The sequence below is a fragment of the Actinomadura miaoliensis genome (assembly GCF_039536785.1).
Classification (GTDB): Bacteria; Actinomycetota; Actinomycetes; order Streptosporangiales; family Streptosporangiaceae; genus Spirillospora; species Spirillospora miaoliensis.
On record NZ_BAAAZG010000002.1, the window covers coordinates 421,095 to 469,244 of the forward strand.

The window sequence follows — 48,150 nt, forward strand, 5'->3', positions numbered from 1 at the left end:
TCTCCACCCGGACGCCGGTGAGCATCGGGATCGTGTCGTCCCGGCCCGCGGCGATGGCGACCTGGCCGACGGCGGCGGCGAACTCGTCACTGCCCACCGCGCCCGCCGCCGGAGGCATCTCCGGCAGCGTCGGGTAGTCCTCCACAGGCATGGTCAGCAGTGTGAACTTCGCGCTGCCGCAGCGCAGCATCACCTTGGCGCCGTCCGTGCTCACCTCCACAGGCTGTGGGGGCAGGCTGCGCGAGATCTCGGCCAGCAGCCGTCCCGACACCAGCGCGGTGCCCGGCTCCTCGGTGTCGATGTCGGTGGCGACCTGCGCCGACACCTCGTAGTCGAACGCCGACAGCGTCAGCCGGTCGGCGGCCTGGATGTGCATGCCCGCCAGCACGGGCACCGGCGGCCGGACGGGAAGGGTCCGTGCCGTCCAGGCCACGGCGTCGGCCAGGGCGTCTCTGTCGATGCGGAACTTCACAGGGACCCGCCTCCTGCAGGTTTCGGACTAGGGGTGAGGTGGAAGAGATCGTTCAGTCGGCGCGCCCGGGGCACGGGATCCCCAGGCCCTGAGTTGAGATGAGTTTTCTCTTGGGAAGTACATAGGGAAGTACTCGTCATAGGGGCCGTGGATAGTGTGGACAACACGCGTTTTCCCAGGTGACGGCGCGAATTTTTGTCCACGGCGGCTGTGCGTTCCGGGTGTGCACGACGGCCCGGCCTGAGGACGAAGCGATTGTCCCCACACGCCATCCTCATCTCGTCCCCCGGTTGTCCACGAGTTTTCCGCAGGTTGTCCCGGCCTCGCGCGTCCGTGTCGCGGCCGGCGGGCATCGGACCGACGCGCGTCCCCAGGGCGTCCCCAGGTATTCCCCAGGCCTTCCACGGGGTCGTCCCCAGGGGGCCGGTCGGCCGTCCCCAACGATCCCCAACTCGTCCACGCATCGTCCTCAGGTTCTCCGCAGGTTGTCCGCAAGTTGTCCCAGGGGTTTTCCACGGAAATCCCCAAGGTTTTCCACAGGCTGTGGGTGAAGGGGATTCGTGCCGGGCGCCGATCGTCCGCTTTGCGACGCCGTCGCCGACCGCCGCGACCCTTCCCCGGCCGGGCCTCCGAGGCGCCCGGCGGGCCGCCGTTCAGCGTTTGCGGGCCTGGTGCTTGATCCGTCCCGTCAGCTCCGTGACCTGGTTGTATATCGCGCGACGCTCGGCCATCAGCGCCCGGATCTTGCGTTCGGCGTGCATCACGGTGGTGTGGTCGCGGCCGCCGAACTGCTGTCCGATCTTGGGCAGCGACAGGTCGGTGAGCTCGCGGCACAGGTACATGGCGATCTGCCGGGCGGTCACCAGCATCCGGGAGCGCGACGGTCCACAGAGGTCCTCGATCGTCGTCCCGAAGTACTCCACAGTCTGGGCCATGATCATCGCGGCGGTGATCTCTGGGCCGGTGTCGTTGGGGATGAGGTCCTTCAGGACGATCTCGGCCAGCTTCATGTCCACCGACTGCCGGTTCAGGCTGGCGAACGCCGTCACCCGGATCAGTGCGCCCTCCAGCTCCCGGATGTTCGTGGCGATCTGCGAGGCGATGAACTCCAGCACGTCCGGCGGCACCGCCAGGCCCTCCTGGCGCGCCTTCTTCTGCAGGATCGCGATCCGGGTCTCCAGCTCGGGCGGCTGCACGTCGGTGGTCAACCCCCACTCGAACCGGTTGCGCAGCCGATCCTCCAGCGTCACCAGTTCTTTGGGCGGACGATCACTGGAGATCACGATCTGCTTGCTCGCGTTGTGGAGCGTGTTGAAGGTGTGGAAGAACTCCTCCTGGGTCTGTTCCTTGCCCTCGAGGAACTGGATGTCGTCGACGAGGAGGATGTCCACATCCCGGTAGCGGCGGCGGAACCCGTCGGCCTTGCCGTCGCGGATCGAATTGATGAAGTCGTTGGTGAACTCCTCGGAGCTGACATACCGGACACGCGCCCCGTTGAACAGGCTCTGCGCGTAATGCCCGATCGCGTGCAAGAGGTGCGTCTTGCCCAGCCCCGAGTCCCCGTAGATGAACAACGGGTTGTACGCCTTGGCGGGCTGCTCCGCCACGGCGACGGCGGCGGCGTGCGCGAAACGGTTCGAGGAGCCGATGACGAACGTCTCGAACGTGTACTTGGGATTCAGCCGGGCGTGCTCGCCCACACCCCCCGGCGCCGGCCCCGTGTAACCCGCGACGGGCCCGTTCGGCGGCACCGGCCCACCACCAGGCATGGGACCGTGCCCGGGGGCCGCCTCAGGGGAGGGGGAGCCGCTCGCCCCCACGCTCCCCGGCGCCTCCCCCAGCGACGACTGCTCGTCGTCCTGGAAGGGCTGCTCGTCCTGCCGCCCGTTCTGCGACTCCCCGCGCTGCTGCCCCTCCAGGCCCCCACCGGGACCACGCCGCGGCGCCCCGAGCGTGCGGTCGTTCAGATGTGACGGGGCATGCCCGTGACCGACGGGGCCTGCCTGCGGGGCCTGCCCTCGCTGCCCCTGCCCGCCGGGCCCGTACCCGTCGCCGGGACGCGGCCCGGGCCCTGCCCCCGGCCCTGGCCTGCCCTGACCGGGGTAGCCGCCGTGCTGGCCGCGCGGATCGAACGGGAAGTGCTGGTCGCGCTGAAGCTCCGGCCCCAGCCCGTAGGGAACGGGACGCGGCGCGTAGTGGTCGTTGTCGCGCTGGGGCCAGCCCCGGTCGTCATCCCCAGGCGGGGGATAACCACCGGGGACGTTCTGGGGCAGCCCGCCGTACCCCTGCTCGGAGTACTCGGAGTAACGGTCCGCCCCACCGTACGGACCGCGTTCGGTGTAAGGCCCCTCGTTGTACGCCTCGTTGTAGGGCTCGCCCCCGTAGGGGCGCTCGCCGTACGACGGCCCCATCTCGTGGTGCCCCTGGCCCTGCGATTCGGGCTGCGCCCCCTGCGCGGCGGGCGGATCCGGCTGGACGGTCACCGCGACACGGATCTCCCGGCCCAGCTCGTGGGACAACGCCTGCGTGATCAGGCTGCGCAGCCGGGTCTCCAACGCGTCCTTGGCGAACTCGTTGGGCGCGGCCAGCAGCGCCGTCCCCTCAACCAGCGCCAGCGGACGGACCATCGGCAGCCACGCACGGTAGCTCGCGGGGAGCTCCCCCTCGGACAGCGCAGTGAGGGTGCGGGCCCAGACCGATGCGAGATCTTGACCGTCCATGCGCAAGGTCCCTCCCCAATCTCCGTCACCCGGAGTTACCTACTGCCCAGCTGTCCCGCGCGCACGAGAACGCCCCAAAGACCACACCCGGCGCTGCGGAAGACCTACTCTCTCACGAGTTGTCCACAGAGTTGTCCACATGCTGTGCATGAGCATGGGGAAACCCCTGTGCAAAAGTCACAGCGCACGTGACCGGTCAGGCGTTGATCGGGGAGCGTTCGCGCCGCGCGAACCCGCGGCATCCTTCAGGAGAGGGGGTGCCGGCACACAAGCCCATAGGCCCTGCCAGCTCGATCGAAGACATTAGCGCCCGCCCGACGATGCTCGCAACACAAGTCCCACACCACCACGAGAAATCCACAACAACCCCCCACCCTGGGGACAGCCCACCCCCGCAACCCCAGCCCCCAAAGCACTCCATCCACAGCCCACCCACCCCCCAACAAGAACCCCGCAAACGGCGACAGCCCCCGGGCCCCAGGCAAACGGCGCCGGAGTCCCCCCCACCGGAGCCGTGTGCGAAGAGCAGCGCAAGAAGCGAGCGCCGTGCGGCTGAGGTCATCTGTGCTGAATGGCCACGCAGAGGCACGGTGCCGTTACAGCGCCCTGCTGGAAGCTGCGTTCCCGGGGGCCAGAGCGGACGAGTGGGGAGGGCGCCGGGCGGCAGCATTCGGCCGCCTGGAGGCAGCGCGCGGAGCGACCGCCGTGCGGCCGAGGACGCCCCGTGCTGAATGGTCGTGCGGGGACACGGTGCCGTTGTAGCGCCCTCCTGGCGCGTGCGCTGCCAGAGGGACCGGAGGCGGACGAGCAAGGAGGTGCCGTGCGGAGCATCGGCCGGCCCGAGCCAGCGCGGCGAGGAATGCGGGAAGCGACTGCCGTGCGGCCGATGTCCCCCCGCGTGGGTAGGCCGCGCGCCACGGTGCCGTTGCAGCCCCGCTGGGGAGTTCGCGCTCCAGAGGGGCCCGAAGCGGATGAGTGGGGAGGACGCCCTGCGGAAGGTTCGGCATACCGGGGCCAGTGCGGCGAGCGGCCGCCGCGGAGCCGAGGGGTGTCCCGTGCGCTAGGGCTGCGCAGGGGCGCGGGGCCGCTGCGGCGCCCTCCTGGCGCGTGCGTTGCCAGGGGACCGGGGGCGGACGAGCGAGGGAGGAGCCGTGCGGAAGGTCCGGCCCAGCGAGCCAGTGCGGGAGCGACCGCTGTGCGGTCGAGGACGTCTCCTCCTTGCGCGTGAGAGGCCGCGCAGGGGCACGTGCCGTTGCGGCGCTTCTCCGGGAGCTTGCGGGTCGGGGGCGGACGAGCGAGGGAGGGGCCGTGCGGAAGGTTCGGCCCAGCGAGCCAGTGCGGAACGACCGCCGTGCGGTGAGGTCGCCCCCTGCGCGTGAGAGGCCGCGCAGGGGCACGTGCCGTTGCGGCGCTTCTCCAGGGGTTGTGCGTCTGGAGAGGGCCGGAGCGGAGGAGTGAGGGAGGTGCCCGTGCGGGAGCATTCGGCCGCCCGGGCCAGCGCGGTGAGCGACCGCTGTGCGGGCCAAGATCGTAAAGGCTGCGCAGCAGCACGGTGCCGTTGAAGCGCCTCTCCCGGCGCTTGCGCTGCCAGAGGGAACGGGCGGCGGACGAGCGAGGGAGGTCCGTGCGGGAGCATCGGCTGGCCTGAGCCAGGGCGGCGAGGAATGCGGGAAGCGACTGCCGCGCGGCCGAGGTTGTTCTCCGCGTGTGTAAGGCCGCGCGGGGGCAAGGGTGCTGTTGCCACGCCTCGCCGGGAGTCTTGCGGCGCTCTAGGAGAGGCCAGGCGTGTCCGTCAGTTGCTGACCGGTGCCCGCCATGCTCGTCCGCCCCAAGGGCAACAACCCCAACCGAGTAGGTTCGGGAGGCGTCGAGGTGCCGCTGCTGCCGTCCGGGTTGCGTTCGGCGTGGGCATCGTCCGTCCGCCTCAGGATGGACGGCAGCGACCGAGTGGACGGCGGGCGGAGGGGTGCTCCGTTTGACCTGATGGCTCGGTAGCCCGTAACGTGCTGAGGTCGAGTCGCATCGGCGGAGATGACGCGTGCCCGCCGTCGGACCCCCTGGGAACTACGGATGGGCCCCCGGCTGCGGGGGACCAGACGCGGCCCTCGATGCGAGTTTTCGCGCCTGAAGACAATCCGACCGCAGCACTGGAGCCATCGAGTGAGCAAGCGTACTTTCCAGCCGAACAACCGTCGCCGCCACAAGAAGCACGGCTTCCGGCTGCGCATGCGCACCCGTGCGGGGCGTGCCATCCTCGCCGAGCGGCGCCGCAAGGGGCGCGCGCGCATCGCGGTTTGACCGACCCCGCACCACGCTCATGCTGCCGTCCGGCAACCGGATGCGGCGGCGGGAGGATTTCACCCTGGCCGTCCGGCGCGGTCGCCGCGCCGGACGGCCGACTGTCGTCGTGCACCTGCTCCACCGGGACGACGCCGCACCGTCCGGCACCGCCCCGCTCGTGGGGTTCATCGTGGCGCGGACGGTCGGTAACGCGGTCGTGCGCAATCGTGTGCGCCGGCGGCTGCGTCACCTCGTCCGGCCGCACCTCGATCGACTTCCGCAAGGTAGCCTGCTCGTAGTGCGCGCGAACCCCCGCGCGGGATCGGCGCGCCACGACGAAATGGCCGCGGATCTGGAGTCGGCGCTCGACCGGGTGCTGCGGCCCGCGTCCAAGGGGCGGAAATGACGAGCCAGCCAGGGGGATCGGCCCCTTCGCAGCACGCGGCCGGGGGAATCAGCCTCGCGGCCCGTCTGCTCGTGCTTCTCGTCCGCGCCTACAGACGCTTTCTCAGTCCCCTGCTCGGGCAGCAGTGCCGCTTCCATCCCACCTGTAGCGCGTATGGCCTCGAGGCGCTGCAGACGCATGGCGCCCTGCGCGGCACCTGGCTCACCGTCCGGCGGATCGGGCGGTGCCATCCATTCAACCGCGGCGGCTACGATCCGGTTCCGCCCCCCAAGGCACCCAAGGGCCGCAAGGCCGCCCAGGAAGCCGAAGGCCCCACGGACCCCGCCCCCAAGGACGCACCTGAGGTGCCCGCCACGACCTCCTCCGGCCGCGAGCAAAGCGGCCCCGCGCTAGCAGAGCCCAAGGAGCTGCCCGGTGCTTGATTGGCTGTACGAGATAGTCGCTCAGCTCATCGTCTGGATCCACAGCGGTCTGAGCCTTGTCTTCCCCAAGAACAGCGGGTGGGCCTGGGGCGGCGCCATCATCCTGCTGACCGTGTTCTTCCGGATCCTGCTGTTCCCCCTGTTCGTGAAGCAGATCCACGCATCCCGGAAGATGCAGGAACTGAACCCCAAGGTTCAGGCGCTGCGCAAGAAGTACAAGAACGACAAGCAGCGCCTCAACCAGGAGGTCATGAAGCTCTACCAGGAGAACGGGGCCAACCCGCTGTCGGGCTGCCTGCCGATCCTGGTGCAGATGCCGGTCTTCATCGGCCTCTTCCAGGTGCTGCGGCGGATCTCGGACGCCAACCCGGGCCAGGGCGTCTTCGCGGTCACCCCGGACCTGGTCAAGAGCGCGCAGGAAGCCAACATCTTCGGCGCGCACATCCCGGACACCTTCCTCAACGCCTGGGGGAGCGACCCCAAGACCTGGAGCGCGATCGTCGTCACCGGCCTCGCCGTGATCATCAGCTCCTGCACGACGTTCTTCACCGTCCGGTCCAGCATGCAGCGCGCCAAGATGCAGCAGGGCGCGATGGACGAGAACAACCCGATGATGCAGGCGCAGAAGATGATGGTCTTCATGGCGCCGTTCTTCGGCCTGTTCGGGCTCGGCTTCCCCCTCGGTGTGCTGATGTACTGGGTGACGTCCAACAGCTGGACGCTCGCGCAGCAGCACTACATCTACAAGCGCTACCCGCAGCAGCCGGCCGGAGCCACCGCCGGCGCGGGCAACGGTGCCGCGGCCGGCAAGACCAAGACCGTCAAGGGCACCACCAAGACCGGCGGCACCGCGACGACCGGGGCCGGCGCGGGTAAGAACGCCAAGGGCCGTACCAAGGACGCCGCCGCGCCCGCCGACACCGTCCCGAAGCCGAAGGTCGTCCGCAACCAGCCGACCCGCAAGCCGCGCAGCAAGCGCAGCGGCAGCCAGAAGCGCTAGGTTGTGAACCCGGTCCATGCCGAAGAAGGAGACCCCGTTGAGCCAGACCGACACCACTGAGGTCGACGTCCAGGCGCTCGAACAGGAGGGCGAGATCGCCGCCGACTACATCGAGGGCCTGCTGGACATCGGTGATTACGACGGCGACATCGACATGGACGTCGAGGGCGAGCGCGCGCTGGTCGCGGTGGTCGGCGCGTCCCTGGACGAACTGGTCGGCAAGCGCGGCGAGGTGCTGGAGGCCCTGCAGGAGCTGACCCGTCTCGCGGTGCACCGGCAGACCGGCAACCGCAGCCGCCTGATGCTCGACATCGGCGGCTACCGGGAGCGCCGCCGTGCCGAGCTGACCAAGCTCGGCCAGGACGTGGCCGACGAGGTCAAGCAGAGCGGCACGCCCAAGCCGCTGGCGCCGATGACGCCGTTCGAGCGCAAGATCGTGCATGACGCGGTGGCCGCCGCCGGACTGCGCAGCGAGTCCGAAGGCGAGGAGCCCGACCGCTACGTGGTCGTCTACCCCTCCTGACGTCACCCGTTCCTCTTTCTCGGCTGCCCACAGGCCCCCACGTCCCGATGGGACGCGGGGGCCTGCCTGTTTTTTCGCGCACCCCATGGCCGTCCTCCCGTAGCCCCAGCCCGTCGATACACTCCGAGCCCGAACGGCCACCAAGGCACCGAGTGCAACCCCCAACGTCCCCCTGCCCCTGGCCAAGACGACAGGCCCGAGGCCCGAGGGTGAGGTGATCGCCGAGCACGGTCGGGGCCGCGGCTCGCTGACGGCCTCCAGCATGGTCGGCTGCGGCAACGGGCACATCCTGGACGGCGAGCAGGCGCGCTGCCAGGACACCTGGCAAACGCTGGCCGCCTCGCCCGGCCGGGAGCCCGACGAGACGGGCGGCGAGGTGTGGCGCCCACCGCCGGGCCCAGCGCGACCAGCAGCAGCGGCGGTGATGGCGTTCTCCCGCGTGTTCGTGGGGGTGCACTTAATGATCACGGGCGCGGAGCGACTCGCGCCTATACGCCGGAGTCCCGGAGGGACTCCGGCGAGTCGACGGCTACAGAGTTCGGTTCGGTCCCAGCCTGCCGATGCTGGCGGGTCGGCGCCGCCGTACCGACTGATGGGGGTGGCGCCGTGTGGCGGTCGTGCCGCAGAAGAACAGCACCCAAGGGTGGTCCCGCGCATCCGATCCAGCTGGGGCGGTCGGCGCAGTGAGGACACGGATGCTCGAAGGCCCGGATCCAGATGAGCGCGGGAACAACCGGAGAGATCCCGGTGAGTGAGCTCCCGAAAAGGAATCACCTCACGGGGAAGGCGTGCCTTCCGCTACCCACATCCCGCAGGCCGGTCGGTAGCCGGCGCGGGTGAGTGAGGGCATCGAGCGGCGCCCACCGGGGCAAGGCCGCTGGCCGGCGATGGCAGGCACAGGCTGGCCTTGGCGGCCTAGAAGTCGGAGGGGGACCGTCGAACTCTGCGGGCGGGCACTCAGCGATGGACGCGCGCATGGCCCACCGCATCGTCCTCACCTTCGACGCCCAAGGCAGCCAGGGCGACCCCCGTCCGCTCACATCATGCTGCTGTCCGACGGCGACAACAGCACCGGCCGCACCGCTGCCTCGGTCGCGTGTGGGTCGCCTCGGGACGCAGGTGCATCCGCCGTCTCAAGAGGAGCCAAGTGAACTGCAGGGGGACGCCGCCACACTCCGTCAAGCACGGCATGACCGCCCGGGGGCGGCCTTCGGGGGCGTTCAGTGTGGCGCCCACCCGTCGAAGCGCCCTGTAGTGGGAGGGGCGTGGGCGACCTCACCCGGCGGCGACACGGCACCGCCGGGTGGCATCGCCGCCAATGGGGTCGGCCGCCGAGTGGGGGAGTCCCTCAAATGGCAGGTCAGCTGCGGTTTCGCCGTGTTCGGCGACCGGGTTCGGACGGAACACGGCCGGGTTCGGATGTGAGAGGAGGGTTGTTCTGAACCGCCGGGTCTTGGGCGTACTCGGGATCCTGGGCCACGGCCGGGTCCTGCGCACTGTGTCCCTGGGGCGTCGTCGACGGCGGGGGGACGGGGCGTTCGATAATACGTTCGACACGCTCGACGTGCGGTTCGGTCGGCCGTTCGATGACGCGTTCCTCATGGACCACCGGATCCGCCTCGTCGGGGCGTTCCACGTACAGCGGGTCGGTCCCGGCGGCGACCGGGTCGGCGCTGCGGCGCGGTCGGGTGTACCTGAACGTGAAGAACAGGCTGACCAGCCCGACCAGGATCAAGATCCAGCCGACCATCCGGATGTCCACGCCGCTGAGATCGACGCGAAGCGCGAACGCCAGGATCGCGCCGACGGCGATGAAGGCGAGGCTGACTCCGATTCCCATGCCTCGGTGCCTCCTTCCGTGATGGGCACTGCTTCCCCTTTACCCGCGTGACGCCGAATATGCCGGAAGGCCTTGCGGCCAGGGGCTTCCAGGCATCTTCCGGGGTTGTCCACAGGCTCGTTTCATGTGTGCGACCCCGGGGCCCATGTGGAACGATTCGTACGGTGGGGATGGCACGAGAGGTCTTCGGCGAAACGCTGCCCGTCGCGGAACGGTATGCGGAGTTTCTTGCCGACGCGGGCGTGGTACGCGGTCTGATCGGTCCGCGCGAGGTCGATCGGCTGTGGGAACGCCACCTGATCAACTGCGCCGTGGTGGCGGAGGTGATCCCGCAGGGCGCGCAGGTCGTGGACATCGGCTCGGGTGCCGGCCTGCCCGGTGTGGTGCTGGCGATCGTCCGGCCGGATCTGCAGGTCACGCTGCTGGAGCCGCTGCTGCGCCGGACGACGTTCCTCAACGAGTGCGTGGACATGCTGGAGCTGCGCAACGTCCAGGTTCGCCGAGCCCGTGCTGAGGAGGTCGTCCGCGAGTTCGCCGTGGACGTCGTCACCGCACGCGCCGTCGCCCCACTGGAACGCCTGGTCACCTGGGCGTTGCCGTTGCTGCGACCCGGCGGTGAGTTGCTCGCGCTCAAGGGCGAGCGCGCCGCGGTCGAGCTGGAGGAGGCGCGGCCGGTCCTGAAGCGCTTCGGCGTACGCACGAGCGAACTGCTTCAAGTCGGGCGCGGTAAGGTCGACCCGCCGACAACGCTTGTCCGTGTGGTCGCCGAACGCGTGCCCCGCCGCGCTAAAGGGTCGAGGAAGAGGTCTTCATGAGCACGGGACCAGGACTGGGCTGGCCGGACCGCGCCAACGAATCCCCCGACAACCGAACGACCGGCCTGGGCTGGCCCGAGGAGGGCGAGGCACCCGAGGAAGCGACGCCGGCAAACGCGGCGTCAGCGAGTGAGCAACCCGGGAAGACCGCCTCTGAGGCGGGGGCGAAACCTCCGTCCGGGCATGCGATGTGGGGAAGTACGACGTCCGGGACGGCGGAGAGCGTCGGCTATGTGCCGACGGGCGGTGGCGCCGTGCAGCAGCCGCAGGGTCCGCGTCAGGGGCCATCTCAGGGGGAGTCGGAACTGGTGCGTGAGGCGCTCAAGGACGCCAAGGTTTCACGTGAAACAACCGCGAAGGCGATGTCGGGCCGACGAGAGAAGGAATGGCCTCGACCACCCGAGTGCCGGATCATCACGATCGCCAATCAGAAGGGCGGCGTTGGCAAGACCACGACCTCGGTCAATCTCGCCGCCTCGCTGGCGATGCACGGGGCCCGCGTGCTCGTCGTCGACCTCGACCCCCAGGGCAACGCATCGACCGCGCTCGGCGTGGAGCACCGCGCCGATGTCCCCTCGATCTACAACGTGCTGATCGAGGACATGCCCCTGGCCGACATCGTGGTGCCGGCCCCGGACATCCCCGGCCTCTTCTGCGCCCCGGCGAATCTCAACCTCGCCGGAGCTGAGATCGAGCTGGTCTCCAAGGTGGCGCGGGAGTCGCGGCTGCGCCGTGCGCTGGACTCCTACGACACGGGTCAGTTCGACTACGTCCTGATCGACTGCCCGCCCTCCCTGGGGCTGCTCACCGTGAACGCGCTCGTCGGCGGGGACGAGCTGCTGATCCCGATCCAGTGCGAGTACTACGCGCTGGAGGGGCTCGGTCAGCTGATCCGCACCGTCGACCTGGTCAAGGCTCACCTCAATCCAGTGCTGAAGGTGTCCACCATCCTGCTGACCATGTATGACGCCCGTACCCGCCTGGCCGCCCAGGTGGCCGAGGACGTACGGAACCACTTCGGCGACATCGTCCTCAACACTGTCATTCCCCGTAGCGTCCGGGTCTCCGAGGCCCCCAGCTACGGACAGTCCGTCATCACCTACGACCCCGGATCCAGCGGCGCGCTGGCCTACAGCGAAGCCGCCTCCGAGATGGCCCATCGGGGAGCCGCCAAGTGAGCCAGCAGCGTCGAGGACTGGGCCGAGGGCTGGGCGCCCTGCTTCCCACGGGCGCCGACGACTCCGCGGGTGCCAACGGGACGGCACCCGGTCCGAACATGCAGCCGGTGGCCGGAGCCCACTTCGCCGAGCTGCCCCTTGACTCGATCCGGCCCAACCCACGTCAGCCCCGTAAGCACTTCGACGATGAGGCGCTCGACGAGCTGGCAGCGTCGATCAGCATCGTGGGTCTGCTCCAGCCGATCGTGGTCCGCAAGATCGACTCGCCGGACCACGACTACGAGCTGATCATGGGCGAACGCCGGTGGCAGGCGTCCGGGAAGGCGGGCCTGGACACCATTCCCGCCATCGTCCGGGACACCAGCGACGATGACATGCTCCGCGACGCGCTGATGGAGAACCTGCACCGCCAGCAGCTCAACCCGCTTGAGGAGGCGGCCGCCTACAAGCAGCTCCTGGAGGACTTCGGCGCCACCCATGAGGAGCTCGCCGCGCGGATCGGCCGTTCCCGCCCGCACATCACCAACACGCTCCGGCTGCTGAACCTGCCGCCGGGCGTCCAGCGCCGCGTCGCCGCGGGCGTGCTGTCCGCCGGCCACGCCCGGGCACTGCTCCGCCTCGACAGCGTCGAGGCCCAGGAGCACCTCGCCCAGCGCATCGTGGCCGAAGGCCTCTCGGTACACGCCGTGGACGAGATCATCACGATGCGGGAGGCCGAAGAACCCCCCAAACCACGCCAGGGCCGCCGCAAGCAGCCGGCCGACCCCGTGCTCAGAGAGATCGCCGACCGCCTGTCCGACCGGTACGAGACCCGAGTCCGCGTCGACATGGGCCGCAACAAGGGAAAGATCGTCGTCGAGTTCGCCACCAAGGACGACCTCGACCGCATTCTCAAGGCGATGGACCCCGACGACTAACACCACCACCCGACCCCTCACCCCCTACTGACCGCCCGCCCGGATCACCTTCCGCGCAGCGACCACCGACGCCCCGGCCCACACCGCCGGGGCGTCGTCGTTCTCCCCAGACACCCCCTTCATCCCGCCCCGCCGAACGCCGTCCCAAAGCCCCCCAAACCCGCTGGACCCCCGAGGTACACCCCGCACCAACGGCAACGCCCAAGGAGCGGCACCACCAGATCGTCAACGGCGTCTCGCACCAAATAGAGCGCAATCTCGCCGACTTCCCGCCGATCCCGGAAGATGACCGCCACCCCGCACCGCCCCGTGCATCCGCCCCACAAGGTGCGGGGCAGGCGGAACGGCTGAACCTCCCGGCTCGACCTGTCCATCACCCCTGTGGAAGCCATGGCGAACGACAAGTCGAGCAGGGCGCACGGCGTCGGCGAGGTGGTTGCCCCAGGGTCGGCCGTCGACGTCGGCACTGCACGGCGTATGGGCCACCCTCCGCCGGTACGCCGACGCCGGAGCCGCCGTCCTGGTGATCACCCACGACGTGCCGATGCTCACCTCTGCCAAGATCGCCGACGCGACCGGGCCTGCGTTCTACCGGGCCACCGCCTGCGTGTTCTACCCCGACATCGTGCACCTGCGTGCGATGGCGTCGGGCGGGCGCCGATGATGAGTGGACCGGCCGCCCCCGCTGGGCGATGAACCCGTCGGGACGGGGGACGAAAATCCTCGACCAGGTCGCCGCAGGCATCGCGCGAAGTTGTGCAGATGCGTTGCACCGGGCGACGACCTGGGACACCAGCCCGACGTCGGCGTCCCGGGAGCGCACCGACGTGGCCGCAGTAATCCCGCATTGGCGGAGAAGCCGCCCCAGGACGGCGGGGGCGAGGGCCGAGCAGGGCGGAGAAAGCCGCCCGAGGACGGCGGGGGAGGCGGCCGAGCAGGGCGGGGGAGGCGGCCGAGCAGGGCGGGGGAGGCGGCCGAGCAGGGCGGGGGAGGCGGCCGAGCAGGGCGGGGGAGACGGCCGAGCAGGGCGGGGGACGGCCACGACGAACGCGATCGCCTCGCAGGCGGGGATTTCGTCGGGGTCGCTGTACCAGTTCTTCGCTAAACAAGGAGGCGAGCGCGGGGGCGCCGACCGACCGGTACGTGACGCAGATAGGCGCGGCGCACCGGGAGACGTTGGATTCGGTCGATCCGGCGGCGCTGCCGCTGCCCGAGATGAGCGACCGCATGGTCGCCCTGATCCTGGCGTTCGACGTGGCCAAAGGTCAGCTCCCGGATAGCGGCACGGGTGTTGTGCCGCTGATGCTGCGGGAGGCGGCCAGTGACTTGGCGGCTGGGCAGGGAGGGTGAGGCGCTGGAGGAAGGCCGAGGAAGGCGGGGGAGTCGTTGACATCGTGCAGGAGAACGCCGCGTCCGCCACCACCGCGTCGGCCTGCCTGGACGCCTCCAGCGGGTGCCGTTCTACCGGGGCATCGCCTGCGTGTTCTACGCCGACTTCCTGCACCTGCGTGCGATGTGCGTCGGGCGGGCGCCGATGATGAGCGGACCGGCCGCCCCCGCTGGACGATGAACCCGTCGGGGCCCGGGACGAAAGTCCTCGGCCAGGTCGCCGCAGGCGTCGTGCGGAGTTGTGCAGGTGCGTTGCACCGGGTGACGACCTGGGACACCAGCCCGGCGTCGGCGTCCCGGGCGCGCACCGACGTGGCCGCAGTGATCCCGCAAAGGCGGAGAAGTCACCCAAGGAAGGCGGCCGAGCGGGGCGGGGGAGTCGTTGACGTAGTGCAGGAGAACGCCGCGTCCGTCACCACATCCGCCTCGGCCCTCCTGAACGCCTCCAGGGGTGTTGCCCTGGCGCCCACCCTTCGTGCCGCAGTGAGGCCGTGTGCATGGCTGCGACGCCAAACCGCCTCCCAGGACCGGCCCTACTGAGGAGATCTGCGAAGTGATCGTGGTGCCGGGCGGCTTGGCCTGGCACGCTGCCCTAGACAACGAGCCGCTGCTGGAGTGGCTGGCCACCGCGCACACCCACCGCCCGCCCCTCACGCTGGCGTAGTGGAAGAGCCTTGGCATCCCGTTAAGGCGGCAGCCGGACGTTGTATCTGTCGTTGCGACATGTCCAGGCGAAGCGTTCAGTGTCGAAGTCAGATTCCCTCGCCCCTGCCGTCGTCGGTGCGGGTTGAACTCGCGTCCGTGATCGTGTGGAGTCCGGTCGGGTGGGCTGTGCCGTCCGTGACGTCGAGCGCGTCTTCAGCGGGTTCTCGGCCCGGGCGGATCGACGTCGGCCGCCGCCAGCACGCCCACCAGGCGACGCCACCGTGCCAACCTCTCCAACGTCGCGCACGGTTGCTCGCGTACTCCAGGTCGAACCGGTCCAGCCCCGGATCATCCGCCCCGCGGTGTCGACGTACCACCCGCCCTGACGTCCACCCGCACCCGGCCCCGACGGCCCAGCGCGTCACGCACCGCCTTCACCGCGCCAGGTTGTCGTCGTCCTCCCGTCCAGCGACCTTTACCTTTCGCGGTCCGGCACCAGGACGTCTCTGCGCCGAGCCAGCATCCTGCCGCTGTACGTATATACGAGTGGTGCGGCGCCATATGGATGGGGCCGTGGACCTGGCCGTCGTTGAGGCGGCATCGGGCACCATGTGCAGAGCTTTCCATGAACAGCGAGCTGGGTGACTGGCAGGAGCTGCGAAGCGGGACGCGCGATCCGCGAGGAGACGCTGCTCAATCTGGACGGGCACCCTGGGACGGCTGGAGAAGTAGGTCATGAGCGGCAGGCGTGATCCATCGCTCCCCGACTCGCTCGCGGCTCCGCAAAAGCAACTGCATTCCGCGCCTTCGCCCTCAGGTGAGCCGCGCCCGTAGCGGCACCTTGTCGGCCTGCCCAAATCGGTAGGAGGTGCTGCATCCGAGGTGTCTCCTCCCCGAGGTTTCACGTGAAACCTCGGGGAGGAGACACAGCGCGCGTAGCGCCGCCCGACCTACGTCGCCATCACCTCGTTAGGGCCGAGACCCCGCCAGCGGTTTGCTTCGCCACCGCGGAGAGCTACTCCCGGGGCATTCCAGGACCAGACGCCTAGGTATGGCCCTCCGGCGCGGGCGGGGTAAGGTCATTGCTTCTCTCATGCGCCAGGCGAGGCGAGATCGCACGCGCGCGGTAGCCACTGCACCTCTACAGTGGCGCAGGCCACCCGCCGCCTGGACAGCGACCCGCGCGTCTGGCCCGACGATATGCGGGTTCTGAGGCCACCTGTCGCCTCTCGACCCACGAACCCCTACTTGGGTTGGCGCCCTTATCGGTGAGCTGTGTCTGGCCCTCGTAGCGGGGCGGCAGCGCCCTCGGGTTCGCTGGTGTGGGCGATTAGTGAGCATCTGATTGAGATGGCGGGCCGGCCGTTTCAGGAGCCCCTCGGGTTGGCCTGCTGCCTGGCCCTACCGCGACCAAGCCGGTGGGAACCATGGATTACACCGCGCCAGCTGCCCTCACTGATACGCCGTGCGTCGTCAAGTCAACCGGACGATATTGCGGCCGCAACCGCCCGACGCGGTTCATGAGCAGCGGTGTCGACCGTGTCCAGCCGGTCCGCTCAATGATCAGGGCGGCGGGCAGGTTTGGAGCTTCCTCCGAAGCGGTTGGATCTGTGGTTCTATCGGCCTTCACGATTGGGCCCTATTCCACCGTCGAACTTGGGCGGCATGGGCTGCCAGCGTCGTTCTTGGCGGGGTGCTTTGAGGTGCCTCTCTGCCCAGCGATCCGGCGTACCCGTGGTGCGGTGTCACCGGCGGGTCTCCGCCCCGTCCCCCACCTTGGTGACCCGGCAGAGCGTGGGGAAGGTTGGATTCCGGTCGTTGTCTTACGCCAGGCGCTCTTGCGGACTGGCCTGTTACCCCCTTCGGGCCTAGTTGGTATGTCCGTGAGGGTTACTGCGCACCGCTCTTCGGCGACTCGGCTGCGCTGAGGCGCAGGATCGGATCGAGCAAACCCGGGAAGCGATCATGTAGATCGTCGGCGCGCGGCCGGACCCGCCGATGTCTGCCGTCCACGGTCATGCTGACCACCCCGGCCTCGCGCAGGATCCGCCAGTGGTTGGTCAGCGTCGACATCGGCACATCCAAACCGTCGGCGAGAGCGGAGCAGGACGACTCCGGATTAGCCCAGGCCCGCCGCACCAACTCCAGGCGCACCGGATCACCGAGCGCGTGCAGCACTGCCGCGAGTGTCAGCGACTCGCGTGGGGGCTGAGGTAGCGGTCGCATACCTCGACGATACCGCATCATTCGACACTTCGGGATTATCGAACTATGGTTCCACGGCATCCGCATCTCTGAAGGGGTGGAGGGACCGCCTGTGGCCGTAGGGATTCGATCGAGCCGGGCAGCATTGCTCACAGTGGCCTGCCTGGGGCAATTCATGGTGCTGCTCGACAGCACCATCGTGGGCGCGGCACTGCCCGACATGCAGGAGCGATTGCACACCCAGCTGACCGGACTGCAATGGATCGTCGACGCCTACGTCCTGCTGGTCGCCATGCTGTTGCTGTCCGGCGGAGTCTTCGCCGACCGCTTCGGCCGCAAACGGATGTTCCTGGCCGGCGTCGCGGTGTTCACCGCCGCGTCCGTGGTCTGCTCGGTCGCACCCTCGATCGGCTGGCTGGTCACCGGACGGGTGATGCAGGGCATCGGCGCCGCGGCGCTGAGCCCCGCCTCGCTGGCCCTGCTCGCCGCTGCGTATCCCGTTCCGCAGGAACGCGTCAGGGCGATCGGACTTTGGGCCGGGTTCAGCGGAATCGGCCTGGCAGCCGGACCGTTGGCCGGTGGCATTCTGGTGGATGCCTTCGGTTGGCCCGTCATCTTCCTCGTCAACGTGCCCATCGGCGCGGTCCTGCTGCTGGTCGGTCTGCGCATTCTGGACGAGTCCCGCAATCCCAGTGCACCGGCGGTCGACATCCCGGGGACGGTCCTGTCCGTCCTGGGTGCGGGGGCACTGACCTATGGGTTGATCGAGGGTGGTTCTCGGGGCTGGAGTTCGCCGCTGATCCTGGGCAGCTTCGCCGTCGCGGTGGTGCTCCTCGCCGCTTTCGTAGCCGTCGAGAGCCGTGTTGCGGCGCCGATGCTGCCACTGCGGCTGTTCAGGGAGCGGCTGTTCACGGTGTCCAACACCACCATGGTCGTGGTGGGTTTCGCGCTCATGGGGTCGGTCTTCTTCTTCTCCCAGTTCTTCGTCTACGTCCAGGGCAGCTCGATCCTGCGCGCCGGCCTGCAGACGCTGCCCACTTCCCTCGCCATGGTGATCGTCAGCCCGTATGCGGGCCGGCTCGCCGCCAAGCACGGTTTCCGGATCGTGGTCACCGTCGGTCTGGCACTGGGCGGGCTGGGCCTGCTGGCGCTGGGCTTCGTGCACGAGCACACCGGCTACGGCAACGTGTGGTGGCGGCTGGCGATCATCGGGCTCGGGTTCGGCCTGACCATGTCCCCGCTGACGGGCGCCGCCATCGCGGCGGTCAGCCCGCAGGAGGGCGGTCTCGCGTCGGGCATCAGCAGCACCACCCGGCAGATCGGCGCGGTGCTCGGCGTGGCCGTGCTCGGCGCCATCGTCCACAGCCGGAGTTCCGGTGGCGCCTCCTTCGAGGCCGGCCTCAACAGCGCCTTCATCGCGGCTGGCGCCGTCACCTTGGTCAGTGCCGTGTTCACCGGCCTGTGGCTGGCGAACTCCAAGCCCGCGAAGGTCTCCGCGCCGCAGGCACAACCCACCGACCCACCCACGGTCACGACACCGTCCTGACCCGTTAGGCCCGCAAGCAGGTCTTCTCCTGGACCTGCTTGCGGGCGGGCGCCTACCGCGACATCGTCCGGTCGACTTGGCGACGCACGGCGTATCAGTGAGGTGAGCGGCGCTGTGTGGTCTGTGGTTTCCGCCGGCTTGGTTCCGATAGGGCCAGGCGGCAGGCCGGCCCGAGGGTGCTCCTGAAACGGCCGGCCCGCCGTCTCAGCCAGATGCTCACTGATCGCCCACACCAGCGACAGCGAGGGCACCGCCTCCCTCGGTACGAGGGCCAGGCGCCGCTCACCGATATGGGTGCCAACTCAAGAAGGTCTCCATGGCGCGCATGCCTGGCTCGTGCCCGTACAGGAAATGGTGGTCAGGGTTCCGAGGCTGCCAGGCTTTGGGGGCGGGAGGCCGTGTGAGGCGGTAGATGTTTCACGTGAAACGTTGGGTGAGGAGGTCGCGGCAGACCTGGGAGAGGTCCAAGCCCGCGGCGGCGACGGCGCGGGGGAGGAGGCTGGTCTCGGTCATTCCGGGAGCGACGTTGACTTCCAGGAACTGGACTTCGCCCGAGGAGTCCACGATCAGGTCGGTGCGGGAGAGGTCACGCAGTCCGAGGGCGCGGTGGGCGGTGACCGCTGCGGCGGTGACTCGCTCGGCGGCCTCGGGGGAGAGGCGGGCGGGAGTGACGAATTCGGTGTCGCCCGCGTCGTAGCGCGCGGTGTAGTCGTAGCGCCCGCCGGCCGCGACGATCTCAACGGCGGGCAGCGGATACGGCTCGCCGCCACGTTCGATCACGCTGACCGCCACCTCCGTGCCCTCGACGTACCGCTCGACCAGAGCCGTGTCACCGTAGGCGAAGCAGCCCACCATGGCGGCGGGTAGTTCGTCGGCGTTGCGGACGACGGAGGCGCCGAGGGCTGAGCCGCCACGGGTGGGCTTGACCATGAGGGGCAGCCCCATGCGGTCCACGATTCGGTCGAGTACCGAGGCGGCGCCCAGGTCGTGGAAGATCTCCTTCGGCAACGCCACGGACGCCGGAGTGGAAAGGCCGGCACGAGCGACGACCGCCTTGGCGGTGGGCTTGTCCCAGGCGACCCGGCAGGCGTCCGGCCGCGCGCCCACGTACGGGACGCCAAGAAGTTCTAGAACATCCCGGATCGAGCCGTCCTCTCCGGCCGCCCCGTGCAGGACGGGGAACACCACGTCCGGGGGATCGGTGGCCAGTGCGTCCAGGAGCGTCGCGTCGGTGTCGCGCAGTTCGACAGGGATGTCGAGGGCGCGCAGCGCGTCCGTGACCCGCCGACCGGAGCGCAGCGAGACCTCCCGCTCGTACGACAGCCCGCCAGCGAGGACGACCACGTGTCCGAGTTCCACACCACTGCCTTTCACGTTGAACGGAAAACGCCGGCCCCAGCAGGGGAGCCGGCGTTCCCGACGAAAATCCGTCAGACCAGACCGGGGCCCGGGGTGTCGACACCGCCGGACGCGGCGTCACGGGTCACCCCACCGAAAGTGTCCCGCAGGCGGATCTCCTCCTCCAACACCCCTGCGAGCCGACGGACGCCCTCACGGATGCGGTGGGGCTCGGGGTAGCAGTACGACAGTCTCATGTGGCGTCGTCCGTCCCCGTTGGAGTAGAAGCCGGTGCCGGGCACGTACGCGACGCGTTCGGCGATGGCGCGGGGGGCCATCGCCTTGGTGTCCAGGCCCTCCGGCACGGTGAGCCAGACGAAGAAGCCGCCCGACGGCCGAGTCCAGGTGCAGCCCTTGGGCATCAGGGTCTCGAGGGCGTCCAGCATCGCGTCGCGGCGCTCCCGGTACATGACCCGGAAGTCCTTGATCTGCTCGCGCCACGGCTGGGTCGTCAGGTACTCCCGCACGGCGAGCTGCGAGAGGCTGGAGTGGCAGAGCACGGCGGACTCGGCGGCCAGCACCAGCTTGGCCCGCACCGCATGGGGGGCCAGGGCCCAGCCCAAGCGCAGCCCGGACGCGATCGTCTTGGAGAACGAGCCGAGATAGATGACGCGTTCGGCGTCGTCCGCGCGCAGCGCCCGCATCGGTTCCCCATCGAAGCCCAGCAGACCGTACGGGTTGTCCTCGATGACGAGCACGTCGTACTCGGCGCAGATCTCAAGGATCTGTACACGCCGCGCGCGGGTGAGCGTCACTCCGGCGGGGTTCTGGAAGGTGGGCACCGTGTAGAGGAACTTCACCCGACGTCCCTCGCGGCGCAGACGCTCGAGGGCCTCGCGCAGGGCGGAGGGGATCAGTCCTCCGTCGTCGAGCGGAACATGGACGACGTCGGCCTGATAGGTGGCGAACGTGCCCAAGGCCCCGACATACGAGGGGGCCTCGGCCAGCACCACGTCACCGGGATCCACGAAGATCTTCGCGATGAGATCGAGGGCCTGCTGGGCGCCCACCGTCACGACCACGTCGTCGGGGTTGGCGCGGATGCCCTCCAGCTGCATCACCTCGCAGATCTGCTCGCGAAGTACCGGGTCGCCCTGCGCTGAGGAGTACTGCAGCACCTGCGCGCCATTGCGGGCCACCAGTTCGCCGATCATCTCGCCGACCCTGTCCAGCGGCAGCGCGGACACGTACGGCATTCCGCCGGCGAGGGAGACGACCTCGGGACGGTCGGCCACCGCGAACAGAGCCCGGATCTCCGAAGGCACCATGCCGGCGGCACGGGCGGCGTAGCGGTCGATGTAGGCGTCTGTTCGCGAGTGCTGTTCCACGAGGCACCTCCAAGGGTGATCGGATAACCCAGAAACCTACGGCATGGCCTTGGGCTGACGTGGCGGAACCCCCGAGGGGACGCCACCTGGATCTGAGGGTCCGGACAGCGCCGTTGCCGCCCGGATGGTCCTCTCCCCGTGTGGCCGAAGCCGAGACCCCGCGGTCATGGGCCGTCGACCCCTTCCAGCGGCGACGGGACGGATGGTCCGAGGCACCGATAGGAGGACACTGTGTACCCGTCAGAAACCCGGATCACAGCCCCCTCGACGAATGATCGAGGCATCTTTGCCCAACGTTGCCCCGCTTACCAAACGCCGACCGCCGACCGCGACGGGAAGAAGCCCGCTGTTCGATACGATGCCTCAGGGTCCCGGAACGTTGCCGGGATTTTCCGCGAAGTGGCGCTCCGCACAGCAAGCCCCGCAGCGAGCACGCTCGTTCACCGGTTCCGACCGCGCCACAGAGACGGACCGGCCGAACGAGCTTCAGGGGGTGCCGATCCGGTGTCGCGTCGTCTCGTCAACATCACGTTGGACAATCTCGACGACCTCCCGCGTCGCTGCCGCCGCTGTGTTTTCTGGGAACTCGACCCGGTCAGCCGGGACCGCGCCATGGACACGGGAGACCCGGGTCTGGAAAAGGAGGCGTGGATCTCCTCCACGCTGCTGGAGTGGGGCAGCTGCGGAAAGATCGTTTACGTGGACGACGTGCCGGCGGGCTTCGTCATGTACGCGCCGCCGCTGTACGTACCGCGTTCTGTCGCCTTCCCCACCAGCCCGGTCAGTGCCGACGCCGTGCTGCTGATGACCGCCCACATCCTGCCGGAGTTCGCCGGCGGGGGGCTGGGCCGGATGCTCGTCCAGGGCGTCGCGAAGGACCTCACACGGCGTGCGGTCAAGGCCATCGAGGCATTCGGAGATCTGAAGGGGGAGGACGGCGCCTGCATGGTGCCTGCCGACTATCTCCTTTCGGTCGGCTTCAAGACCGTCCGGCCGCATCACCGCTATCCGAGGCTGCGCCTGGAGCTCAAGTCGGCTCTGTCATGGCGTGAAGACGTCGAGGTGGCGTTGGAAAGGCTCCTGGGCTCCATGACCCCCGAAGGTGCCCTCCGGCCTGTCTGAGCGCCTCTGAGAGCCCCGTCTGTATGGGGCGCCCCGCCTACGAGCCGCGGCCCTCACTCGTTTGGCTCTCTTGAGCCGAGCCGGTCGGCCCGACCGGGGATTCTTCGCCTGGCCGTTGTGGCGACGAGACGTGGGGCCGTGGAACAGACACTCGGTGGCCGAAATTCGCCAGCCGCTTGGCCCGAGTAGTTGGCCGTGGCCGCGGACGACACGGGAGTTCGTCGCTGGACCCTCTGGGCACCTCGGTTGCCACGGGAGTAGAGATTCAGGTCCCGCCAGCGCCTTCAATTCCCCCCCGCGGTGCCCTCGCCTTCCTCGTTAAGCCAGTGACCGCCCCACAGCCTGCTGGCCCATGAAGAGATGACGGACGTGGCGTCCGCAAACCCCGCTCTCGTCTGCAACACGGATGCAGGTCACGACGGCCAGTTCGCCCAAGATGGCCTAGCTCAGGCCGCCGACTACTCGTTCCGCCGCGCCAGCAGCCGGGGCGGCCGGTCCGGCGACGCCGCCCCCGCCTACGGCGCCCCCGGCGACGCCCACGGCGACGCCCACGGCGATCAGGGCGGTCGCGTCCGGCGCGATGGCCAGAGCGTTCACTTCACGCAGCCCGGTCGGCGCGGTGGCCCGCCCGTAGCGGCCACGCCGAGTCCAGTCGGCCAGCAGCGCTGAGAGGGTGTCGTCGCGGTCCTCGCCCGCATGCGCGTGCCCGGCGTCCGCCCAGGTGCGCAGGGCGGCGGCGCGGTCGCCGTCCCGCCAGGTCACCAGCGCGGCGCGCAAGCTGGTCGAGGCCGGACGTCCTGCGGCGGCTTCAAGCCGATCTCCTCCAGGTGGTCCGGAACACGAATCAGCGGGTCCAGCCATAGGAACATCAGGGGCACTGCTGGAGCGGCTGGCTCTTCGAGAGAAAGATCTACGGAAGTTACCTCCGTATGGCTCGTCGCCAGGCCTGCTCAGAGATGTTTCACAAGAAACCTTGGTCACGTCTGTCGGTTTGATGGGCAAGAAGGCCGCCGGTTGCTCCTCTCGTGCAGGAGGTGCCGCGCGCACCCTGCACCGCGCCGACTTCCTCGCCATCCTGCTTTTGTGATTGGCCTCCTCGTGCACCGTGTGGCTCTACGAGAGCGAGGCGGGGGGCAATCGGCAAGTCGGAGGCGATCCACACGGTCATGACTGCATCCCGACTGCTGCCGCGTGCTCCTGTACGGGCCGTCTTTGTGGGGGTCGCGGTGACGGCCGCCCTCCTGAGGGGCGGCGGCGACTGTGCTTATGGCGACGGGCCCCGTCCCGGAGGCCGGAACGGAGCCCGTCGCAATGCGCTCGCCGCGGGAGGGCGAGGGTCAGATGAACTCGGCGAGGTCGCGCAGGAGCGCGGACTTCGGCTTGGCGCCGATGATCTGGCGGGCGACCTGGCCGTCCTTGAACACGAACATGGCCGGGATGCTCACGATGTCGTACCGCTGCGGCACGTTGGGGTTCTTGTCGATGTCCATCTTGACGATCTCGAGCTTGTCGCCGTGCTCAGCCGAGATCTCCTCCAGGACGGGGGCCACCATCCGGCAGGGGGCGCACCATTCCGCCCAGAAGTCGACCAGGACAGGCTTGTCGCTCTTGAGGACCTCGGTGTCGAAGTCCGCGTCGGTGACGGCTTTCATGGCGTCTCCTTCGTGTTCGTCAGGTGGCGGACCGCCTCGCCGGCTCAGCCCTGACGGGTGAGCTCGGCCGGATCCTGCGGCACGGTCTCGGCCTGTCCGCGCTCCTGCAGCCAGCGTTCGGCGTCGATGGCGGCGGCGCACCCGGTGCCGGCCGCGGTGATGGCCTGACGGTAGACGTGGTCGACCACGTCCCCGGCGGCGAACACGCCAGGGATCTTGGTCCTGGTGGTCGGGGACTGCACGATCAGGTACCCGTCGGCGTCGGTGTCCAACTGCCCGGCGAACAGCTCGCTGCGCGGATCATGCCCGATCGCGATGAACAGCCCCGTCACCTCCAGCGTGGACTCCTCGCCCGTCCGGGCGTTGCGCAGGCGCACGCCGGCCAGGCGGTCGTCGCCCAGGATCTCCACGACCTGGCTGTCCCACACGAAACGGATCTTGTCGTTGGCGAACGCCCGATCCTGCATGATCTTGCTGGCGCGCAACTGGTCGCGACGGTGGATCACGGTGACCGACCGGGCGAAACGGGTCAGGAAGATGGCCTCCTCCATGGCGGTGTCGCCGCCGCCGACCACCGCGATGTCCTGGTCACGGAAGAAGAACCCGTCGCAGGTGGCGCACCAGGACACGCCCCGCCCCGACAGCCGCTGCTCGCCGTCGAGGCCGAGCTTGCGGTACCCCGATCCGGTCGCGATGATCACGGTCTTGGCGCGGTAGACCTCGTCGCCCACCTTGACGATCTTGGGATCGGCGGTCAGGTCGACCTCGGTGACGTCGTCGGTCACCAGTTCGGCGCCGAACCGCTCGGCCTGCTTGCGCAGGTTGTCCATCAGGTCCGGGCCCAGGATGCCGTCGGGGAAGCCGGGGAAGTTCTCCACGTCCGTGGTGTTCATCAGCGCACCGCCGGCCGACACCGAACCCTCGAACACCAGCGGCCTCAGGTCGCCGCGGGCGGCGTAGATCGCGGCCGTGTACCCCGCCGGGCCCGACCCGATGATGATGACGTTACGCACGTCGCTCACTGTTCTGCGCCTCTCCTCTGCTCGCCTCAGGTGCAGGACGATGCCGTGACCGCCACGGTGTCGTTGTACGCGCCCTCTGCAACATCATGCCCCTTATGCGAATTCGTACCTTTCGGTGCTCGACGCTCAGAGCGCGTGACCCGGCCTGCCAGTCGCGTCAACCGATCCTAGGGCCCGGGGATTCCCGGCCGGGGCAGCCCGGCCCTCAACTACGACCACCGTTACCAGGGGCACAGCCACATGGGCTTTCTGTGACCGGAAGCTTGAGCCGGTTGGAAGCGGCCTGGCCCCGCCGCCGGGGCGGCATGGAGGCTGGTCTGACGCACTCGGCGGCGGCCCGCCGTGACGTCCTGCCGTCCCTGGCGACAGCAGTCCGACGAACCACGGCTCACGCCGCCCCATGGCAACGGCGACGGCATCGCCAGGCGCCTGGAGAAGCCTGCAGTGCTCGCTAACGAGCTGAGCGGAGGCCACCGGACCCTGGACGCTGGCCGGACGAGGGGCGTTGCCCGGAGAGGGCGGACGAGGGGCCTGGCCGAACGAGGGGCGCTGGCGCGGACGAGCGGTGTTGACCGGGCGAGCGGTGTTGGCGGGGCGAGGGGCGTTGGTCGGACGAGGGACGCTGCTCGGACGACGGGCGTTGGCCGAACGAGGGACGTTGGCGGGGCGAGCGGTGTTGGTCGGACGAGCGGCGCTGGTCGGACGACGGGTGCCCTGGCCGGACGAGCGACGCTGGTCGGACGACGGGCGTGGACCGGGCGAGCGGTGTTGGTCGGACGAGCGGCGTTGGCGGGGCGAGGGACGCTGGTCGGACGACGGGCGTGGACCGGGCGAGCGGTGTTGGTCGGACGAGCGGCGTTGGCTGGACGAGGGGCGTTTGGGGGTGACGAGGGACGCTGGTCGGACGAGGGACGCTGGTCGGACGACGGGGGGCTGGCTGCTGGTAGGAGGTGGTGGGCGCGTGGTCTTGAGGACGCGGGCGCCTGAATGTTTCTCCCGCAGTGCGCCTAGGCGTCCCGCTGCGGCTCGGTTGTCCTCAGGCTGTGGAGGGCGCAGCCGTCGTTGTGACGGATCGTCTACGGCGGCTGGGGGCGACTGGACTTCCGTGGTTTGCGGCTGACTTGGGAGGGCGGTCACGTGCAGAGGTCACTAGGGCACCATGGCTGGTGCCTGGGCGCGGTGCCGCTGGCAGCTCGGCCACACGCGCCGATCCGCGCGTGGCTGGCAGCTCGGCCACACGCGCCGATCCGCGCGTGGCTGGCAGCGTGGTGTCGCTGCTGCGGCCGGACGGTGCGCCACCAGGGCGCCCCGCACGTCGACTACCTGGTGGGCTGGTGTCGCAGAGAGACTCGGCGGAGACCGAGGTGACGGCCTGGAATAGTCGTCGGATAACGGCCACATACACACTGCCGCCCTGGACTTCTCAGGGTTGCGGAACGGCAACAGGGCGATGCACCGCAGAGCGTCGCTTGGTGGCCACCCGGGAGCAGTCATCGTCGCCGAGCCGAGGCCCGTCCCCGACATCCCGACCACCCAGGTGCGGGTGCGCCTCACCGAGATGCCGTCGAAGTCGCTTCCATCAGGGGAGCTGGGTTGTCGCTTGCACCGGGTGAGGCGTGTACGGGTCTTCCGCGCGTTCTGTTTCTGCAGGTTCGGCGGTGATTGCCTGCTGATCGATCTTGTCGCCGGGAGCGGCGCCGCTGGTCACTCGTAGTTTGGGCATGTGGTGGTGGGCCTTGTCCCGGCGGCCTGCTCCGGCGGCGCTGTGCCGACCAGATGCATGATCGTGGGGCGGGCACACGGTGTGAGGGGGGGTGGGTGGGGGGCTGTTGACGGGGGCGCCGGTTGTGGGGGCGGCTGACCTTAGGCTTTGGGCATGGCGAGGATTCTGCTCTTGCACTCGATGTACGGGCTGCGGCCCGCGGTCCACCAGGCGGCCGACCGGTTGCGCGCGGCCGGGCATGAGGTGCATGTCCCGGACCTGTATGACGGGCGCGTCGTGGACACCCCGGAGGAGGGCATCGAGATCAAGGAGGAGATCGGCCGGGACGAACTGCTCAAGCGCGCGGTGACGGCCGCGGCGCCGTTGTCGCAGGAGGGCCTCGTGTACGCGGGGTTCTCCCTGGGGGCGGCCCTGGCCCAGAATCTCGCCCTCGCCGACGAGAAGGCGCGCGGGCTGCTGCTCATGCATGGCACCTCCGACATGGCGGACGACGCGTCCACCGACATTCCGGTGCAGTTGCACGTCGCCGACCCGGACACCTACGAGCCGGTCGACTGGCTGAACGCCTGGTACCTGCGCATGCGCCGCGCCGGAGCCGACGTCGAGGTCTTCCGGTACCCGGGCGCCGGGCACCTGTTCACCGACTCCGATCTGCCCGACTACGACGCGGACGCGGCCGAGCAAGCTTGGGCAGTGGCTCTGGACTTCCTTTCTGACCTCTGAGGCGGGGCGCATACGGCTGTTCGCGTGGTGCCGGTCGCCGCGGCCGGGCCCGCCAGGCCCGCCAGGTCACCGGGCTCGCCAGGTCCACCGGGCCCGCCACGTCCGTCGGGTCCGCCAGGCCTGCCACGTCCGCCAGGTCCACCGGGCCCGCCAGGTCCGTCGGGTCCGCCGGGGCCGCCACGTCCGCCGGGGCGGCGGGCTGTGCTTATGTTGCGCGTGGACGGGCTGTTTTGCGTGCCGTTGGATGTCGGATGGTGGCGCGATGATGATCGTGGAGGGGTGGCCGAGGCGCGCGCTAGCTGTCGGCCGGTGGGCGCCGGTATGGGAGAAGAGACGGGCTCACGGTCGCGGGGGTGCGGCCGTGAGCCCGTCTCTGCGAGGCGCCTAGGAGGCGGGGGCGTCGGTCATATGGGTGCAGACCTAAAAACGGCCGACCCATCTGGTCGGCCCCCGCGATCAGCGCTCTGTTTTCTCGTGTTTGATCAGATCCGTGTCGCCGGACGAACATCCGGGCCCCACCACCCAGACGTCCAGGCCACCGGATCCACCGGTGGGCAAGGCGATCACCGTGGCCGGGCGGCCCTCGTATGTCGCCACGTCCACCACCTTGGGGACCTTGCCCTGGGCTATTCGGTCGACGCACTGGGAGAGCCGGCCGTCCGGTTCGCCGCCGGAGAGCGTGAGCTGGCGGCCCCCGTTGCCGACCAGTCCCGTGATCTGTCGGACGAGCGTTCCCGCGCGGTAGTCCGTGCCGCTGCGCAGGACGGTGTAGCTGGGCCCCTGCATGGCGTTCGGCGACGGCGCCGCACCGGGGGAGAGCGATCTTCGGTCGGGCGGGTCCTGCACGGGCGTGCTCGCCGCGGTCTGGTGCCCCGCGTCCGACGAGTCGCCGAGCAGTTGGTATCCGACCATCCCTCCGCCGCCGACCACGACCACCGCCGCGGCGGCCGCCGACAGGATCCGCCAATGCCGCCTGCCGCGCCGCTGTGCCAAGCTCACCACGGCCGCGCTGTGCATCGACTCCGCGGCGATGGCCGAGTCGATGCGGGAAGCAAGGTCGGCGGGCATGGACGGTACGGGTGCCTCCGCCAGGATCCGGGAGACGTCGGACAGCTCGTCCGAGCGTTCCCGGCATTCGGCACAGGTGTCGAGGTGCGCGGTGACGGAGGCGGCCTGATCGTCGTCGAGAAGGCCCTCGGCCAGATCGGCCAGGGTGTCGTAGTCAAGGTGGGCGGGGTTCATCTGGGCATGCCACCTCCTTCCACACCTCCGACGTTCTTGCGGCCCTCACGGTTCCTGTGGTGCGCCAGCAGCGGGGCGAGCCGGGCCCGTCCGCGCGCGCAGCGGCTCTTGATCGTGCCCGGCGGCACCTCCATGACCTGCGCGGCGTCGTCCACCGAGTAGCCCATCATGTCGACGAGCACCAGTGCCGCGCGTTGCTCGAACGGCAGCTGCGCCAAGGCGGACCGCACGTCCAGCGACACCCCGTGGGCGTCGGTCGGGTCCGGCATCTTGGGCGCCACGGCGTCGAACGTGGCGTCGTCGCCCATGGGCGTGGCCGGGCGCACCGACTTGCGGCGGACGCGGTCGAGGCAGGCGTTGACGACGATGCGGTGCAGCCAGGTGGTGACGGCGGCGTCGCCACGGAACCGTGCCGCCGCGCGGAAGGCCGACAGGCAGGCGTCCTGGAGCGCGTCCGCGGCCTCCTCCGGGTCGCCCAGCGTCCGCATGGCGACGGCCCACATCCGGTCGCGGTGCCGGTTCACGAGTTCGGAGAACGCGTGCGGATCGCCGTCAACGTGCCGTGCGAGCAGTTCCTTGTCCGGTACCTCGTCGACGCTCATGCTCATCGACGCCATGAGCGCCTGCTCTCACTCGCGGCACCACCGATCCGTGTCGGGTAGGTGCAATCGATCCTGCCAACTCGGGTCGACACCACGAAATCCTGGGGGGAGGGGACATTCTGCTCAGAGGCACGATACCGACTGGCACCGTCAGTCGTCACAGCTCGTTCGATCTTGACTACACGGACCGTAACGATGATGTTTTCGCGGTCGCCGGTGGCGTTCCGGCGAACCGTCGCCGGACGGACAACGGCCGGATGGTCACTTTTTGTGGACGGTCCGGCGGCCTGCGATAAATGGGTCAGCCGGCGGTGCCGTAGACGGTGACGTCGTTGAGCTTCGCCTTGAAACCGGGCGGAACGGGATTGGTAAACCAGATCAGGACGTACTGGCCGCGAGCCTCCCGGGTGGCCTTGATGGTGAACTGGCCGCTGCCCTGTTCCTGCCCCACCACTCGCAGGGCGCCGAGGCTGTTGCCGTCCCCGACGCGCAGCTGGATGGGGACGGAGGTGCTCACCGGCGCGTCGACCAGCACATGGTCGACCTTGACCTGTTTGCCCATGTCGAGCACCACGCCGAAACCGTTGGACAGGTTGCCGAAGTTGCTCGACTTGTAGGTCTGGGTCTGCCACTGGGTGCTGGACTTGCCGTCCAGCACCGCCTCCGGGTTCTTGGCGATGGACGTGTCGTGGCTGCCGCGCTTGGGGTCCTCCAACGCGGTGGCGCCCTGGGCGGACAGCTTGGTCGCCGTCGGTGAGGGGGGTGCGGAGGAACGGCCCGGGTCGGTCACGCCGGCCTTGTCGGTGCCCTTGTCGGAGGAGCCGCCGGCGTTGCCGATGGCCCACGCGCTGAGCCCGACGATGACGGTGGCGGCGGCCGCTGCGACGCCCAGCAGGGCGCGGTTGAGCGGGCTGCGCGGCGCGGACCTCGTCCCAGGGACGCCGACCGGGGCCGTCGGCGGCGGGACGGAGTCGTGCCGCGTACGAGGCGCGTGCGGTGCGGGCGCTGGGGCGGCGCCGCGGCGCCGAGGCTGCTGCGGCGCCTGGTGGTGGGACGCGGGAGCGGCCGGCCGGGCGGCCCGCGTGGAAGCGGCGGGGGCGCCGGGCGCATGCGCGGGACGGGTGGGCGCGGACGGTGCCGGCGAGTGGACGCCGCCGAGCCCCGCGAACAGCGGCAGCGGCGTACGGGGCACGCCGCGCATCGCCTTGGCGAAGTCGGCGGGGGTGGTGAGCGGTTCCTGCCCCGGCACCTGCAGGCCGAGGGCACGGCACACGATGGCGTCGACGGCGTGCGAGATGCCCGCCTGGACCTGCCGAGGGGCCCGCACCACGCCGTCCGCCGCCGGCGCGGCGGGCAGCGCCGACAGCTTGGGCTCGCCCGGCCAGTGCGCGGTCAGCGCCGCGTACAGCAGGCCGCCGAGGCCGCGGACGTCCTCGCGGGCGGGATCGTCGGAGTAGACGTCGGCCAGCGCGGCCGCGGTGGCCACGCCGAGCAGCTTGACCGTCCCGCCGGTCGTCCACACCAGGTCACGGGGGGACAGGCACAGGTGGGCCAGCCCGGCGGCGTGCGCGGCGGCGATCGCCTCGGACGCCTCGTACAGCAACGTCGCGGCACGCCCGGGCTCCAGCGGCGCCTTGGCCAGCATCTGCTCCAGCGTCTCGCCGGAGACCCACTCGCTGACCACGTACGCGCTCTCGCCGCTGTCGTCGGCGTCGAAGACCTGGGTGAGACGCGGGTCGGTGAGCCGAGCCGCGGCGCGGGCGGAGGTGACCACCTCGGCGACGCGCGGGAACTCGGGGTCGAAGGTCCGGACGGCCACGGCTCGCGCCAGGATCTCGTCGATGGCCTTCCACTGTGCGGACCCGCCCGAGTCGCTGATGCGCTCCTCCAGCCGGTAACGGCCGGCCAGGCGGGTTCCGGGCTCTATGACTGACGTGCTCACGGCAACGTCCTGCGCAGGTGGTCAGAATCCATGTTCGTGGCGTGGCAGCTTACGCCTCCGACCCTCCTCTTTGCGTTCCCCAGGGTGTCGCCCCGCAAGCCGTAGTCCCCATCATGGTAGTGGTTACACAGATCAGCGACGGCGTTATCGGCGCGCGTGCCGTGTACTTTGCCACGCTATACCCGTGATCTATTCCCGGTCTGTAGGTCATCACCGACCGACATATGTCACCCCGGGACCTACATGTGTCACCCCAGCTCCGGGCCACGTCACGCACCCGTGGGCCCCTTCGCCGCCCCCGGCCTCACCGGCGTCGGGTTCGTCCGGAGGCACCTATCTCTGCAGCCCGAAACCCCTTACCACCCGGCCACAGCACCCCTGTGAGCCTGTGACTCAGCCCTCGCCCCCTCCTCACCCAGCCTGCCGAAGAGCCACCGAACTAAACGACACGCCCTCGCCACGCCCGGTGGCCAGAGGCGAGCATCGACGGGACGCCGCTCGACCAGCGGGAAGACGCACGGCCGGCCCTCGTCCACCCGCGTCCAACCTTGGCGGGACGTCCCACCTTCGTCACCCAGCCCCGCCGTACACCGCACCATCCGCTCCGCGTGTCCTGACGCGACGACCACGTCCTCGCGAAGAGCCCATGCCCACACACGCGGGCGCCACGCGCGACGCACGCGTCAGCAAGCGATCCTGCGGACCAACGTGCCCTGTGACCGCTCTCAGTACCGTCGCACCGTACAGACACATTGACCGTCCGGTCGGCGAAGCGGCATACAGCCCTGCGGCGCCGGTTCTGGCGGCCCCGCATGGCCGGCGGCGTGGGGTTCGTCAGCGGCGGCCGGGGAGGCGGCGGGCGAGCATTCCGGTCATCGTCTGGACCTCGTCGACCCGCAGGAGCCGGGCGAAGACCAGGTAGAGCAGACCGCCGCCGGCGCTGCCGACGACGAGCGCGATCAGGCCGGGGGCCAGGCCGGTGCCGAGGGCGGCCTCGGTGATGGCGTGCGTGGCGTAGGCGAAGCCGAGCAGCGGCCACAGCGCGACGATGAGCTTGAGGTAGGCGCCCGCGATGCGGCGTCCGTCCATGCCGCCCAGCCGCCGCCGCAGGATCACCCAGCTGACCAGCGTGCCGACGACCTGGGCGAGCGCGAAGCCGCCCGCGATGCCCATGACGATCTTGTCGGTGGGCAGCACGTTGTACATGGTCAGCGCCATGCCGATGTTGGTGGAGACGACGGCCACGCTGATGAACGCGGGCGTGCGGGTGTCCTGCATCGCGTAGAAGACCCGCATCATCAGCTGGTACACCGAGAACGGCACCAGCGCGATCGCGAACATCTGCATGACGCGCGCGATGACCAGCGCGTCGGCGTCGGAGGTGTTGCCGTGCGCGAACAGCACGGTGGTGATCTCCGGGCCGAGCACCAGCATCAGCGCCGCCGCCGGCAGGATGATCACCGAGGACAGCCGCAGGCCGCCGGCGAAGGCGGCGCGCACGTCGGCGTGCTTGCCCTCGGCGGCGAAACGGCTCATGCGGGGCAGCAGCGCCGTGATCACCGAGACGCCGACGATCGCGTACGGGAGCTGGAAGAGCTGGTAGGCGTTGAAGTACGGGGTGTAGCCGTACCCCTCGCCGAGTCCCTCGGCCACGCCCCGGTCGCCGGCCCGGTTGGCCAGGGCGGTCACCACGCCCAGCGCGACCTGCGTGGCGACGACGTACATCAGCGTCCACCCGGCCATCCGTCCGACCTGGCCGATCTCGCCGCGCTTGAAGTCCAGGCGGGGCCGCCAGCGGAAGCCGACCCCGCGCAGCGACGGCCACAGCGCGACCGTCTGCAGGACGATGCCGCCGGTGGTGCCGAGCGCCAGCAGCATGAACTGGGTGTCGGAGATGCTGGACGGGTCGACCCGGCCGGAGGAGATCGTCAGGAACGCGCCGCCGACCGCGATCACCACGATGTTGTTGAGCACCGGCGCCCACATGGGCGCGCCGAAGCTGCCGCGGGTGTTGAGGATCGCCCCGGCGAACGCGCCGACCCCGTAGAAGAAGATCTGCGGCAGGAAGAACTGGGTGAACAGCACGGCCACCCGCCGCTGGTCGCCCGTGTAGCTGCCGGCGAGGACGTCGATGAACAGCGGCGCCATCAGCACCGCCACCACGGTCAGGACGGCCAGGCCGATCACCGCGAGGGTGAACATGCGCTGCTCGTACTGCTCGCCGTAGGCGCGGTCGCGTTCCTTGGCGCGCACCAGCAGCGGGACGATGACGCTGGTCAGGATCCCGCCCAGCAGCAGGTCGTAGACCTGGTTGGGAATGGTGTTGGCCGTGTTGTAGGCGTTGGCGAGCATGCCGGTGCCGAGCGCGGCGACGATCACGGCGGTGCGCAGGAAGCCGGTGATCCGGGATGCCAGCGTTCCCAACGCCATGATCGCGCTGGACTTCAGCAGGCCGCCGCCCTTGCCGGACGGCTTCTCCTCCTCGACGACCGCCTCGGCGGTCTGGGCGGCCTGCCCCATGTCGGCGGACAGGGGACCCGCCGGCCCCGGAGCCACCGGCCCGGGTCCGTGCGGATGAGGAGCGCCGCCGACCGCGGCGGGGTGCGGGGGTTGGTGCGCCCCCGGGCCGGGGGGATGCTGCTGGCCGCCCCAACCTGGGCCTGGGCGGTTCTGTCCTGCCGGGTTCATACCTCTGGGACTGAAATCTGCGGGGTTCGGTTCGCCGGAGTCGGCGTCCATGGGCTGCGGCCATCCTGGTGGGGGGCCCTGGTGGCCCGGACGTGCCGGAGGCCGTCCGTCCCAACCGCTCCCGGCAGGCGGCGTCGGGCCCCCGGCCGATGCCTGGGGGACGTTCGGCGTCTCGGGCCTGCTCATTCCGGGATGTCCAGGAGGGGGCTGCCCGTACGGGTTCTGCCGGGATGCCATGCCGCCGCTTCCGGCCGAGCCCTCTGGCGCCCACATGCCTTGTGCCGGCGGCCCGCTCTCAGGGGGCGTCCCCCAGTTCGGGGCTCCCGCCCCACCATGGCCTGCCGCCGGGGGCCCTGACGCGAAGTGTCCCTGGGCGAAGCCACCCGAGCCCGGCGCCTGCGGCCCCATGGCCCCCTGCGCGGACGGCTCGGACGGAGAGGAGCCAGACAGGAAGGGGCCCGGTGCCGCTGGAGGGCCGGACGCGCCGCCGACCCCGTGCGCGGCCGCGCCCCCTGCGGACGGTGGCGCCGCCGGGCCGGAAGGGAGTCCGGGCACACCTGGGGCACCGGGGCCCGGCGCCGAGGGGCCGGGCGCGAACGGGTCGTCAGGCGCCGAGGAGCCATGTGCCGACGGGTCGGGACTGTAAGGGCCCGGGTTGGGTGGTGACGGGGGATAGCCCATGGGAGTGGTGGTTTGTCCAGGGGTAGGGCCCGCGGCGGCCGGAGGCGAGGCGCCCCACGGCGAAGACCCGGCGGGCGGCTGAGGGGACGGTGGCTGGGACTGTTCGTTCTGCCTGGGGGCAGCCGAACGTTGCGGGCCCTGAAGCCCGGCCCCGGGCCGGCCCCCGGAGGGTGGCGGGCCGGGGGTGTGTTGTCCGGGCACGGAGTGGCGCCCCCAGCTGAACGGAGGCTGCCCTTGGGCGGGGCCGTGCCCTTCGCCGGGAGCGGGTGGGGTTCGCCGCGAGGTGGCCGGGTCAGGGGTTGTTGGTGAAGGTCGGGGGGTTGCCTGGGAGGGGGCCGTCTCGGGAGGGGAGGGGGGCGGAGCCGGCTCCTGCTTCGGGGAGGTCGGGGGTTCCGGGGTCCCCGGGTGCTGGGGCCATGGCCCCGATGGGTGCTGGTTCCGCTCCTGTCGACCCGTCACCGCCTGCCTCCGCTTTCCGGCGGCGCCTTGCTCGCATGGCCCGCACTCCGACGCCCACGAAGAGTACGGCAAGTGAGCCGCCGGTGATGAGCAGGGCCAGCCGCCCGTATCCCGTGGTGCGCACCGTGATCTCTTCCGTGCCGAACACCCTGCCCTCGGCCGTGATCAGGCGCAGCCGGACCCGGAAGTTGCCGTTGCCGGCCGCCTGCACGGGGATCTTGCGGCTCACCTTCTCGCCGGGGCCGAGTTCGAGCACCAGGTCCTCGGCGGCGAACCGGCCGATCTGCAGCTTGGCGCTGTTCTCGGAGGTCACCTCCAGGCGGACCTTGATGTTCTGGTCGGGCAGGTTGTTGGCGACGCTGACCAGGATCCGGCCCGAGCTGCCCGCCAGGGCGTTCTGGGACGGGATGATCTTCACTCCGGCCTTGTGGGCGCCGAGTTCGCGGGCGAGTTCCTCGCGTGCCGCCCGGGCGCGTTTGCCGTGCCCGCGCCAGGCGGCCGACTCCATGCGCAGCACGGCCCTGGTGTAGTCGATCCGCACCGGGTCGGCCGTCACCTGGGAGAACAGGGAGACGTCCCGCGCGATCCGGCGCACCTGCTCCAGGTAGGCGGGGCCGAGCTCGTACGCCTCGTAGGCGTCGGGGTAGCCGGTGAAGACCCGGGGCTGCGGCTTGGCCTTGATGGCCGTCTGGAGGTCGACCGCCTTGAGCCACGGCGCCGACTTGGTGTGGCCGAGGATCTTCTGGGCGAACTCGGGCGAGGGGTTCCAGTGCCGGTCCGGGACGACGACCAGGGTGCGCCTGAGGTTCGGCGCCTCCGCCGTGATCATCGCGGTCTCGGCGAGGAAGCGCTGTTCGGCGAGGGCCGCCGCGCCCGGGGACCGGGTGCCCGAGCTGACGACGTCGTTGATCGTGTCGTCGTAGGTGAGGACGCGGCGCGTGCCCTGCTTGGTCTGCACCGCGGTGGTGGCGCTGGGCGTGTAGCCCTGCGGGTTCTCCTGGAACGCCGAACCGCTCAACAGGAACGCCCCGTCCGTGCCGATCTGCCCGTAGCGCGACAGCGCGTCCAGCGTGTCCGGGCCGGCCATGCCGGATGGCGGCCAGGCGACCTTCACCGTCGGCGCGCGGCCGAGGACCTCGGCGGCCACGGCGGTGTTCTTGTAGGCGATGTCGAGGTGCCGGGCCATGGACTCGCCGTACCGGACGAGCGCGACGGCGTCGGGGTCGGCGTAGGGGAGGACGAAGTACGGGTCGTCCTTGGACGCCCTCTTCAACTTGTCGATCCACAGCCGGGCGGCGGGGTTGGCGGACGTGCGGGTGCCCCTGTCGGCGGTGCCGGGACGCTTGACGACGTAGTTCCGGTTCATCGCCTGGACGTCGTCCAGCAGTGCCGGGTCGATCGCCCAGGTGACGGGCGTGGTGGTCGTGGCGGCCGCGTCGACGAGGGAGCCGAGCCGGCCGCGGGTGAGGTCGGTGGCGAGCCGGTCGTCGATGAAGGTGCTGTCGTTGGCGCGGTGCTGGCGGTCGATGAGCGGCCACACCCAGGCGACCGACAGCGGCTGGGTGCCGCGGGCGTTGCCGGTGAAGGTGACGAACGTGGTGAAGCCGGCGAGAACCTGCTGGTAGGAGTTGATGACCTCGACGCCGAGCGGGTACACGCCGAACTGCCGCATGCCGACCGCGGCCGCGTTGCCGGTGAGCCTCCACGCCTGGGTTCCGCCCGCCACGGCCGCCTGGGGCAGCGGGCGCGGGGTGGTGGCGCCCGGCAGCCTGGACGGCGCGGCGGTCGCGTACTGGGCGAGCTCGCCCCTGCTGGTGATGCGCTGGGAGCTGTAGCGCAGCCGGACGGACAGCCCGGCGAGCGCGTGGCCGGAGCGGTTCTGGACGGTGCCGGTCAGCGTGAACCTGGAGTTCTTGCCGGACGCGGTGATGGCCGACGGGGTCACCTTGGACAGCGCGAGCGCCACCTGTGACTGCTGCTGTCTGCCGGCGCGTTGCGGCGCGGGCTCGGCCGGAGCCTGCGCCTGCGGCGCCCCTTGTGCCTGTGGCGCGCCCGGTGCCGCCGCCGGGTTCTGCGGCCGGTCCGGGGAACCCTGTGCCGTCTTCGGTGTCCTGGGTGCGGCCGCCAGCGCGGGCGCCGTGACCGCAAGGACGCAGGACACCAGTACGGCCAGCCAGGCCGCGCGTTTGACCGTTCTCACGCCATGTCCACCCGATGGCCGCCTGTCGCAGGAGGCCCCGCCTGAAGACAGCGGGCGTCGTAGTCCCGCATCACGCGCTCGATGGTAGCCGCGCGACGGCTGCCGTCAGACCTTCCTCCCGCCTCTTCGCCCGATTCCGTTGCAAACCCGCACATGGTCCCCCCTGCTGAGGAGGAGATCCACACCGGTAATGCGCCTACTTCCCAGCAACGCGCGTCCGAACCGCGATCGTTCCTGGCACGTCCCGGGTCATGTCCGGTGCGGTTCGGGTCGGCGGGAGCGGTGTTCCGCCGCCGTCGGCGCCGGATGCGACGCGGGCGCCGGTCTCTTCGCCGGCGCGGAGGCCGGGGGCGAGGCGGAGGGGTAGGCGGAGGTGGACGCGGCGCCGGTCTGTGCGGACGGGAGGGCGACGGGCTTGGCGCCGCTCACCGTGTACAGGTCGAGGCTGCGGATGGCGAGCGCCGTCGACGGCTCGCCGGTGGCGGTGTAGACGACCTCGTCGAGCGGATTGGCGTCCACCACGGACTGGTCGATCAGCAGCGGCATCGCCTCCGGCAGCAGGAGCGGGCAGACGAGGCCGGCGGCGTACTCGGTGACCGCGTTCACCAGGTCCGGCCGGGCCGGGCGGATCAGGCGGGCGCCGACCGCGTGGCGCACGACCTCGGTGGGCGGCAGGGTTCCCGCCGCCACGACCACGCCGGTCAGGAAGCGCCGTTCACGGTGGACGTCGTTGCACGCGTAGACGCGCGTCACCAGGCACCGCCGCGCCGGCAGGCCGAGCGCCCTCGGCAGTTCGTCGGCGTGTGTGATCGCGACGGGCAGTCGCACGATCTGGTGCGGCGTCTCCCGTTCGAGCAGCGCGCGATGGATGGTGAGAGCGTCCTTCATGTTCTGCTCCGTCCTGCGGGGACCCCGCCGACAGCCCCGCGCTCCCCTTCGTCTGCGCCCCCGTACACCCCCCATTCCGGGGGGAATCCCCTCTTACCCGGACAGGCCGGGATAATCCTCGGAGCGGCCGACCCCTGCGGTGGGCCGCTACCCGGCGGGCCCCGCTACCTTTGGTCGTACGGGAGACTGCGGTGGTGTGCGGCGGGCGTCCCCCCGGGGTGCCCAGAACGTAACCCGGGGGCCGCGCGACGGGAAGAGTTCGTCGCGCATTCCGCAGGAAGTTTTCCCGAGTCGCCTCCCGGGTGCCGAACAAATTCTTTTGTCAGCCCTCAACCAAGGAAATACGCTCGATGGCCGTGCCCGACCAGAATGTGACCCAGCAGCAGCCGACACAGCCCGCACGGCCGTCCCAGCAGCAACGGACGGCCATCGCCGAGCTGCTGCGCCGGGTCGCGCCGCTCGCCGACGAACTGGGCGAGCGCTTCCGGGCCGCCGGGCACGAGCTCGCACTGGTCGGCGGGCCGGTGCGGGACGCCCTGCTGCGCCGCGTCGGCAAGGACCTGGACTTCACCACCGACGCCCCGCCGCAGCGCGTCCTGGAGATCATCCGCGGCTGGGCCGACAACGTCTGGACGATCGGCATCGAGTTCGGCACCGTCGGCCTGCGCAAGGGCGACCACCAGCTCGAGATCACCACCTACCGCAGCGAGTCCTACGACCCCAAGTCCCGTAAGCCGCAGGTCTCCTACGGCACCTCGCTGGTGGAGGACCTGCGCCGCCGCGACTTCGCCGTCAACGCCATGGCGGCGCGGCTGCCCGGGCACGAGTTCGTCGACCCGTTCGGCGGCCTGGCCGACCTGGAGCGCAAGGTGCTGCGCACGCCCGGCCGCCCGGAGGACTCGTTCAGCGACGACCCGCTGCGGATGCTGCGCGCCGCCCGCTTCGCCGCCCAGCTCGGCTTCACCGTCGCGCCCGAGGTGGTGCGGGCCATGACCGACATGGCCGGACGCATCGAGATCGTGTCGGCGGAACGGGTCCGCGACGAGCTGTCCAAGCTGGTGTGCGGCGCGTACCCGCGTCAGGGGCTGGCGCTGCTGGTCGACACCGGCCTCGCCGACCACGTCCTGCCGGAACTGCCCAAGCTGCGCCTGGAGATCGACGAGCACCACCGGCACAAGGACGTCTACGAGCACTCGCTGATCGTCCTGGAGCAGGCGATCGCCCAGGAGGAGGGCGGGCCCGACCTGGTGCTGCGGCTGGCGGCGCTGCTGCACGACATCGGTAAGCCCAAGACGCGCCGGTTCGAGGCGGGCGGCCGGGTGTCGTTCCACCACCACGAGGTCGTCGGCGCGAAGATGGCCCGCAAGCGGCTGACCGAGCTGCGCTATCCCAAGGACGTCGTCGCCGACGTGTCGCGGCTGGTCGAGCTGCACCTGCGCTTCCACGGGTACGGGACGGGCGAGTGGACCGACTCGGCCGTCCGCCGGTACGTGCGCGACGCCGGGCACCTGCTGCCGCGGCTGCACAAGCTCACCCGCGCCGACTGCACCACCCGCAACCGCCGCAAGGCCGAACGCCTCCGCCGCACCTACGACGACCTGGAGGCCCGCATCGACCGGCTCGCGGAGGAGGAGGAACTCGCCAAGCTGCGTCCGGAGCTGGACGGCAACGAGATCCAGCGCGTCCTGGGCATCTCGCCGGGCCCGCTGGTCGGCAAGGCGTACAAGTTCCTGCTCGACGTGCGCCTCGACCGGGGTGTGATCGGCAAGGAGGCCGCCACGGAGGAGCTGCTCCGCTGGGCCGCCGCCCAGGGCCTCCCCACCCCCACCGCCACGGCGGCCGACGCGTCCGCCCCGGCGAGCACGCCCGGTTCGGGTGACGCGCCCGACGGCCCGGCGGTGAACGCGGCGACGACGTCCGGCCGGCCCGGTGCGGCCGACAGCGCCGCAGCGGACACGGCCGACGCCGATGGTCAAGTGACAGGTGATCGAACCGCACCCGGCCGGGACGATGCCGCCGAGGCCCCCACGGCCGAGGACGGCGCGGGCGAGGGCGGCCGGGCGTGATCGAGGTCAGGTTGGGGCGGATGAGCCCCGCGGAGATCGAGCGGCTGCAAGCCTTCGACCGCGACCACATCTGGCATCCGTACGCGCCGATGCCCGCCGCCGTGCCGCCGGAGCTCGTGGTGTCCGCGTCCGGGGTGCGGCTCACCCTCGCCGACGGCACCGAGCTGATCGACGGGATGTCGTCGTGGTGGGCGGCCATCCACGGCTACAACCACCCCGAGCTCAACGCCGCCGTCACCGGGCAGCTGGGCCGGATGGCGCACGTGATGTTCGGCGGGCTGACCCATCCCGGGGCGGTGCGGCTGGCCGAACGGCTCGTCGAGCTGACGCCCGAGCCGCTGACCAAGGTGTTCTTCGCCGACTCCGGTTCGGTGGCCGTCGAGGTCGCCATCAAGATGGCGCTGCAGTACTGGCGGTCGCGGGGGCGTCCCGAACGGCACCGGCTGCTGACCGTCCGCGGCGGCTACCACGGCGACACCTTCGGCGACATGGCCGTGTGCGACCCGGTCAACGGCATGCACCAGCTGTTCACCGACGTGCTGGCGCGGCACGTGTTCGCGCCGCCGCCCCCGCTCGGCTACCTCGCCGAGCCCGACCAGGCGTACCTGGACGAGTTGGCCGCGCTGGCCGCCGCGCACGCCGACGAGCTGGCCGGGATCATCGTCGAGCCGGTCGTGCAGGGCGCGGGCGGCATGCGCTTCTACGCCCCCGAGTACCTGCGGGCGCTGCGCGAGCTGGCCGACGAGCACGACCTGCTGTTGATCCTGGACGAGATCGCCACCGGGTTCGGCCGCACCGGCGAGATGTGGGGCTGCGACCACGCCGAGATCGCCCCGGACATCATGTGCGTCGGCAAGGCCCTCACCGGCGGGTACATGACGATGGCCGCGACCCTGTGCAGCGACCGGGTGGCGCACGGCATCACCACGGGCGAGGCGGGCGTCCTCATGCACGGCCCCACCTACATGGCCAACCCGCTGGCGGCGGCGGTGGCTGCGGCGTCCATCGACCTGCTGCTGTCGCGCGACTGGCGGGACGAGGTCGACACCATCGAGGCCGTGCTGACCGCAGGCCTGGACGGCGCCGAGGAACTGCCCGGGGTGCGGGACGTGCGGGTGCTCGGCGCGATCGGCGTCATCGAGGCGCGCGAACCGGTGGACGTCCCCGCCGTCCAGAAGATCGCCATGGACCACGGGGTGTGGCTGCGTCCGTTCGGCCGCCTCGTCTACACCATGCCGCCGTACGTGTGCACGGTCGAGGAGACCGAGCGCATCGCGGACGCCATGTACGCCATCGCCGAATCGCTCTGACGGAATCGCCCCGACGAACCGTCCCGGCGAGGTCAGGCGGTGGCGGAGACACGGGACAGGCGCGTCGCGCACGCCCGGAAGGCGACCGCGGCCAGCACGTAGGCGACCACCACGACGACGAGCGTCGCGTAGGACACGCCGTCCAGGGGAAGCCAGGTGGCGGCGATGGCCGCCGCCGCGGCGAACGTGGCGTTGAACAGCATGTCGTAGACGGCGAACACCCGGCCGCGGTAGGCGTCCTCGATCGACTCCTGCAGGGTCGTGTCGACGCACAGCTTCACGCCCTGCGACACCACCCCCAGCACGAACGCGCCCACCACCCACGGCCCCCGGGCGAACGGCAGGCCGAGGACCAGCAGCGCCACGCCGCCCCCCGCCAGCAGCCAGGTGATCCACGTGGCCTTGCTGACGCGCCGCACCACCGGCGGCGTGACCAGCGCGGCGGCGAAGTACCCGGCGCCCGACACGCCCAGCATGACCGCGAACGCGGCCATGCCCGCGTCCGGGTCGGTGGTGAAGTGGTTGCGGCACAGCAGCAACGTCATGATCAGGACGATCCCGTACAGGAAGCGGTGCACCGAGATCGCCGCCAGCGACAGCGCCGCCGGGCCGTGCCCGATCATGTGCCGCGCCCCGTCGGCGAGCCCGTGCAGCACGTTGCCGAGGGCCTCGCGGGTGTGCGGGGCGGCCCGGTCCAGGTGCGGGCCGAGCAGCCGCCGCGGCAGCGTCGTGGCGACCAGCGCCGCCGCCACCCACAGCGCCGCCGCGCCCAGCAGGATCAGCGCCGTCCCGTCGTCGTGCGGGCCGAACACGCGCCGCATCAGGTAGCCCAGGCCCGCGCCGACGAACGCGATCACGGTGCCGGACGTCACGGCGAACGCGTTGGCCGTCACCAGGTGCTCGCGCCGTACGACGTGCGGCAGCGCGGCCGACAGCGCCGCCAGGAAGAACCGGTTGACGCCCAGCACGACCAGCACCGTCACGAAGAACACCGCGCCGTCCTGCCCGGCCGCCACCAGCGCCGCGACGAGCACCGTGAGCAGGGCCCGGACGACCGGCGTCCACATCAGGATGCGCCGCCGCTGCCACCGGTCGATGAACACCCCGGCGAACGGCCCGAGCGCCGAGTACGGCAGCAGCGTCACCGCGAACGCGGCGGCCGCCTTGCCCGCCGACGTCTGCCGCTCGGGCGAGAAGAAGACGTAACCGGCGAGCGCGACCTGGAAGACGCCGTCGGTGAGCTGCGACGTGAGCCGGGTGCCGTACAGGCGGCGGAAGTCCCGTCCGCGCAGGATCGCCCGCAGCTCGCTAGCCCTCACCCGATCACCCTATGCGCTAGATCGCCCGCCTCCTGCCAACCCGTCCCGTTGTGCTCATGCGTCCCCCGGCCGCGGGTTCGCGGGTCAGTCGGCCAGCCAGAGGCGGGTGTAGTCGTAGCCCGCCGCCGTCGGCAGGAAGACCGCGCCGCGGACGCGGGCGGAGCGGTAGATGGTGTGGGCGCGGTTCAGCAGCGGGACGATCGCCGCGTCCTGCATGATCAGGTCGTCGGCGCGCTGCCAGAACCCGGCGGCGCGGGCGGCGTCGGGGGCGGTCAGCGCGGCGTCGATCAGGGCGTCGACCTCCGGGTTGCGGTAGCCGCCGTAGTTGCTGGAGTTCGGGCCGTAGCCGCGGCCGTCGAACAGGGGCTGCACGACGGTGCGGCCGTTGTTGCCGTACCAGTCGGGCGTCCAGCCGGGGGCGGCGATGTCCCACTGGCCCGCCTCCGTCCGCTCCGGCGTGGAGAGCGTCTTGCCGTAGAAGTCGCCGCCGGTGTCGGGGATCAGCTCGGCCCGCACGCCGCACGCCGCCAGGTTCTGCCGGATCGACTCGGCGATCAGCTTGTGCACGCTGTTGGTGCGGTACGGGAACTTCAGCGACAGGCCGTCCGGATGCCCCGCCTCCGTCAGCAGCCGGCGGCAGCGCGCCGGGTCGCCAGCCTCGCCCGGCGTCGGATACCGGTCGGCGGGCGCGTACCCGGAGGAGCCCGGCGGGATCACCGTGTGCAGCGGCTCGGCCACCTCCGGCCCGCCCACGATCTTGATGAGCGCGGTGCGGTCGACGGCGTACTGCAGGGCCTGCCGCACCTCGCGGCGGCCGAGCGCGCCGTCGTTGTTCGGGCTGCGGGTGTTGAACACCAGGTACGGGCTGCTGCTGGGAGTGCGGTGGACGGCGAACCGCTCGTCCCGCCGCGCGCGCAGCCGGGGGATCGCGGCGGTGGGGACCGGCTGGTCCCAGGCGAGGTCGGCGGTGCCCTGTTCCAGTTGCTGCTGGACGGTGGCGGGGGAGTCCTGCCCCAGCGTGATCTGGATCTTCTCGACGTGGCGTTCGCGCAGCGGATCGGTCTCGCGCCGCCACACCGGGTTGTGGGTCAGCACGTACGACATGCCCGGCCGGTAGGAGGTGATCTGGTACGGGCCGTCGGAAATGGTGTGCTGCCGGAACTCGGGTCCGTCGGGGACGTACGCGTCGTACTCCCTGGGGGCCGCGGCGGTGTACGGCAGCGTCAGCAGGTTGAGGAAGTCGCTGGCGGGCTCGCGCAGCGTGAACACCAGCGTGTGCGGGTCCTTGGCCTGGATGCCGTCGATGTCGTGGGAGTTCTGGTACGCGGCGATGGCCTTGGCGTCGTCGGCCCTGACGTGGCCGAAGCCGCGGCAGAACTCGTCCATGCCGCGGATGGTGGACGTGTAGTAGCCGCGCCCCGGCGCCGGGGCCGCGGGGTTGCAGAGCCGCTTGAAGCCCCGGACGAAGTCCTCGGCGGTGACCGGGCGCGGCGGGCGGGTGTTCCACAGCACGCCCTCGCGCAGCCTGAGCGTGTAGGTGCGGCCGTCCTTGCTGATGCCGCCGTTCTCACGGCTCGGGACCTGTGTCGCCATGTCCGCCTGGACGGGCAGGGTCTCGTTGAAGTCGTTGGACGCCTTGATGCCGAGCAGCGTCCGCGCGTAGGTGCGGTTCAGCCCGTACGCGCCGACGCTGTTGGCGCCGGCGGTGTCGAGGTGCGGCACGTCGGACGAGCCGACGACGCGCAGCGTGCCGCCGTCGCGCGGCGGTCCGTCCGTGGCGCGGCCGGACCCGCCCCCGCCGCACGCCGTCAGGCCCATGGCCAGCCCGGCCAGTCCCGCTGTCACTTTTCCCAGGTCGCGTGCCATCCAAGTCCTCCAGTCGGCCACTGGAACGGTACGCACATTCACTGACGGTGCAACAGTAGGACCAGAGCGTGACAACGTCCGCTACATCAGCATTTTCGTCATGAAGGACATGCCCGGTGACGACGGTGGATCGCCGTCTGGAGCCCTGATCGCCCGCCGGTTGACCATCTTTCCCGACCGCGGCCGGAACATCGGTCCGGCACACGCCGAACGGGCGTGTCATGGGCCGCGGTCCGGCGACCCGCGCCGCCTACCGGCCCAGGAGACGTCGATCACACGCGCTTGTACTCAACCCGGGTTGAGTTAGGAGGGTTGCGTTCCGCCCGGCCGCCACGGAGGCGCGGCGGCGTACGGGCGCGACGGAGGTGGAAAGCGATCCCATCGTGGACTCTGACCGAGGCCGCACCATCGCCGCGGCGGCCGGGCCGACCACCGCGCAGAGCCTGGTCCTCGACCCCGCCTGGGGCGCGGGGCGGGACGCAGCGGTCGTGGCGCGGCTGCGGGCGGCGGGCGCCGTCCTGACGGGGAAGACGACCGTGATGGAGTTCGCCTGCGGCCTGCCCGAACCGGCCAAGCCGCCGAACGGCCGCCCGGACGTCCGGGCGGCCGTTTCAGCGTTTCGGTGTTTCAGCGGGCAGAGGTCAGCGCTCGACCTCGCCGCGGATGAACTCCTCCACGGCCTCGCGCGCCCGGTTGTCGTCGTACTGGACGGGCGGGGACTTCATGAAGTAGGAGCTGGCCGACAGGATCGGGCCGCCGATGCCGCGGTCCTTGGCGATCTTGGCGGCGCGGATCGCGTCGATGATGACGCCGGCGGAGTTGGGGGAGTCCCAGACCTCCAGCTTGTACTCCAGGTTCAGCGGGACGTCGCCGAACGCCTTGCCCTCCAGGCGCACGTACGCCCACTTGCGGTCGTCCAGCCACGGCACGTGGTCGGACGGGCCGATGTGCACGTCGCTCTTGGCCATCTCGCGCGGCACCTGGGAGGTCACCGACTGCGTCTTGGAGATCTTCTTGGACTGGAGCCGGCTGCGCTCCAGCATGTTCATGAAGTCCATGTTGCCGCCGAAGTTGAGCTGGTAGGTGCGCTGCAGCTCGACCCCGCGGTCCTCGAACAGCTTGGCCATCACGCGGTGGGTGATGGTCGCGCCGATCTGCGACTTGATGTCGTCGCCGACGATCGGGACGCCCGCCTTGGTGAACTTCTCCGCCCACTCGGGGTCGGAGGCGATGAACACCGGCAGGGCGTTGACGAACGCCACGCCCGCGTCCAGGGCGCACTGGGCGTAGAAGCGGTCGGCCTCCTCCGAGCCGACCGGCAGGTAGGACACCAGCACGTCGGCCTGGGTGTCCTTGAGCACCTTGACGACGTCCACCGGCTCGCGGCTGGACTCTTCGATCATGTCGCGGTAGAACTCGCCGAGCCCGTCGTAGGTGTGGCCGCGCTGCACCACGACGCCGGTCGGCGGCACGTCGCAGATCTTGATGGTGTTGTTCTCGCTGGCGTTGATGGCCTCGGACAGGTCCATGCCGACCTTCTTGGCGTCCACGTCGAAGGCGGCGACGAACTCCACGTCGCGGACGTGGTAGTCGCCGAACCGGACGTGCATGAGACCCGGCACCTTCGTCGCGGGGTCCGCGTCCTTGTAGTACTCGACGCCCTGGACGAGCGAAGCGGCGCAGTTGCCCACTCCGACGATGGCCACGCGCACCGAACCCATCCGGTTGCTCCTTCTCTGTTACGGGACACGGGTGCGTTCCACCCCTCCCCGGTCATGCGGCCGCGGCGTTCAGCGGCCGTCGTCCCGGGGCGTGTCCTGGTTCTTGTCCGAAGTTTTCGCGTTCTCCTGTGCCGCCCGCTCGCGCCCGATGAGCTCGTTGAGCCACCGGACCTCGCGTTCGACCGACTCGAGCCCGTGGTTGTGCAGCTCGAGCGTGTAGTGGTCGACCCGTTCCCGGGTCCGCGCCAGCGCGGCGCGCAGTCTCTCCAGCCGCTCCTCCAGCCGGCTGCGCCGGCCTTCGAGGATCCGCAGCCGCACGTCGGCGCGGGTGTGGGAGAAGAAGGCGAAGCGCACGCCGAAGCCCTCGTCCTCCCACGCCGCCGGTCCGGCCTCGGTGAGCAGGTGCTGCAGCCGCTCCTTGCCCTCGGCGGTGAGCCTGTAGACGATCTTCGACCGGCGGCTCTGCAGGGCGATCGCCACGTTCGGCTCCTCCGGCCGGTCCTCGACGATCAGGCCGCTGGCCAGCAGCTGCTTGAGGCACGGGTAGAGCGAGCCGTAGGAGAACGCCCGGAACATGCCGAGCAGGGCGTTGAGCCGCTTGCGCAGCTCGTAGCCGTGCATGGGGGACTCGTTGAGCAGGCCGAGCACGGCGAGCTCCAGCACGCCGGTGCCCCTCTTGCCTGCCATCGCGTCCCCCTCGGGTCGCCGGTCGATGTTCCCGCCCCGGATCGGGGGCCGTCCCCCGAGAGGCGCCGCGGGCCCCGGTCGAACCGACCGCTGGTCGGCGCCGCCCGGGCCGCGCGATGTATCGAGTCAATGTATCGCTTCGATACATCGCAAAGATACGTAGCTCCCGCGCTTCCTGGCAAGTGGCCCAACCCCGGAAATCCGTACCGTCTACCGCCTGGTCGGGGGGTAATTCGTCACCTTCCGTACTGGTTTGCGATCTTCCATGGCGCGCGGCCGCGACGTACGCTGCTGGCATGTCGGGGCGGAGGGACCGCCGATGAGGCCGCGCCTGGTCGTCGACTACGGGCTGGCCAAGCGGGCGGCGCTGGCCGAACTGCGGTCCGGCCAGCTGACCCGGGACGACGCCTGCGACGCGCACCCCTACCTGCTGCGCGCGGCCAAGTACCACGGCGAGCCCACCGACAAGCGCTGCCCGGTCTGCCGGCGCGAGCGCCTCACCCATGTCACCTATGTGTACGGGGACGAACTCGGACGGTACGCGGGCCGTGTCAAGGCGACGTCCGAACTGGCCGAGATGGCCCAGGAATATGGCGAATTCCGCGTGTTTGTTGTCGAGGTATGCCAGGGTTGCGCCTGGAACCATCTAACGGTGTCATACGTCCTCGGGCACGGAGACGAGCCCCGCGGCCAGCGGGGATAGCTCCGGGTCACGCGTTCCGCCCGGCGTGTCAGCGCGGGGCCGGACGAGCGGATCGTGCACAGCCGTCTCCCGCTCATCAGCGTGCACAGTAATCTTCGGACGACGCACCATCCGTACCCCCCGTTGATGAGGTCGCGTGAGTATTCCAAGCCAGCCCCGACCAGGACCCGGGTCGCAGTGGCCGGGCGGGCAGAACGGTCCCCGCTCCGGCCGGTCCGGGACGCCCAGCAGGCAGGGCATGCCGAACGGCGGCGCAGCCGCCTCGGGCATGCCCGGCCGCCCGCCGCAGCCGGGTCGCGGTCCCGGCGGGCGAGGCGCACCAGGCGGACCGGGCGGACCAGGCGGGCCGGGCGGCGGCATGGGCAGGTCGCAGGGCGGGCCGGGACGTCACAGCGCGGGCCGGGCGCCCCAGGGGCCCGGTGGCGGCGGACCGCGCCGCGCCGCCAGCGG

The 48,150-nt window shown here is 70.5% G+C and carries 35 protein-coding genes and 1 pseudogene (1 of these 36 cut by a window edge); 17 read left to right on the forward strand and 19 right to left on the reverse strand.

Annotated elements, in window-relative coordinates:
- Positions 1 to 472 carry the beginning of a DNA polymerase III subunit beta gene (dnaN, locus tag ABD811_RS06445; RefSeq protein WP_344942247.1) on the reverse strand. Its footprint begins 656 nt before the window's first position, so 472 of the gene's 1,128 nt are visible here — the first part of the coding sequence; the start codon lies at positions 470 to 472; its stop codon lies off the left edge, out of view.
- Between the two features lie 653 nt (positions 473 to 1,125).
- Entirely contained in the window at positions 1,126 to 3,192 is a 2,067-nt protein-coding gene (dnaA, locus tag ABD811_RS06450; protein ID WP_344942249.1) for a chromosomal replication initiator protein DnaA, read from the reverse strand.
- 2,160 nt (positions 3,193 to 5,352) lie between these two features.
- Here dnaA and rpmH point away from each other — a divergent pair.
- Genes rpmH through ABD811_RS06475 form a run of 5 tightly spaced genes read left to right on the forward strand, consistent with a single transcriptional unit; the run spans position 5,353 to position 7,823 of the window.
- Entirely contained in the window at positions 5,353 to 5,490 is a 138-nt protein-coding gene (rpmH, locus tag ABD811_RS06455) for a 50S ribosomal protein L34 (RefSeq protein WP_344942252.1), read from the forward strand.
- 19 nt (positions 5,491 to 5,509) lie between these two features.
- Positions 5,510 to 5,878 (forward strand): ribonuclease P protein component, encoded by a 369-nt coding sequence (gene rnpA / locus ABD811_RS06460; RefSeq protein WP_344942254.1) that lies wholly within the window; start codon positions 5,510 to 5,512, stop codon positions 5,876 to 5,878.
- On the forward strand, positions 5,875 to 6,300 hold the full coding sequence (gene yidD, locus ABD811_RS06465; RefSeq protein WP_344942256.1) for a membrane protein insertion efficiency factor YidD: 426 nt from the start codon (positions 5,875 to 5,877) through the stop codon (positions 6,298 to 6,300). The genes rnpA and yidD overlap by 4 nt, the downstream gene beginning before the upstream one ends.
- The gene (gene yidC, locus ABD811_RS06470) at positions 6,293 to 7,300 is read left to right on the forward strand and encodes a membrane protein insertase YidC (protein ID WP_344942259.1); all 1,008 of its coding nucleotides are present in this window, start codon (positions 6,293 to 6,295) and stop codon (positions 7,298 to 7,300) included. The genes yidD and yidC overlap by 8 nt, the downstream gene beginning before the upstream one ends.
- Before the next feature lie 16 nt (positions 7,301 to 7,316).
- A complete protein-coding gene (locus tag ABD811_RS06475) occupies positions 7,317 to 7,823 on the forward strand; it encodes a Jag family protein (protein ID WP_285494491.1) in 507 nt (168 codons plus the stop codon).
- 1,360 nt (positions 7,824 to 9,183) lie between these two features.
- Here the strand turns inward: ABD811_RS06475 and ABD811_RS06480 are convergent.
- The gene (locus tag ABD811_RS06480) at positions 9,184 to 9,663 is read right to left on the reverse strand and encodes a DUF6458 family protein (RefSeq protein WP_344942273.1); all 480 of its coding nucleotides are present in this window, start codon (positions 9,661 to 9,663) and stop codon (positions 9,184 to 9,186) included.
- 170 nt (positions 9,664 to 9,833) lie between these two features.
- On the opposite strand from ABD811_RS06480, the gene rsmG reads away from it, so the two are divergent.
- The 6 genes from rsmG to ABD811_RS06510 all read left to right on the forward strand — a co-directional run bounded on the left by rsmG (position 9,834) and on the right by ABD811_RS06510 (position 14,626).
- Positions 9,834 to 10,478, forward strand: coding sequence for a 16S rRNA (guanine(527)-N(7))-methyltransferase RsmG (rsmG, locus tag ABD811_RS06485; RefSeq protein WP_344942276.1), 645 nt, complete (start codon positions 9,834 to 9,836; stop codon positions 10,476 to 10,478).
- A 362-nt stretch (positions 10,479 to 10,840) separates the two neighbouring features.
- A complete protein-coding gene (locus ABD811_RS06490) occupies positions 10,841 to 11,656 on the forward strand; it encodes a ParA family protein (protein ID WP_344942374.1) in 816 nt (271 codons plus the stop codon).
- Positions 11,653 to 12,573, forward strand: a complete 921-nt coding sequence (locus tag ABD811_RS06495) for a ParB/RepB/Spo0J family partition protein (RefSeq protein ID WP_344942279.1) — start codon at positions 11,653 to 11,655, stop codon at positions 12,571 to 12,573. Before ABD811_RS06490 ends, ABD811_RS06495 begins: the two co-directional genes overlap by 4 nt.
- A 436-nt stretch (positions 12,574 to 13,009) precedes the next feature.
- Entirely contained in the window at positions 13,010 to 13,237 is a 228-nt protein-coding gene (locus ABD811_RS06500) for a P-loop NTPase family protein (protein WP_344942281.1), read from the forward strand.
- A gap of 479 nt (positions 13,238 to 13,716) precedes the next feature.
- A complete protein-coding gene (locus ABD811_RS06505) occupies positions 13,717 to 13,923 on the forward strand; it encodes a hypothetical protein (protein WP_344942284.1) in 207 nt (68 codons plus the stop codon).
- 532 nt (positions 13,924 to 14,455) lie between these two features.
- Positions 14,456 to 14,626, forward strand: a complete 171-nt coding sequence (locus ABD811_RS06510) for a hypothetical protein (protein ID WP_344942287.1) — start codon at positions 14,456 to 14,458, stop codon at positions 14,624 to 14,626.
- A 1,871-nt stretch (positions 14,627 to 16,497) separates the two neighbouring features.
- Here the strand turns inward: ABD811_RS06510 and ABD811_RS06515 are convergent.
- Complete coding sequence (locus tag ABD811_RS06515; RefSeq protein WP_344942291.1) at positions 16,498 to 16,785, reverse strand: ArsR/SmtB family transcription factor; 288 nt, start codon at positions 16,783 to 16,785, stop codon at positions 16,498 to 16,500.
- Positions 16,786 to 16,966: 181 nt separating this feature from the next.
- On the opposite strand from ABD811_RS06515, the gene ABD811_RS06520 reads away from it, so the two are divergent.
- Positions 16,967 to 18,358 (forward strand): DHA2 family efflux MFS transporter permease subunit, encoded by a 1,392-nt coding sequence (locus tag ABD811_RS06520; RefSeq protein ID WP_344942294.1) that lies wholly within the window; start codon positions 16,967 to 16,969, stop codon positions 18,356 to 18,358.
- A 417-nt stretch (positions 18,359 to 18,775) separates the two neighbouring features.
- Here the strand turns inward: ABD811_RS06520 and ABD811_RS06525 are convergent, their stop codons facing one another.
- Together ABD811_RS06525 and ABD811_RS06530 are read right to left on the reverse strand one after the other, a co-directional pair.
- Entirely contained in the window at positions 18,776 to 19,717 is a 942-nt protein-coding gene (locus ABD811_RS06525; RefSeq protein WP_344942296.1) for a D-alanine--D-alanine ligase family protein, read from the reverse strand.
- Positions 19,718 to 19,788: 71 nt separating this feature from the next.
- On the reverse strand, positions 19,789 to 21,024 hold the full coding sequence (locus tag ABD811_RS06530) for an aminotransferase-like domain-containing protein (RefSeq protein ID WP_344942377.1): 1,236 nt from the start codon (positions 21,022 to 21,024) through the stop codon (positions 19,789 to 19,791).
- 564 nt (positions 21,025 to 21,588) lie between these two features.
- On the opposite strand from ABD811_RS06530, the gene ABD811_RS06535 reads away from it, so the two are divergent.
- Positions 21,589 to 22,206 (forward strand): GNAT family N-acetyltransferase, encoded by a 618-nt coding sequence (locus tag ABD811_RS06535; protein WP_285496817.1) that lies wholly within the window; start codon positions 21,589 to 21,591, stop codon positions 22,204 to 22,206.
- A gap of 441 nt (positions 22,207 to 22,647) precedes the next feature.
- On the opposite strand, the gene ABD811_RS06540 is transcribed toward ABD811_RS06535, so the two are convergent.
- From ABD811_RS06540 to trxB, 3 genes are all read right to left on the reverse strand, one after another.
- Entirely contained in the window at positions 22,648 to 22,983 is a 336-nt protein-coding gene (locus tag ABD811_RS06540) for a hypothetical protein (RefSeq protein WP_344942301.1), read from the reverse strand.
- Positions 22,984 to 23,543: 560 nt separating this feature from the next.
- A complete protein-coding gene (gene trxA / locus ABD811_RS06545) occupies positions 23,544 to 23,858 on the reverse strand; it encodes a thioredoxin (RefSeq protein WP_344942304.1) in 315 nt (104 codons plus the stop codon).
- 44 nt (positions 23,859 to 23,902) lie between these two features.
- Positions 23,903 to 24,880: a thioredoxin-disulfide reductase gene (trxB, locus tag ABD811_RS06550; protein ID WP_344942308.1), complete on the reverse strand. Its 978-nt coding sequence runs from the start codon at positions 24,878 to 24,880 to the stop codon at positions 23,903 to 23,905.
- A 1,876-nt stretch (positions 24,881 to 26,756) separates the two neighbouring features.
- Between trxB and ABD811_RS06555 the strand changes: the two genes are divergently transcribed.
- The gene (locus ABD811_RS06555) at positions 26,757 to 27,326 is read left to right on the forward strand and encodes a dienelactone hydrolase family protein (protein WP_344942310.1); all 570 of its coding nucleotides are present in this window, start codon (positions 26,757 to 26,759) and stop codon (positions 27,324 to 27,326) included.
- A 456-nt stretch (positions 27,327 to 27,782) separates the two neighbouring features.
- On the opposite strand, the gene ABD811_RS06560 is transcribed toward ABD811_RS06555, so the two are convergent.
- From ABD811_RS06560 to ABD811_RS06585, 6 genes are all read right to left on the reverse strand, one after another.
- Positions 27,783 to 28,568: an anti-sigma factor family protein gene (locus ABD811_RS06560; protein ID WP_344942313.1), complete on the reverse strand. Its 786-nt coding sequence runs from the start codon at positions 28,566 to 28,568 to the stop codon at positions 27,783 to 27,785.
- Positions 28,565 to 29,185, reverse strand: a complete 621-nt coding sequence (gene sigM, locus ABD811_RS06565; RefSeq protein WP_344942316.1) for an RNA polymerase sigma factor SigM — start codon at positions 29,183 to 29,185, stop codon at positions 28,565 to 28,567. Before sigM ends, ABD811_RS06560 begins: the two co-directional genes overlap by 4 nt.
- Before the next feature lie 286 nt (positions 29,186 to 29,471).
- Positions 29,472 to 31,112, reverse strand: a complete 1,641-nt coding sequence (locus ABD811_RS06570) for a protein kinase family protein (RefSeq protein ID WP_344942319.1) — start codon at positions 31,110 to 31,112, stop codon at positions 29,472 to 29,474.
- Between the two features lie 834 nt (positions 31,113 to 31,946).
- Positions 31,947 to 33,668 carry a murein biosynthesis integral membrane protein MurJ gene (gene murJ, locus ABD811_RS06575; RefSeq protein WP_344942323.1) on the reverse strand — a complete coding sequence of 574 codons (1,722 nt, stop codon included), beginning with the start codon at positions 33,666 to 33,668 and terminating at the stop codon, positions 31,947 to 31,949.
- Between the two features lie 1,105 nt (positions 33,669 to 34,773).
- Positions 34,774 to 37,140, reverse strand: coding sequence for a DUF6049 family protein (locus ABD811_RS06580; RefSeq protein ID WP_344942326.1), 2,367 nt, complete (start codon positions 37,138 to 37,140; stop codon positions 34,774 to 34,776).
- 249 nt (positions 37,141 to 37,389) lie between these two features.
- Entirely contained in the window at positions 37,390 to 38,028 is a 639-nt protein-coding gene (locus ABD811_RS06585) for an aminoacyl-tRNA deacylase (protein ID WP_344942329.1), read from the reverse strand.
- 350 nt (positions 38,029 to 38,378) lie between these two features.
- Here ABD811_RS06585 and ABD811_RS06590 point away from each other — a divergent pair.
- Together ABD811_RS06590 and ABD811_RS06595 are read left to right on the forward strand one after the other, a co-directional pair.
- Positions 38,379 to 39,845 (forward strand): annotated as a pseudogene (locus tag ABD811_RS06590) (CCA tRNA nucleotidyltransferase); the annotation flags it as partial.
- 269 nt (positions 39,846 to 40,114) lie between these two features.
- Entirely contained in the window at positions 40,115 to 41,404 is a 1,290-nt protein-coding gene (locus ABD811_RS06595) for an adenosylmethionine--8-amino-7-oxononanoate transaminase (RefSeq protein ID WP_344942332.1), read from the forward strand.
- Positions 41,405 to 41,436: 32 nt separating this feature from the next.
- Here ABD811_RS06595 and ABD811_RS06600 read toward each other — a convergent pair whose 3' ends face one another.
- The 4 genes from ABD811_RS06600 to ABD811_RS06615 all read right to left on the reverse strand — a co-directional run bounded on the left by ABD811_RS06600 (position 41,437) and on the right by ABD811_RS06615 (position 46,997).
- Positions 41,437 to 42,723: an MFS transporter gene (locus tag ABD811_RS06600; protein WP_344942334.1), complete on the reverse strand. Its 1,287-nt coding sequence runs from the start codon at positions 42,721 to 42,723 to the stop codon at positions 41,437 to 41,439.
- An 84-nt stretch (positions 42,724 to 42,807) separates the two neighbouring features.
- The gene (locus ABD811_RS06605; protein WP_344942337.1) at positions 42,808 to 44,589 is read right to left on the reverse strand and encodes an ABC transporter substrate-binding protein; all 1,782 of its coding nucleotides are present in this window, start codon (positions 44,587 to 44,589) and stop codon (positions 42,808 to 42,810) included.
- A gap of 641 nt (positions 44,590 to 45,230) precedes the next feature.
- The gene (locus ABD811_RS06610; protein ID WP_344942340.1) at positions 45,231 to 46,310 is read right to left on the reverse strand and encodes an inositol-3-phosphate synthase; all 1,080 of its coding nucleotides are present in this window, start codon (positions 46,308 to 46,310) and stop codon (positions 45,231 to 45,233) included.
- Positions 46,311 to 46,379: 69 nt separating this feature from the next.
- Positions 46,380 to 46,997 carry a PadR family transcriptional regulator gene (locus ABD811_RS06615; protein ID WP_344942343.1) on the reverse strand — a complete coding sequence of 206 codons (618 nt, stop codon included), beginning with the start codon at positions 46,995 to 46,997 and terminating at the stop codon, positions 46,380 to 46,382.
- Between the two features lie 319 nt (positions 46,998 to 47,316).
- On the opposite strand from ABD811_RS06615, the gene ABD811_RS06620 reads away from it, so the two are divergent.
- On the forward strand, positions 47,317 to 47,700 hold the full coding sequence (locus tag ABD811_RS06620; protein ID WP_344942346.1) for a DUF5318 family protein: 384 nt from the start codon (positions 47,317 to 47,319) through the stop codon (positions 47,698 to 47,700).
- Positions 47,701 to 48,150 lie beyond the last annotated feature (450 nt).

Excerpts from the sequence above, each read along its gene's own strand:
- sigM (WP_344942316.1), bottom strand. The coding sequence starts at position 29,185 with ATGGCGTCGATGAGCATGAGCGTCGACGAGGTACCGGACAAGGAACTG.
- rnpA (WP_344942254.1), top strand. The coding sequence starts at position 5,510 with ATGCTGCCGTCCGGCAACCGGATGCGGCGGCGGGAGGATTTCACCCTG.
- ABD811_RS06560 (WP_344942313.1), bottom strand. The coding sequence starts at position 28,568 with ATGAACCCCGCCCACCTTGACTACGACACCCTGGCCGATCTGGCCGAG.
- ABD811_RS06615 (WP_344942343.1), bottom strand. The coding sequence starts at position 46,997 with ATGGCAGGCAAGAGGGGCACCGGCGTGCTGGAGCTCGCCGTGCTCGGC.
- dnaA (WP_344942249.1), bottom strand. The coding sequence starts at position 3,192 with ATGGACGGTCAAGATCTCGCATCGGTCTGGGCCCGCACCCTCACTGCG.
- ABD811_RS06475 (WP_285494491.1), top strand. The coding sequence starts at position 7,317 with ATGCCGAAGAAGGAGACCCCGTTGAGCCAGACCGACACCACTGAGGTC.
- ABD811_RS06610 (WP_344942340.1), bottom strand. The coding sequence starts at position 46,310 with ATGGGTTCGGTGCGCGTGGCCATCGTCGGAGTGGGCAACTGCGCCGCT.
- ABD811_RS06585 (WP_344942329.1), bottom strand. The coding sequence starts at position 38,028 with ATGAAGGACGCTCTCACCATCCATCGCGCGCTGCTCGAACGGGAGACG.
- ABD811_RS06480 (WP_344942273.1), bottom strand. The coding sequence starts at position 9,663 with ATGGGAATCGGAGTCAGCCTCGCCTTCATCGCCGTCGGCGCGATCCTG.
- ABD811_RS06620 (WP_344942346.1), top strand. The coding sequence starts at position 47,317 with ATGAGGCCGCGCCTGGTCGTCGACTACGGGCTGGCCAAGCGGGCGGCG.
- rsmG (WP_344942276.1), top strand. The coding sequence starts at position 9,834 with ATGGCACGAGAGGTCTTCGGCGAAACGCTGCCCGTCGCGGAACGGTAT.
- ABD811_RS06595 (WP_344942332.1), top strand. The coding sequence starts at position 40,115 with ATGAGCCCCGCGGAGATCGAGCGGCTGCAAGCCTTCGACCGCGACCAC.
- trxA (WP_344942304.1), bottom strand. The coding sequence starts at position 23,858 with ATGAAAGCCGTCACCGACGCGGACTTCGACACCGAGGTCCTCAAGAGC.
- ABD811_RS06490 (WP_344942374.1), top strand. The coding sequence starts at position 10,841 with ATGTCGGGCCGACGAGAGAAGGAATGGCCTCGACCACCCGAGTGCCGG.
- ABD811_RS06555 (WP_344942310.1), top strand. The coding sequence starts at position 26,757 with ATGGCGAGGATTCTGCTCTTGCACTCGATGTACGGGCTGCGGCCCGCG.
- ABD811_RS06530 (WP_344942377.1), bottom strand. The coding sequence starts at position 21,024 with ATGGTGCCTTCGGAGATCCGGGCTCTGTTCGCGGTGGCCGACCGTCCC.
- ABD811_RS06605 (WP_344942337.1), bottom strand. The coding sequence starts at position 44,589 with ATGGCACGCGACCTGGGAAAAGTGACAGCGGGACTGGCCGGGCTGGCC.
- yidD (WP_344942256.1), top strand. The coding sequence starts at position 5,875 with ATGACGAGCCAGCCAGGGGGATCGGCCCCTTCGCAGCACGCGGCCGGG.